General features: G+C 56.3%; 47 protein-coding genes (1 of these 47 cut by a window edge). 27 read left to right on the forward strand and 20 right to left on the reverse strand.

The features are described 5' to 3' along the window. A protein-coding gene (locus ACJO5Y_RS01180; RefSeq protein WP_406984418.1) for a flavin-containing monooxygenase crosses the window boundary here: on the reverse strand, positions 1–164 show its 5' end (the start). It extends 1,351 nt beyond the left edge of the window; only the first 164 of its 1,515 coding nucleotides appear in the window; it begins with the start codon at positions 162–164; its stop codon lies off the left edge, out of view. 128 nt (positions 165–292) lie between these two features. Between ACJO5Y_RS01180 and ACJO5Y_RS01185 the strand changes: the two genes are divergently transcribed. Then, positions 293–1,312, forward strand: a complete 1,020-nt coding sequence (locus ACJO5Y_RS01185; RefSeq protein ID WP_406984420.1) for an AraC family transcriptional regulator — start codon at positions 293–295, stop codon at positions 1,310–1,312. On the opposite strand, the gene ACJO5Y_RS01190 is transcribed toward ACJO5Y_RS01185, so the two are convergent. After that, positions 1,307–2,314: an AraC family transcriptional regulator gene (locus ACJO5Y_RS01190; protein ID WP_406984421.1), complete on the reverse strand. Its 1,008-nt coding sequence runs from the start codon at positions 2,312–2,314 to the stop codon at positions 1,307–1,309. The genes ACJO5Y_RS01185 and ACJO5Y_RS01190 overlap by 6 nt on opposite strands. Positions 2,315–2,419: 105 nt before the next feature. On the opposite strand from ACJO5Y_RS01190, the gene ACJO5Y_RS01195 reads away from it, so the two are divergent. From ACJO5Y_RS01195 to ACJO5Y_RS01215, 5 genes are all read left to right on the forward strand, one after another. Beyond that, complete coding sequence (locus ACJO5Y_RS01195; protein WP_406984422.1) at positions 2,420–3,478, forward strand: 2Fe-2S iron-sulfur cluster-binding protein; 1,059 nt, start codon at positions 2,420–2,422, stop codon at positions 3,476–3,478. 32 nt (positions 3,479–3,510) lie between these two features. Next, the gene (locus tag ACJO5Y_RS01200) at positions 3,511–4,677 is read left to right on the forward strand and encodes an alkane 1-monooxygenase (protein ID WP_406984423.1); all 1,167 of its coding nucleotides are present in this window, start codon (positions 3,511–3,513) and stop codon (positions 4,675–4,677) included. A 41-nt stretch (positions 4,678–4,718) separates the two neighbouring features. Next, positions 4,719–5,120, forward strand: a complete 402-nt coding sequence (locus ACJO5Y_RS01205; protein ID WP_406984424.1) for a hypothetical protein — start codon at positions 4,719–4,721, stop codon at positions 5,118–5,120. Between the two features lie 49 nt (positions 5,121–5,169). Further along, positions 5,170–6,177: a putative solute-binding protein gene (locus ACJO5Y_RS01210; RefSeq protein ID WP_406984425.1), complete on the forward strand. Its 1,008-nt coding sequence runs from the start codon at positions 5,170–5,172 to the stop codon at positions 6,175–6,177. Positions 6,178–6,301: 124 nt separating this feature from the next. Then, positions 6,302–6,613 (forward strand): YrhK family protein, encoded by a 312-nt coding sequence (locus ACJO5Y_RS01215; protein WP_406984426.1) that lies wholly within the window; start codon positions 6,302–6,304, stop codon positions 6,611–6,613. 58 nt (positions 6,614–6,671) lie between these two features. On the opposite strand, the gene ACJO5Y_RS01220 is transcribed toward ACJO5Y_RS01215, so the two are convergent. The 3 genes from ACJO5Y_RS01220 to ACJO5Y_RS01230 form a co-directional block, all read right to left on the reverse strand. Continuing rightward, a complete protein-coding gene (locus ACJO5Y_RS01220) occupies positions 6,672–7,058 on the reverse strand; it encodes a hypothetical protein (RefSeq protein ID WP_406984427.1) in 387 nt (128 codons plus the stop codon). A 56-nt stretch (positions 7,059–7,114) separates the two neighbouring features. Beyond that, positions 7,115–8,008: a LysR family transcriptional regulator gene (locus ACJO5Y_RS01225; RefSeq protein ID WP_406984428.1), complete on the reverse strand. Its 894-nt coding sequence runs from the start codon at positions 8,006–8,008 to the stop codon at positions 7,115–7,117. A 104-nt stretch (positions 8,009–8,112) separates the two neighbouring features. Next, complete coding sequence (locus ACJO5Y_RS01230; RefSeq protein ID WP_406984429.1) at positions 8,113–9,015, reverse strand: bestrophin family protein; 903 nt, start codon at positions 9,013–9,015, stop codon at positions 8,113–8,115. Positions 9,016–9,290: 275 nt separating this feature from the next. On the opposite strand from ACJO5Y_RS01230, the gene ACJO5Y_RS01235 reads away from it, so the two are divergent. Then, a complete protein-coding gene (locus ACJO5Y_RS01235; RefSeq protein WP_406984499.1) occupies positions 9,291–11,630 on the forward strand; it encodes an FdhF/YdeP family oxidoreductase in 2,340 nt (779 codons plus the stop codon). A gap of 41 nt (positions 11,631–11,671) precedes the next feature. Here the strand turns inward: ACJO5Y_RS01235 and fdhD are convergent, their stop codons facing one another. Next, positions 11,672–12,487, reverse strand: a complete 816-nt coding sequence (gene fdhD / locus ACJO5Y_RS01240) for a formate dehydrogenase accessory sulfurtransferase FdhD (protein ID WP_406984430.1) — start codon at positions 12,485–12,487, stop codon at positions 11,672–11,674. Positions 12,488–12,795: 308 nt separating this feature from the next. Here fdhD and ACJO5Y_RS01245 point away from each other — a divergent pair, with 308 nt between their 5' ends. From ACJO5Y_RS01245 to ACJO5Y_RS01265, 5 genes are all read left to right on the forward strand, one after another. Further along, the gene (locus tag ACJO5Y_RS01245; RefSeq protein WP_406984431.1) at positions 12,796–14,007 is read left to right on the forward strand and encodes a M48 family metalloprotease; all 1,212 of its coding nucleotides are present in this window, start codon (positions 12,796–12,798) and stop codon (positions 14,005–14,007) included. 152 nt (positions 14,008–14,159) lie between these two features. Beyond that, on the forward strand, positions 14,160–14,630 hold the full coding sequence (locus ACJO5Y_RS01250) for a MarR family winged helix-turn-helix transcriptional regulator (protein ID WP_406984432.1): 471 nt from the start codon (positions 14,160–14,162) through the stop codon (positions 14,628–14,630). A gap of 157 nt (positions 14,631–14,787) precedes the next feature. Next, positions 14,788–15,624 carry an alpha/beta fold hydrolase gene (locus ACJO5Y_RS01255; protein ID WP_406984433.1) on the forward strand — a complete coding sequence of 279 codons (837 nt, stop codon included), beginning with the start codon at positions 14,788–14,790 and terminating at the stop codon, positions 15,622–15,624. A gap of 23 nt (positions 15,625–15,647) precedes the next feature. Then, positions 15,648–18,794, forward strand: a complete 3,147-nt coding sequence (locus ACJO5Y_RS01260) for an outer membrane lipoprotein-sorting protein (RefSeq protein ID WP_406984434.1) — start codon at positions 15,648–15,650, stop codon at positions 18,792–18,794. A 1-nt stretch (position 18,795) separates the two neighbouring features. Further along, positions 18,796–20,049 carry a DUF1302 family protein gene (locus tag ACJO5Y_RS01265; protein ID WP_406984436.1) on the forward strand — a complete coding sequence of 418 codons (1,254 nt, stop codon included), beginning with the start codon at positions 18,796–18,798 and terminating at the stop codon, positions 20,047–20,049. Between the two features lie 74 nt (positions 20,050–20,123). On the opposite strand, the gene ACJO5Y_RS01270 is transcribed toward ACJO5Y_RS01265, so the two are convergent. Next, positions 20,124–20,366, reverse strand: a complete 243-nt coding sequence (locus ACJO5Y_RS01270; protein WP_406984438.1) for a tetratricopeptide repeat protein — start codon at positions 20,364–20,366, stop codon at positions 20,124–20,126. 211 nt (positions 20,367–20,577) lie between these two features. On the opposite strand from ACJO5Y_RS01270, the gene ACJO5Y_RS01275 reads away from it, so the two are divergent. The 3 genes from ACJO5Y_RS01275 (at position 20,578) to ACJO5Y_RS01285 (ending at position 23,357) form a co-directional block, all read left to right on the forward strand. After that, positions 20,578–21,621, forward strand: coding sequence for an AraC family transcriptional regulator (locus ACJO5Y_RS01275; protein WP_406984440.1), 1,044 nt, complete (start codon positions 20,578–20,580; stop codon positions 21,619–21,621). Between the two features lie 108 nt (positions 21,622–21,729). Further along, positions 21,730–22,794, forward strand: coding sequence for a class I SAM-dependent methyltransferase (locus tag ACJO5Y_RS01280; protein WP_406984501.1), 1,065 nt, complete (start codon positions 21,730–21,732; stop codon positions 22,792–22,794). A 230-nt stretch (positions 22,795–23,024) separates the two neighbouring features. Then, positions 23,025–23,357 (forward strand): hypothetical protein, encoded by a 333-nt coding sequence (locus ACJO5Y_RS01285; protein WP_406984442.1) that lies wholly within the window; start codon positions 23,025–23,027, stop codon positions 23,355–23,357. A gap of 12 nt (positions 23,358–23,369) precedes the next feature. On the opposite strand, the gene ACJO5Y_RS01290 is transcribed toward ACJO5Y_RS01285, so the two are convergent. From ACJO5Y_RS01290 to ACJO5Y_RS01300, 3 genes are all read right to left on the reverse strand, one after another. Then, a complete protein-coding gene (locus ACJO5Y_RS01290) occupies positions 23,370–24,554 on the reverse strand; it encodes a low temperature requirement protein A (RefSeq protein WP_406984444.1) in 1,185 nt (394 codons plus the stop codon). A 27-nt stretch (positions 24,555–24,581) separates the two neighbouring features. Beyond that, positions 24,582–24,833: a hypothetical protein gene (locus tag ACJO5Y_RS01295; RefSeq protein ID WP_406984446.1), complete on the reverse strand. Its 252-nt coding sequence runs from the start codon at positions 24,831–24,833 to the stop codon at positions 24,582–24,584. Positions 24,834–24,900: 67 nt separating this feature from the next. Further along, the gene (locus ACJO5Y_RS01300; protein WP_406984448.1) at positions 24,901–25,674 is read right to left on the reverse strand and encodes an SDR family oxidoreductase; all 774 of its coding nucleotides are present in this window, start codon (positions 25,672–25,674) and stop codon (positions 24,901–24,903) included. A gap of 138 nt (positions 25,675–25,812) precedes the next feature. Between ACJO5Y_RS01300 and ACJO5Y_RS01305 the strand changes: the two genes are divergently transcribed. Then, positions 25,813–26,736: a LysR family transcriptional regulator gene (locus ACJO5Y_RS01305; protein WP_406984449.1), complete on the forward strand. Its 924-nt coding sequence runs from the start codon at positions 25,813–25,815 to the stop codon at positions 26,734–26,736. Positions 26,737–26,778: 42 nt separating this feature from the next. Here ACJO5Y_RS01305 and purU read toward each other — a convergent pair whose 3' ends face one another. The 9 genes from purU to ACJO5Y_RS01350 all read right to left on the reverse strand — a co-directional run bounded on the left by purU (position 26,779) and on the right by ACJO5Y_RS01350 (position 37,739). Then, entirely contained in the window at positions 26,779–27,645 is an 867-nt protein-coding gene (gene purU / locus ACJO5Y_RS01310; RefSeq protein ID WP_406984451.1) for a formyltetrahydrofolate deformylase, read from the reverse strand. A gap of 11 nt (positions 27,646–27,656) precedes the next feature. Continuing rightward, the gene (locus ACJO5Y_RS01315; RefSeq protein WP_406984453.1) at positions 27,657–28,376 is read right to left on the reverse strand and encodes a sarcosine oxidase subunit gamma; all 720 of its coding nucleotides are present in this window, start codon (positions 28,374–28,376) and stop codon (positions 27,657–27,659) included. Then, positions 28,369–31,389, reverse strand: coding sequence for a sarcosine oxidase subunit alpha (locus ACJO5Y_RS01320; protein ID WP_406984454.1), 3,021 nt, complete (start codon positions 31,387–31,389; stop codon positions 28,369–28,371). Before ACJO5Y_RS01320 ends, ACJO5Y_RS01315 begins: the two co-directional genes overlap by 8 nt. An 11-nt stretch (positions 31,390–31,400) precedes the next feature. Beyond that, positions 31,401–31,703, reverse strand: a complete 303-nt coding sequence (locus tag ACJO5Y_RS01325) for a sarcosine oxidase subunit delta (protein WP_406984456.1) — start codon at positions 31,701–31,703, stop codon at positions 31,401–31,403. Positions 31,704–31,717: 14 nt separating this feature from the next. After that, entirely contained in the window at positions 31,718–32,971 is a 1,254-nt protein-coding gene (locus ACJO5Y_RS01330) for a sarcosine oxidase subunit beta family protein (protein WP_406984458.1), read from the reverse strand. Between the two features lie 205 nt (positions 32,972–33,176). Next, positions 33,177–34,559: an L-serine ammonia-lyase gene (locus ACJO5Y_RS01335; RefSeq protein ID WP_406984460.1), complete on the reverse strand. Its 1,383-nt coding sequence runs from the start codon at positions 34,557–34,559 to the stop codon at positions 33,177–33,179. 14 nt (positions 34,560–34,573) lie between these two features. After that, a complete protein-coding gene (glyA, locus tag ACJO5Y_RS01340) occupies positions 34,574–35,836 on the reverse strand; it encodes a serine hydroxymethyltransferase (protein WP_406984462.1) in 1,263 nt (420 codons plus the stop codon). A gap of 161 nt (positions 35,837–35,997) precedes the next feature. After that, complete coding sequence (locus ACJO5Y_RS01345) at positions 35,998–36,969, reverse strand: GlxA family transcriptional regulator (protein ID WP_406984464.1); 972 nt, start codon at positions 36,967–36,969, stop codon at positions 35,998–36,000. A gap of 8 nt (positions 36,970–36,977) precedes the next feature. Continuing rightward, positions 36,978–37,739, reverse strand: a complete 762-nt coding sequence (locus ACJO5Y_RS01350) for a substrate-binding periplasmic protein (protein WP_406984466.1) — start codon at positions 37,737–37,739, stop codon at positions 36,978–36,980. A gap of 426 nt (positions 37,740–38,165) precedes the next feature. Between ACJO5Y_RS01350 and fdhA the strand changes: the two genes are divergently transcribed. Together fdhA and ACJO5Y_RS01360 are read left to right on the forward strand one after the other, a co-directional pair. After that, positions 38,166–39,365: a formaldehyde dehydrogenase, glutathione-independent gene (fdhA, locus tag ACJO5Y_RS01355; protein WP_406984468.1), complete on the forward strand. Its 1,200-nt coding sequence runs from the start codon at positions 38,166–38,168 to the stop codon at positions 39,363–39,365. Between the two features lie 105 nt (positions 39,366–39,470). After that, positions 39,471–41,426 carry a methyl-accepting chemotaxis protein gene (locus tag ACJO5Y_RS01360; protein ID WP_406984470.1) on the forward strand — a complete coding sequence of 652 codons (1,956 nt, stop codon included), beginning with the start codon at positions 39,471–39,473 and terminating at the stop codon, positions 41,424–41,426. An 88-nt stretch (positions 41,427–41,514) separates the two neighbouring features. Here the strand turns inward: ACJO5Y_RS01360 and gbca are convergent, their stop codons facing one another. Further along, positions 41,515–42,786 (reverse strand): glycine betaine monooxygenase oxygenase subunit, encoded by a 1,272-nt coding sequence (gene gbca / locus ACJO5Y_RS01365; protein ID WP_406984472.1) that lies wholly within the window; start codon positions 42,784–42,786, stop codon positions 41,515–41,517. 293 nt (positions 42,787–43,079) lie between these two features. Here gbca and gbcB point away from each other — a divergent pair, with 293 nt between their 5' ends. The 9 genes from gbcB to ACJO5Y_RS01410 all read left to right on the forward strand — a co-directional run. Continuing rightward, positions 43,080–44,207 (forward strand): glycine betaine monooxygenase reductase subunit, encoded by a 1,128-nt coding sequence (gbcB, locus tag ACJO5Y_RS01370; RefSeq protein WP_406984473.1) that lies wholly within the window; start codon positions 43,080–43,082, stop codon positions 44,205–44,207. Positions 44,208–44,502: 295 nt separating this feature from the next. After that, entirely contained in the window at positions 44,503–45,648 is a 1,146-nt protein-coding gene (gene gbdR / locus ACJO5Y_RS01375) for a choline metabolism transcriptional regulator GbdR (protein ID WP_406984474.1), read from the forward strand. A 189-nt stretch (positions 45,649–45,837) separates the two neighbouring features. Continuing rightward, complete coding sequence (locus ACJO5Y_RS01380; RefSeq protein WP_406984475.1) at positions 45,838–46,815, forward strand: dipeptidase; 978 nt, start codon at positions 45,838–45,840, stop codon at positions 46,813–46,815. A 2-nt stretch (positions 46,816–46,817) separates the two neighbouring features. After that, positions 46,818–47,369, forward strand: a complete 552-nt coding sequence (locus ACJO5Y_RS01385) for a DUF5943 domain-containing protein (RefSeq protein ID WP_406984476.1) — start codon at positions 46,818–46,820, stop codon at positions 47,367–47,369. Positions 47,370–47,462: 93 nt separating this feature from the next. Beyond that, entirely contained in the window at positions 47,463–49,526 is a 2,064-nt protein-coding gene (gene dgcA, locus ACJO5Y_RS01390) for a dimethylglycine demethylation protein DgcA (RefSeq protein ID WP_406984477.1), read from the forward strand. A gap of 27 nt (positions 49,527–49,553) precedes the next feature. Then, a complete protein-coding gene (locus ACJO5Y_RS01395) occupies positions 49,554–51,494 on the forward strand; it encodes a (Fe-S)-binding protein (protein WP_406984478.1) in 1,941 nt (646 codons plus the stop codon). Next, on the forward strand, positions 51,494–52,795 hold the full coding sequence (gene etfA / locus ACJO5Y_RS01400) for an electron transfer flavoprotein subunit alpha (protein ID WP_406984479.1): 1,302 nt from the start codon (positions 51,494–51,496) through the stop codon (positions 52,793–52,795). Before ACJO5Y_RS01395 ends, etfA begins: the two co-directional genes overlap by 1 nt. Beyond that, positions 52,785–53,591, forward strand: a complete 807-nt coding sequence (gene etfB / locus ACJO5Y_RS01405; protein ID WP_406984481.1) for an electron transfer flavoprotein subunit beta — start codon at positions 52,785–52,787, stop codon at positions 53,589–53,591. Before etfA ends, etfB begins: the two co-directional genes overlap by 11 nt. A 248-nt stretch (positions 53,592–53,839) precedes the next feature. Then, a partial coding sequence (locus ACJO5Y_RS01410; RefSeq protein WP_406984483.1) for a BCCT family transporter occupies positions 53,840–55,443 on the forward strand: 1,604 nt, incomplete at its 3' end.

A 55,443-nucleotide genomic window follows, 5' to 3' on the forward strand; every position in this document is an offset into this window, starting at 1 on the left:
TCCCGCCATGTACCGCCAACACTGTCCGCTTTTTCAAGAATGGTGAAGGAGTCAATACCGGCTTTCTTGAGCTGGATGGCCATACCCAGGCCGCCAAATCCGGTGCCGATAATGACAATGTGTGGGGTAGCCGGCCCTGATGTCGTGTTCTTGTTGCCGCTCATGAAACATTCCTCACTGGTCAAGCGTTTTGATGCTGGTCAGTCTAGGAGGAGGGCGCTTGTCTCACGATTGTTTCCCGGGACATAATATCAATAAAAAAGGACACCTTTTGTTCTCGGCGGAGAGATTTATGCCATCGTGGGATTTCTACCGCAGCATTAATAGCATGCGGATACTGACCGAACTGGCGGTAGAGTATGGTTTGCCGGTGAACCGTGTATTGGCGGGAACAGGGATCGGCGCGGACCAACTGCAATCACCCGATGCGGTGGTTGAGTCCCAACAGGAACTCCGCCTGATTCGTAATCTGGTGGAAGACCTTGGTCATATCCCGGCGTTGGGTGTCATCGCTGGCCAGCGCTACCACTTTACCTCTTTTGGTGCGTTGGGTTTTGCCCTGGTCAGCAGCCCAACGTTGCGCGATGCTATGGAAATCGGGTTGAAGTACATTCAGCTCACCTTCGCCTTTTGCCGTTTTGATCTTCTGGACCGGGGCCAGCATGCCCGCGTTGTCATGGACAACCGGGAAGTGCCGGATGAAGTGAAGCGATTTGTGGTGGAGCGAGACAGCGCCTGTTTTGTCACTCTGCAAAGAGACATCTTCAACAGCCTTTCCCCCCTTGAAGCGCTTCACTTTTCGTTTTCTGTGCCAGAGGCCCTTGGCCCTTATGAAGCGTTCTATGCTGTTAAGCCAGAGTTCGGGATGCCTCTTAATGAACTGGTGTTTGACCGTACTTTCCTGACGCAACCCATGCCACAGGCCAGTGACCTAGCGTTGCGTTCTGCCGAGCAGCAATGTGAAAACCTGCTGAATCAGCGTCTCAAGAGAGCAGGGTTATCCGCTCAGGTACGTCACCACCTGGCTTCCCGCGCCGCTGATATGCCCAACATGGAAGAAGTCTCCCGAATGCTGAACACGATTCCGAGAACTTTGCGGCGGCGCTTGCAGCGGGAGAACACCAGTTTTGCAGAACTTCGTGACGAAGTCCGTCAGACCCTGGCCGAGGAGTACCTTTCCGGTCCAAGGCTATCGGTGGAACAGGTCGCTGAACGCCTGAGCTATGCCGAAGCCACCAGCTTTATCAACGCCTACAAGCGCTGGCATGGGGCTACCCCATCGGCGTGCCGGCGTAAAAAACGCGCACTATGACGACAGTGGCGCCTTGTACATGGAAGGTGGCACCGACTCCCAACGCTTGAAGGCTTTCCGGAAATTGGCGATATCCGAGTAGCCCAGTGCGTAGGAGATCTCTTGCACGGTCATTTGTCCGGTTTCCAGGTAACGGGTTGCGAGCTGGTGGCGGACATCCTCAAGAATGTCCCTGTACGATGTGCCTTCCTCGATCAGGCGTCGGTGAAGGGTTCTTGGTGTGACATGGAACCGCCTCGCGGTCATTTCCAGCGAGGGGAAGCCATGGGTACTCTGCAACATGATCCGGCGCACGCGCACAGCCCAGGTTTGTTCAGAGGATAGTTTCTCCAGTTCCTGCTGACAGACTTTCAACCCTTCCTGAAAGCTGACGGTATTCGCGAGTTTCAGGGGTTGGTCAATGGTCGCCAGGGGCAGGGAAAAGCCGGCTGTGTCCTGGTTGTAGGAAACCGGACACCGAAACATCGCTTCCGCCAGCTTTTCATCGCCATCAAAAGGAAAGGTGACCTCGCGGATGTCGCAGGTCCCCATGGTCGTGAAGTCGAGAATGTTCCGGATCGCCAGGACAATGGCCTCGGTCACCGGGCGACGGATGTCCTCCAGCGGCCGGTTCTCGTAGAAGCTCACCCATAACCGGTCGCCCTGTTGGCCAGACTCCATTGTCACCAGGTCGGTTCTCAGCACGAGATAACGCTCCAGTAACTCCACCACTTGCCGGGTCGTGCCGCTACTTAATGCTGCATAGCCAAGAATGCCGTGGGTATTGATCAGCAGCCGTTCCCCAATCAGCAATCCCAACGCCTTGTCATTGCAAAATCGGCCAGCGTCCAGCAGTAGTTGCCGGAACGTTGCCCAGGGCATGGTGATCAGGGATTCCTCCGACTCATCCGGATCAATGCCCAGATGCCGCAGCCAGCCCTCGGTCGGGACACCAAGATCCGCGACGATATTGATGATTTGGAGGATGTAGTGATTGGGCAGGGTGACCTTTGGATCGCTCATGTACAGATTGTCAATTTATAACCCATGAGTGTCAATAAATAACCCCGTGATGTTGGAAGCGGCGCATTAGCATGTATCCCGTGCGAACAAAAACGGGGGCGGACGATGTTTTCTATATTCAGGAAGAGTGCACCGAAAGAGCATTGCGCGGAGATCAATGGGGAAGCCGTCCAGGTCTTGCAGAAAGAAACGATCCTGCACGCCGCACTGAGGGAGAACATCGATTTTCCCCACAGTTGTCGGGTCGGGGGCTGTGCCTCCTGCAAATGCCGCCTGGTCAAAGGGACGGTGAAAGAGCTGACGGATATTGGCTATATCCTCAGTGACGACGAACTCGATCAGGGGTATATCCTGGCTTGCCAGAGTGTGCCCACGAGCGACGTCACCATTGCGGTGGACCTGACGGCACAAAAGCAGCGTAAGACGGTTCCGGGACGGGTGGTCCTGCAGGAACGGCTAACCCACGATATCACGCACCTTAAATTACAGCTCGATCAGACACTGAACTACAAAGCCGGCCAGTACGCGGACCTTTCCCTGGATTCGTTACCGGGACTGGCCAGGAGCTATTCCTTTGCCACGCCCTGTCAGATGGATGCGACGCTTTCCTTCTTCGTTCGCAAAGTACCTGGCGGCCTGTTCTCAACGGAAGTGAATGATCAAAACCTGCTGGGCCACACCGTTATGGTGGATGGCCCGGCAGGCGAATTCTGGTTACGCCGTTCGGACGCGCCCATGATTCTGGTCGCTGGTGGCAGCGGTCTTGCTCCGATCCTGGCGATTCTGAAAGACGCTCTGGATGGACAGAGTCACAGGCCAGTGACCTTGCTGTTTGGCGCCAGGTCTCAACAGGATCTGTACCGGTTGGATGACATTCGAGATCTCGCGCTCAAATGGTCAGCAGCCTTCAGGTTCATCCCTGTTTTATCCCGGGAAGACGAAAATTCGGATTGGACCGGCGCCCGCGGACGGGTGACCGACGTCATTCCCGCGCTTTCGTTGCAAGGATCAGAGGCCTATTTGTGTGGCCCGCCAGGAATGATCGATGCCGCCGAAGCCAAGCTTATTGAGGGTGGCGTCAAGCGGACAAACATTCATGCCGACCGATTCACAACCACGCAGGATGCCCTTCCAAACTCTGCCGATCCGGTTCTGGCTGTCTGATTAAATAATCATAAATATTAGGGAGTTGAGAGATGATGTTATTCCACTATCTGAAGTTCTTTTTCTTTCACGGTATCGGCCTCTTGTCCTTTGTGTCTCTGGTGGCTGGCGGTCATTGGATCAGCCTGGGGCTGTTGGCGGTGTTGGTGATCTATATTGCCGGGGACGCCCTTTGTGGTGATGACACAACAACACCTGAGTTCAGGCGCCCCACTATATTGACCGTGCAGCTATGGATGGCACTGCCGTTGTTGTGCCTGATCGTGTTCGCCTCCGTCTGGAGTTTCAGTTCTACGGATATTGTCGGGTTTGGCGCCCTGGTGACAGAACTGACGGGCTACGATGCTACCTCGGCCCGCGATGCCACGCCTTTTCTTCACCACCTCTCAGGTGTGGTACTGACCGGACTGATGATCGGAATCATCGGCACCATTACCGGCCACGAGCTGACCCACAGAACCTGGGACCCGGTATCCATGTTGATTGGGCGCTGGTTGCTGGCCTTCAGTTTTGACACGGTGTTTTCCATTGAGCACGTCTACGGGCACCACCGCTACGTGTCGACCACCGAAGATCCGGCGACGGCCCCTCGGGGACGAAACGTTTATCACCACGTCGTGGCATCCACCCTCAAAGGCAATGCCAGCGCTTGGAACATTGAACAACGCCGGCTCAGGCGTAAAGGCCACTCGGCATTGTCCTGGCGTAATGCGGTGATCTGGGGACATCTGATGAGTGCAATGCTCGTGGCTGCTGCCTTCGCCATGGGAGGTGTGGGGACCATGCTGTATTTCATAGCCTGCGCTCTGTGGGGTAAGGCCTTACTTGAGATTGTTAATTACATGGAGCATTACGGCATGGTGCGTCATCCGGAAACCCCGGTGCAGCCGAGGCATTCCTGGAATACCAACAAACGCATCAGCTCCTGGACCATGTTTAACCTGACCCGCCATTCCCATCACCACGCCCAGGGCGAAGTACCTTATCAGAACCTGAAGCCGTTCCCCGACTCACCGATGATGATCAGCGGTTACCTCACCACCATTGTAGTCGCGATGATTCCGCCGCTCTGGCACAAGCTCATGACGCCAAAGGTTCTGGAGTGGGATGAGAAATACGCATCTTCGGAAGAGCGCATACTTGCAGCGCAGGCCAATGCCAGAAGTGGGATTCCTGCACTTGTGAAAGCGGCCAGATAAATTGAATTAACAACGTCAATAGCAACCAGGTTGACTGACATATGAACTTGGTAATTCTCACGAAGAAAGGAAGTGGTTGGCCCAGGCCTCTGTGGATTGAGGTTTCAATAGACTTAAAGTACATAAATAAAATAAAAGAAATATCAAAGTGCATAGTTAATAAGGGGTGTGGTAATGAAGTGGTCGGGGCAACTGGAGTATGGCACGCAAGAAGGGAGTTTATAAATTACAAGCTTGAAGCAGTTTGTGAAAGAGAAAAAGTAAAATTCAGACTCGTTAATATGGATTCTTATAATAAGGTGTATTCCAATGGTATTCTCATCGATACGCTATATAAACTTAACAAGTTATCAAATAATAAACAGAGAGTATTCTACAGCAATGATCAACCTGTGTTGATGGCCATATATTATTCGACCAAGAAGGTCAGCAATAGTTATTAGAGTATTGTCATTTTTTTATTAATTATCAAATTACAAAAAGGGTATAAAAATGCGAAATCTTATCAGTGCCTTGGTTTTGACCTGTGCAACCCCATTTGCCACTGCAAACACGCTTTCTGTGTGCGTATTCGATGTCATCGGCGCCAATGGTGATGTGTATAACCTGATGAAGGACTTCTCGCTGGAAGCAAAGTCCATCGGTCTGGACCTCAAACTGAAGCCATACACCGATGAAGGTGTCGCAGTTGGTGATTTTAACGCGGGACAGTGTGATGCCGTAGCAGCCACGGATTTGCGAACCAGACCTTTCAACCGTTTCACCGGGTCAATCAGTGCCGTTGGCGCTTTGCCAACCTATGATGACCTGAAAACCATGCTGGCCACGCTGGCGCAACCTAAAGCAGCGCCTCTCATGAAATCCGGCGGCTTTGAAGTGCTTGGTATTTTTCCGATTGGGGCAGGGTACCTGTTCGTTGACGATCGCAGTATCAATTCTGCCGCCGCGCTGGCCGGAAAACGGATGGCTACGCTGGATTACCAGAAAGATGCCATCCACATGGTGAACTACGTTAAGGCCACCGTGGTTCCCTCCGATATCACCAATTTCGCGGGAAAGTTTAACAATGGCTCCGTAGACACCGCCTATGCTCCGGCCTTTGCGTATGAAGCGCTGGAACTCTACAAGGGAATCGAGCCAAACGGCGGTATCGTTGATTACGCGCTGGCTCAGTTAACCGTTCAGCTTATTGTCCATGATGACATGGTGGACGATAAAACCGCCCAGAAAGCTAGAAGTGTTGCCTGGTCCATGTTCCCGCAAACCATGGAGCTGATAGGGGGACAGGAATCCGCCATTCCCGATGATAGCTGGATTTCGATATCTGCAGAGGACATTGAGGGGTATCAGGAAATGTTTCGCCAGAACCGACTACAGATGCGGGATGGCACCAACGGAGCGCCAACCGTCTATGACCCGAAAACGTTGGCGTTGATGGCAAAGATTCGCTGCAGCAGCAATCCGACAGCGTCCGAATGTACCGCACCTGATCGGGAATAGTGGAGTTAAAGCCCCCTGTGCCTGGCATGGGCAGGGGGCACTCTGATGTCATGTCCGATGTGGTCTAAACTGTCACCGTGTGACAACGATTGATCCCCAATCTATCGGAAGGAGCTAAAAGGTTATGGGCAATGATCCGTCTGATCAGAAAGAAAATGCAGGAGATGTCACCATTCGTTTTGGCCATGATGAACTGGTTATTCGTCAGCGCTACGAAGTGATCAGTATTATAAACGACATTCTTATCGGAACCTGGTTCATCATCGGAACGATCTTCTTTTTCTTTCCCTCATTGGCCTACGCGGGAACGTGGCTCTTTCTGCTCGGGAGTATTGAGATGATGATTCGGCCGATCATTCGGCTTGCGCGCCGTGTGCATCTCCGACGATATCATACCGGTGTTCCTCGTGCCGTTGATGCCGGGCACGATTTCTGAACCGCCCTGGCCAATCGCGACAAAATTCAACACCTGCTTGGCTACATGGCGAGGGTGTTTAATCCGATGTCGGCTTCTGTCCATGTAATGGGTCTCGCTCTTCCCCGCGGCGATAGAAAAAAGCACTGAACATGCCTGCCAGTGTCGAGACGACGGTAATGGCATATAAGTCGAGAACGAGACATACCACCTGCCCGGGAACTGTTATCGGGTTTGCCATGGTGGATGAAATGGTGAGTAATTGAGACGTTGTCCAATAAAACGCATCCCAGAAGCTATGAATGTCTGTCGTCGGCGCACTTCCTTCCACCATAAAAATAATGGCACTGCCAATGACATCAACCATCAGTGTGATGAGAATGACGGTTGCCAGGCGGTTTCTCAGATGCAAGTGGGTAGGGCTGGCTGCACGCACAAGGTCCCGCATATCGCTCACAAAATACATTCTTCTCAGCGCTCCCTCGATTGTTGTCTGGTTGGCTTTAACAGGCTCTGGTGGTTTCAGGCGTCCGGTGGCGCGAAAATTGACCGAGCCTCTTCAAAGCACTTTTCTGTCAGCGCCGACCGTGGCTCGGTTCGGCGCATCAATATGCCCATGGGCGCCGCCGTGTGTGCACCGGAAATTGGCATCATACGCAGGTTATCGTTCAGCGCTTCCATACCGACTTGAAGCGGCATGATGGCACAACAGATACCGGCACTGACCGCCTGTATCAATTGAAAGGTGGAGTCGCTTTCCAGTATGGGATGTGGATCCAGCCCGCGGCTTCTGAAGCTTAAAGCGATGGATTGCCGATAGTGCATCCCCCTTGTCAGCATCCCCAGGGGAATGTCATTGAGGGATTCCCACGTCAACTCCGCCTGATCGAACTGGAAAAAACGTGCATCGTGCAGCAATCCCATACTGGTTGAGGTCAGTTCGATTGCCTCGAAGTGATCGGTGTTGATGTGGTCGAGATAACACAAACCCAGATCGAGCTGATTACGGCTTAATCCATCGATGATCTGCTCCGAACTCATTGATAGCAACTCAAAGTGCAGCTCAGGGTATTGCTGAATCAGCGGTTTCACCAACGCCATGGGGTTGAGGCTGGCAAGAGGAACCATCCCAATCCTCAGTTTCCCTACCAATTGCCCACTGCAGTTCGCTGCTTCCGCCTGCAGCCCGTCATACGCGGTCAACAATGTTCGAGCCCAGGCCAACACCCGTTCACCTGCTTCAGTAAACCCTTCGAAACGTTGGCCACGGGCGACAAGAACGAGGTTCAATTCATCTTCCAGGGCGCGCAGCCGCATTGACAGAGTAGGCTGGGTAACGTGACAAAGCTCTGCCGCCTTCCCGAAGTGGCGAGTTTTATCCAGAGCAATAAGAAACTTGAGCTGTTTGATATCCATGGGCACCTGACAATAGATTTTGGGGGCCGCTAATCCAGCCGGCGTTTCCCGTTTGTTCTGATTCTTGCCTATCACCCATGAATGAGCAAATGCCGAGAAGGGTCTTAACTAAGGACACGGTCCACCGGTTCCAGAACCGGCGGAAGCTCGACTTGGCCCATGGCTTCCAGTATGTCCCGCTCTATACTCCGAACCATGGCGTCCACGGGAAGGTCATTCTCATCAAAACCAAAAGGATCTTCCAGCTCATCACCGATCGTGTCCAGACCGAAAAACGTGTAGCTGACAATCGTGGTAAACACCGGAGCGAGCCACCCCAATGGCTCCGCCATAACGAAAGGAAGCAGAATGCAGAAAATCAACGTAGTGCGATGCAGCAACAACGTGTAGGGAAAGGGGAGGGGCGTATTCTTGATGCGTTCGCAATTTGCCTGGGCTTCAGACAGGCCCACCAGCCGTTGCTCCAGGGTCACATAGCGCCATTCACTGATCAGATTGTTTTCAGCCAGGTTCGAGCAAATGGCGCCGATACGCCGGAGAATGCCATCGCTGACGTTGTGGCCGACGATACCCCGACTGTTTTCGGGAATCCATTTCTCCGCAGCTTTGCCTTCATCTTCATCGCGAAGTCGGGCATTCAGGGCATGGGCGAAACCGCACAGTCCAAGCACCAACTCCTCTCTGAGCCTATTGTCCGAAATAACTATGCTTTCCCGGACGAAAGATCGTATCTCGATGATTATTTTCCCCCACATTTGTCGACCTTCCCACCAGCGGGCATAGCAGGCGTTATTGCGGAAGCTCATGAAGATGGAGAGAGATAACCCCAACAGGGTAAAGGGCGTTGCGCTGATCCGTGCGAACGTAGTGGGGTAGGCCCTCTCAATCAGAACGATGAGAGAAGCCAACACCGTGATTAGCACACTTCGCAATGCAATGCGCTTGGCGATGGACCCTCTGAGTGTAGTCAGAACGGTAAGCCAGGTTGGATTAGGATGGACAATCATGAGTGGTCTTAAAATATCCTGAAGGCTGGTTAATGCCAGAATGAAAAAATATGCGCATTTAAAGTGTTCATTCTTTAAACAAATCTATTTATTTAAATGGAATGCGTCAAATTGATATTTATGAATAATTGATAACCCTGATCTATTGACCTTTATTTATAATAAACTAAGTCGTCATAGACGACTCTTATCGTTTATTCATTTATTTCGATTGGACTTAAACATTAAATAGAAATATAAAAAGATAAACTTTGATGGAAACCCTGGAACCCGGTATGAGCGATAACGAGCACATAAAAAGTTACGACGGCCCGGCTGCCGGCTGGGGGGCGCTGAAAAGCGTGACCAAGAGCTGGTTGGGGAGTGACAATGCCGTCAGGAACATCCGGGCAATGCTAAAAACCAACCAGAATACCGGATTTGACTGCCCTGGCTGTGCCTGGGGGGAGTCTCCGGAAAGTGGGTTGGTGAAGTTCTGCGAAAATGGCGCCAAAGCCGTGAACTGGGAGGCTTCAGGTCGTTCCGTCGATCCCGCTTTCTTTGCCAGACACAGCGTATCGGATCTGGCTCGCCACACGGATTACTGGCTTGAGTATCAGGGGCGGCTGACGCATCCCATGCGTTACGATGCGAGCACCGATCATTATGTCGAAACAACATGGGACGAAGCGTTCACCCTGATCGCCCGCCACCTGCAAAGTCTGGATTCGCCCGATCAGGCGGAGTTCTATACCTCCGGCCGGGCAAGCAATGAAGCGGCTTTTCTCTACCAGTTGTTTGTTCGTGCATTTGGCACCAATAACTTCCCTGACTGCTCAAACATGTGCCATGAGGCCAGTGGTGTGGGCATGACAGACAGTATCGGGACAGGTAAGGGCACCGTCGTCTTTGAGGATTTCGAGAAGGCGGATGCTATCTTCGTGATTGGCCAGAATCCCGGTACCAACCATCCCCGTATGTTGGAACCGCTTCGTGAGGCGGTTGAGCGTGGTGCACAGGTTATTTGCCTCAATCCGCTAAAGGAGCGTGGCCTGGAGCGATTCCAGCATCCGCAACACCCGCTTGAAATGCTGAGTAACGGCTCGGAGCCTACCAGTACCGCCTATTTCCGGCCCGCGCTGGGGGGCGATATGGCGGTCATGCGGGGGATCGCCAAGTTCCTGCTTACTTGGGAGCGTGAAGGGAAGCGTGAAGCAAAAGACCAGGGCCAGCCGCCCGTGTTCGATCATGAGTTCATAAACGAGCACACGTCCGGGCTTGATGAGTACCTGTCGGTAGTCGATGCGACGAGCTGGGAACACATCGTGGAGCAATCCGGACTGGATCTCGATGACCTGGAGCTTGCCGCACAAATGTATCGGCGTGCCGAGCGCGTCATTATGTGCTGGGCGATGGGGATCACGCAGCATCGCCATTCCGTACCGACGGTGCAGGAAATTATCAACCTTCAGCTGCTAACGGGAAACATAGGCAAGCCAGGTGCGGGCCTGTCCCCCGTGCGGGGCCATAGTAATGTTCAGGGCGACCGCACCATGGGTATTGATGAGCAGCCTCCAGAGTGGCTACTTGACTCGCTGGAGCGGCGTTTCCGGTTTAACGTGCCACGACTGCATGGCCACAACACCGTGCTCGCGATCAAGGCTATGGAGGAGAAACGGGCAAAGGTATTCATAGCGTTGGGAGGGAACTTTGCACAGGCGACACCCGACAGCCCACGCACCCACGAGGCGCTGCGTAACTGCGACCTGACCGTTAACATTTCCACCAAACTGAATCGATCTCACCTGGTCACAGGTCGGGATTCGCTGATACTGCCATGTCTGGGGCGCACCGAGATCGACATGCAGACGGAGGGGCCTCAAGGCGTCACCGTCGAGGACACCTTCAGCATGGTTCACATCTCCTACGGCCAGCTTAAACCACGATCCCCACACCTCCGGTCGGAACCCGCTATCATCGCGGGCATGGCCAGTGCGACCCTTGGAAACCACCCCATTGACTGGGAACACACGGTCGCGGATTACAGCCGTATACGGGATCTGATAGCGGACACGATTCCAGGCTTTGAACGCTTCAACGATAGGTTAAAACACCCAGGCGGTTTCCATCTGGCGAACCCCGCAACGCAGCGGCTATGGAAAACCGGTAGCGGGAAGGCCCGGTTTACGCCCAGCGTTCTGCCCGGGGAACTGGTCAATGAAGGTGTGCTGAAACGGGGAGAAAAGCCCGACCTGATCCTTCAGACGATACGTTCACATGATCAGTACAACACAACCTTGTATGGATTGGACGATCGCTATCGAGGGGTATTTGGCCTGCGCGACGTCATTTTCGTGAATGAGGAAGATATACGTCGGCTTGGGTTTGAGCCCGGTGACAAGGTGGATCTTGTGTCGCTCTGGGACGACGGGCGGAAGCGCCGGGTGTCCGACTTCCTGCTGGTTGCCTATGACACACCTCCAGGGCAGGCCGCTGCCTATTACCCGGAAACCAACCCGCTGGTGCCACTGGATAGCTATGGTGATCGCACTTTTACTCCCACTTCCAAATTCATCGCGATCAGGCTCGAGAGCGCTGCGCCGAGCAACCTGATTCCGACGTCAGCCGTTTGCTGACAGACACTTCGTACCAGGCTCACCCTGGTCCCGGTTCTCCGTCAGCCTGGGGCAGGGCTGTATACCCTTGGGGCACTGTGATGTGGAACATGAATCAGGTTCAGACCGTATCGACGGGCCCATTGAACGGTCAGGGCCGTGGGCGCGGATAAGCTTACGAGCGTTCCGATATGCGCCCGCACGGCTTTGTGAATGAGCTCCAGGCTACAGCGACTGGTCACCACCACAAAACCGTCACGGGGATTCTGGCCCGCCTGGATCATCGCCCCGATGAGTTTGTCCATGGCGTTGTGGCGGCCGATATCTTCACGACAGAGTCTGACATGGCCTTCCGTATCGATATAAAGCGCGGCGTGCAGCGCGCCGCTGCATCGGGCCACCTGTTGTGCCACCGAGATTCGATCGCGAAGATCCCCGAAAAGGCCGGCGTTTGGGATAGGAGTATGCGTAAGCCCGGTTAGTTGCGGCAGAGCCTGATCAACGGCGTCCGTGCCACAGATTCCGCAGCCACTGGTTCCGGCCAATTGTCGGCGGGAACGCTTCAACGCCCAGAATGCGCGGCTGGATATGGCTACCTCAGCGTGATGAGAGTCACCGGACTCCGTCACCTGAATATCGTAAATCTCATCCAGGGAGTGAACGACATCGCTTGTGATACTGAACCCCCGAATAAAATCCTCGAAGTTGCCCGGCGACACCATCATCACGGCCTGACTGATACCGTTGTAGCTGATGGCCAGCGCCGTCTCACGGGCGAGCGCTGATGCACCGTTCATTTCGGTGTCATCAAGTTCAAAATATTCAAACTTTTCGGGTGTTGAAGGCTCAGCGTTGGTGTCGGTAATAGCGTTCGTCACTTAATCCAGTATCCCTTTATTCGCGCTTAGAAAAGAATCGCCTCATTAATGATATTGAAACGCCGGGCACCGATCCAATCATCTGTTTCTACTGATTGATAAGTGAACATGATCAAGGTTCAAAACATCTCGATAGACTCAGTCATGCTCTGTTCCTATACTTCCGAAGTCTACTGCATGGAAGCACCTCAATGACCCCGGCTCCCTGGACATCTTGTGTTCGTTGCCCCGTGCTTTCTTCCGGTCGTGCATTCGTGGAGCCTGGATGTGGCTCTGTCACCCTGTAGTCATCTAATTGAGGGAATAGGATGGATCTGGTTTATAAAAATGAAAAACCATTGCTGATCATTGCGGCGGTGTTTTCCGCCATATTCTGGCTGGCGCTGATTGTGGGTACCCTGGGCATCGCCTTGTTGTATCTGCTCCTCGGTTATCTGTTTTTTCTGTTTGCCCATTCGGCATTTATTTCGCACTTGAAAGGGTCTGGCGTACGGATCAGTCAGGATCAGTATCCCGACCTGTATGAGCGCCTGGTTCGAAGCTGTGAAAAGGTAGGGGTCAAGGAGATTCCCGAGGCCTACCTGCTGCGCACGGACTTCTTTAACGCCCTGGCCACAAAGTTTCTTGGCCGGCATTTCGTCGTGTTGTTCACGGATGTGATTGATGCCCTGGAAGATCAACCAGATGCGATCGATTTCTATATTGGACATGAACTCGGGCATATCCACCGCAAGCACCTGTCGTGGCGCACTTTTGTGATGCCAGGCTCGTTGTTGCCCATTGTAGGTCCGGCATTGCGCCGTGCGGAGGAATACACCTGTGATCGTTACGGGGTTGCCTGTTGCCGGTCCGAAGGCGATATCAAGGCTGCGATTGCGGCAATCGCGGCGGGTGATACGCGTTGGAAGACAATTAATGTTGATGCGTACGTCAACCAGGTTGCTACAACCAACGGGTTCTGGATGTCGTTCAACGAGCTGACCGGCGATTATCCCTGGTTGACCAAGCGCATGGCGACCGCAGTCGCTGTTTCGCAGGGGCGGAAGATAAACCATCCACGCCGTCACGGGTTTGCCTGGTTCCTTTCGATGTTTGTGCCTCGGGTGGGCGGGGGAGCCGGTGGTGCGGCTTCTTTAATCGTGACCATAGCCATCATCGGTATACTCGCCGCTGTTGCCATTCCCGCTTATCAGGAGTATCAGGATCGGGCACTCTACTCCTCAGCGTATTCAGCAGCCCAGCCCGTTCAGGAGCAGGTCACCGCCTATGGCTATGAGAACCAGGCGTGGCCAACCAGCATGAACGAGTTGGGGTACGCGCAGCCAACCCTGTCGGATCCTGAAATGGGTTATGAGATAGATATCTATGAAAACGGCCTGATCGGTGTCGAGGTGGGGACTGATGCCAGTGGAGAGTCACAGTACCTAATACTGGACCCCGAAGTTGTCGAAGGCGAAATCAGTTGGGTTTGCTTTGGGCAGAATGTGAAAGCCAAGCTGCTTCCATCGGCGTGTAGCTGATAAAAACGGCGGGGCTGGTGTTCCGCCTGGCTGATTCGTTAACGTACTGAGCCAGGCGGGCCACTAGACAACACAGGGTTAGTCACGACAATATAGTGTATATGCAGCATTGGCCGTTTTAAACGACGCAAACCGAGGGGCAAGGGGTAGGTATGAGCTCAACAGGCGAACAGGCAATCGATACACCTGATCCAATGGCCATCGCACAACAGTGTGCGGCTTTACACTCCAGGGTGTTTTCACGTCTGGTTACCCGCCATTACAACGCCTATCTTCGTCCGACCGGTTTGATGGTCACCCAGTTTACGATCATGAATGCTATTACGCTATTCACGCCAGACTCGATACACCATCTGGCTGAGACTCTGGGCATGGAACGCACGTCTCTACAGCGGACGGTGGACAAGATGATTGATAAAGGCTTATTGCAGACCCGCTCAAGCGGACACAATCGCTCTCTGGAACTGAGCCTGACACAAGAGGGAAAACGGGTTTATAAAGAAGCCTCCGTGAAGTGGAATGAAGCGCATCAGGCATTTGTCGACATGGCGGGAACGGAAGAGTGGTCCAGTGTTGTCGAAAAGCTGCAGGGCTTCAGCGCCTCCCTGAAATCAAACCTTTGATCTTTACCGGCAGTCTGCATTGACTGCCTGCCAACGACGAAAGAGATCCCGCGACAAATAGGATAGGGGTGGAAAAGTGCTTGCGATTCGGTTTCAGGTTGCATAGTGTATATGCACTATAGTCAGAAATCGGTCGCGTGAAGCTGAGGTGAAAACGATGAGTATGGCGGAGAAAATGTTCAGGGTAGGGTTTGGCGGATTTAGTCGCCTGGTTCCGACCCAGGCATCCAATGTTGCACGTAAGTTAATGATGAGTCCCCGCAAAGGTACCCCGAAGAGCTGGGAACTCGACATGCCCGAGCCAGACCGGGAATTGGCGCTGGGTAATGAAACACACTTGTCGATATGGCAGGGCGGCCCGTTAAAGGTGCTGTTTGTTCATGGGTGGGAAGGGCGTGTATCACAATTCGCCCCCCTGCTGGGCCGGTTAGACCGGTCACTGTTTACGTTCTATGCCGTACATCCGCCCGGCCATGGGATGTCCACGGCTCCGGAATCTCACCCAGGCAAGTTTATCGAGGCAGTCCGGGCCGCATTGGCCTTCATTGGTGAGCCTGTACATGCAGCCATTGGGCATTCGATGGGGGCCGGGGTGCTTTGCTACGTGCAGGCACATGATCGTTCAATAGAGCGCTTGGTCCTAATCTCGGGTCCCGCTCGTTTCCACGGTATCCTGACTCGATTCTCGGCATTTCTCGGGCTGGGTGCATTAGCCGAAAAACGCTTTCTGACATCGGTTGAATCCCATGTCGGGATAGCAATCAGTGACCTTGATATGACTGGTCTGGCTGAGCGTATCACCCAACCTGTCATGATCGTTCATGACCTGGAAGACAAGGAAATTCCGTTTTCCGAGGCGTTGCAGTTACATCAGCGTTTTCCGACATGCCATTTATTGGAAACCAGGGCATTGGGACATCGCCGCATATTGCAAGGCGATGAGGTGGTGGAGCGCATCGATGGCTTCCTTTGTGGTTTTATTGGCGATCTATAGTGTATATACATCAGGAGAAGACGATGAGTAAGACATCGGCACGTGCTGAAGCTTTTTTTCTTACCGTTATCCGTTGGCGATGGATTGTTTTGAGCATCGCCTTAGCGATCCTGGCAGGCTTTGGCAGCCAACTCGGGAAATTGACGAAAAACACCCAGGCTGACGCCTTCATCAGCCCTGACGAGCCAGCGCTCGTTTATCGGGAAAAAGTCGAAGATATTTTCAACCTTCGGGATCCCATCGTCATTGCGGTTATGAATGACGGTGAGTCCGGGATCTTCAACCCCCAAAGCCTTGATCTCGTGAAATGGCTGACGGAGCGAGTTGAGCAGGTGCCCAATGTGGATCCTGACCGGATTACCAGCCTGTCCACCGAGTCCAATATTCGTGGTACCGAGGATGGCATGGAGGTCGACGACTTTTATGGCGAAGGTCCGGTGGACGGACAACGTGCGGATTGGATCCAGGCCGCAGTCAGTGACTTCCCGCTCTTTCAGGGAAGCCTGGTGGCGCGGGATGGAACCGCCACGCTCCTTATTGTTGAGCTACTGGATGAAACCAAAGCGGAAGCCACCTATGACGAAATCATGGCTTTGGTAGAAGATGCACCGACCGGGGCGAATGACGAAATTCATGTGGCCGGTGAGGGAGCCGTGGCCGGGTATCTTTCCAATTATATCGACCAGGATGCAAAACGGCTGAACCCACTTGCCGGCCTGATCATTACCCTGATTCTGATTGTTGCATTCCTGACACCAAGGGCCGCGCTTGTTCCAAACTTCGTGGTGGCAGGCACTGTGGTTGTGGGCTTGGGAGCGATGGCTGTTTCCGGTGTGTCTTTTTTCGTCATCACCAATGGCTTGATCGTGTGCATGATCGGGATCGCTGTGGCGGACTCCATCCACATTTTCTCAGAATACTACGACACCATGGCCAGCCACCCGTCACTGGATCACCATCGCGTGATTGCCCATGCCGTGGCGCGGGTCTGGCGCCCGGTCACGTTGACGACGCTAACCACCGCCGCAGGCTTTCTGGCGCTCTATCCCACCAATGATATGCCACCACTTCAGTACTTTGGGGTGTTTGGCGCGCTCTCTGTGATAGCAGCGTGGCTGTTGAGCCTGTTGGTGACACCTTGCCTGTTGAGCCTTCTAAAGTTGAAGCCAAGCCGTCGCATCAAGGTTGCCCATAACATGGCACCGCCAAGCCTTCTGTCCCGTACGCTTTCCGTATTGGGCACGCAAAAGCCACGGGTCACGCTGGCGGTCGCTGTCCTGATCGGTGCGATCGGTGTGGTTGGAAGCAGCAAGGTCGTCATCAATGAGGAGCGCATCGAAAATTTCCAGGCGTCCGAGCCTTTGTATCAAGCCGACAAAGCCATCAACGCCAGCATGGATGGAAGCTATTACCTGGACGTAGTGATTGAGACCTCTGATGTCAACGGACTGTACGAGCCAGAGGTGTTGAACCGCATCCGGAACCTGCAGCACTTCCTTGAGCAGCAACCGGAGATCAATGGTTCGACATCCATAGTCGACTACATCCAGCAGATGCACAAAGCAGTCAATGAAGGGGACGACCAGTACTACAGTATCCCCAATGACCCAAATCTGACTGCCCAGTTGTTCCTGCTGTATACAGCTTCCGCCTCTCCCACCGATTTCGAGGACAAAATTGATCCTGAACGCCGAATTGCCCTGGTACGGGCGAACCTCTCCACAGGGTCCTATCTCACGTCCAGGGAGCTGATTCCCAGACTGGAATCCTACCTTGAACAGCACTTCTCGGAACCTGGCGTCAGCGCCAACGTTAGCGGGCGTGTCAACGTGGACTACCACTGGATACAAGGCATTGCCGCCAGTCACTTCAACAGTGTGATGGCGGCCTTTATTGCCGTGCTCGTTATGGCGGCCATGCTCTTCCGGTCACTGGTTGGTGGTGTCATGGCTGCCACGCCGGTGGGGCTGGCCATCCTGACTGTTTATGCCGTGATGGGTGTGACGGACATCTGGCTGGGCGTTGGCACGTCCATGTTTGCAGCTATCGCCATTGGTCTGAGCGTCGATTTCGCCATCTACACACTCGACCGCCTGAAGGAGGTATTGAGCATGCAATCCGACACAACGGTGCAGCAACGAATCCAGTCAGTGTTCCAGCTTTCCGGACGTGCACTTTGGTACAACTTCCTGGCTGTAGGGCTAGGTTTTGGCGTATTGATGACCAGCCAGGTACCGCCTCTGGTTAACTTCGGGCTGTTAGTCGCCATGTCCGTTGGCATCGCGTTCATTTCCAGCCTGGTGCTGCTGCCCGCCATTGCCCTGGTTTTCAAACCCGCCTTCCTGTTTGGGCAAAAGCAAAGCAAGTGGCGAGGCGCTGCACTTGCATTGGTGCTCATTGCACTGGCGTTTGGTGCCCAACTGGCGTCCGCACAAGAGGCACCAAGCGGTGACAGTGTTATTCAACAGCTGAATGCACGGGACGAAGGCGATTCCGTTTACCGGGAAATGCGAATCGAGTTAACCGACCGCCGCGGCAATACCCGGATCGAGGAAACGGCGGCGTTTCGGAGATATTTCGGTGATACCAAGAAAACCGTCATTTTCTATACCAGCCCTGCCAACGTCAAAGGGACTGCCTTTCTGACATGGGACTATGCCGATAATGCCCGGGATGACGACCAATGGCTTTACCTTCCTGCGTTGCGGAAGGTTCGGAGAATTTCGGCATCGGACAGGGGAGACTATTTCCTAGGCACTGACTTCACTTACGAAGAAATCAAGAAAGAGAGCAAGATCTCGGCAGAAGACTATCACTTTACCCTGGTGGGCGAAGAGGAGGTGGATGGCCGTCATACCTGGGTGATCGAAGCCAGGCCCGCTTCTTCGGAAGTCGCTTCGGTTCTTGGTTACAGCAAGGTGCTGTTACGAATCGACCCCGAAGTCTGGATACCACGATTGTCAGATTACTGGGATGTTGCCGGCAACCATTTGAAAACCGTCCATACCCGGAAAATTGTCAATATAGATGGCATATGGTCTGCCGAAGAGATTGAGGCGAAGAATCACAAAACCGGGCACCAAACGCGGATACTGTTCAGCAATACTGATTATGGCGCCGCTGTACCTCCCCGGCTGTTCGAACAGAACGCATTGAAACGCGGGTACTGATATGAGGCGCCAGATTTTTGCATTCATGGTCATGACCCTGATGTCACAGGCGCTATGGGCGGTAGACGTCGGCTTTAGCGGGATTGGCCAGTGGAATTCAGGCTACGAAGTAAACACCGGCGAATGGCAGACAAACCAGTTGGCGATAAAACCCGAGATAACGGCTCGATTTGACGGCGGTACCAAGGTGACCGCCAAGCTTCTTGCACGCTGGGATCTTGAGGACAAACTTGAGCCGGGTAGGCCGGCACAGCCTTTCAGATCAGGTATTAATCGTCGTATCTTCCCTGACAACCACACGGATCTCGAATTGCGCGAGTTGTTCGTGGATGACTACCTGGGCAACACCTTTGTCCGCATTGGTAAACAGCAGATCGTTTGGGGCCAGGCCGATGGTCTGCGCGTGCTGGACGTTATTAATCCACTGAACCACCGTGAGTTTATCCTTCCTGAGATGGAAGACCGACGCATCCCCCTCTGGAGCGCCCAGGCCGAAATACCCTTGGACTCATGGAGCCTGCAGTTGGTGTGGGTACCAGACAGTACGGTCACCGAGGCGCCGGAACCGGGAGCCGCCTATGCATTGCTGGATGACCCCTTCAATGGGGCAGGCACACTAACGGTTGACCGACCACAGGCATTCAGCGAGAGCGATTACGGTGCCCGCCTTGGGAGATACTGGAAGGGGTGGGATCTCACTCTCAACTATCTGTACCACACCATCGACGACCCGATCGTTACCGTTAATCCTTCGGAGCAGGCGATTAGAGCCAGCTACAACCGCTCCCACCTGTTTGGAATAACGGCCGCCAATGCCTTTGGGGATTACACCTTCAGGCTGGAAGCCGGATATGAATCAGAACGAAAATTCGCTTCATCTGTGCATGGCCTCCAGTCTACCGATGAACTCAGTTATGTTCTGGGCCTGGACTACAGCGGGTTGACGGACACACTGTTAAGCGGACAGTTTTTCCAGTCGGTTCGTGATAAAGGTCTTGATGTTCCGCGCACGGAAGAAAGCGCCACATTGCTGCTGCGACGCGATTTCATGAACCAGGTTGTCCAGCTGGAATCGCTTTTGATTTATAGCTTCGAAAATCGGGACGCCCTGTGGCAGTTAAGCGCGGATTATCAGCTTACAACGAATGTGCAACTTAACGCAGGCGTGGACCTTTTCAGTGGTGATAGGGAGGGGCAACTGGGTCGCTTCCGGGATCGGAGCCGTCTGAATGTGGGGATTGAATTGGGATTCTAATCGCCCAAGGCAAAGGTGGGAGGTTACCCTCCCACCTTGATGACTGTACACAGCTCAGCTATAACACCAGACACTCAGGATTTATCAGGGAACATCGAAAGAGCCTCTTTGAGGACCTTAACTGACTCATCGTGTTTGCCTTGCTCGTGCAGGGTCTGCCCCTGATCACGGAGGGCCTTGATGTTATCGACGGTTGCGCTGTCGAGTTCGGCAGACTCCAGTTGTGAATCCACCTTGGCTACGAGACTGGGACACTGCGAAGCTGCCACAGTGCCGGCCAGGAACAGACCAAATAGTAGTGCAGCTATATAACGCATAGTGTTTCCTCCTTTCGCACGCCCTTATTCAGCATATACAGACCCTCTCTGTTTGGCCAATTACATAGGAGCTTACTTTCATGGTTCCAGATGCGCCGTCCGATCTTCTGGTTATTCAGCGATTTTCTGGCTTTAATAATAGGGTTAAACAGAACAGTATCCGGGATGCGACAGCAACCCGGAGTATCTCTCATCTACCGGTGCAGCCGTCATGAATGAAGATACGCTCTCCGGCCTGCTGCGCTGTATCCGTTTGCGCGGAGCATTGTTTTTCCACGTCGAATGTGTCGGCGCCTGGGTGACTGAGGCACCGGCCGCTCACCTGATCGCCCATGCCGTGATGCCGGCTTCCGAACACATGATGGAATATCACGTAGTGCTAAAGGGATCTTGTTGGGCAGGTATTACGGGCGAGGCACCGTTTGAAATGAAAGAAGGGGATGTGATCCTCTTCCCCCACGGCGATCCTCATGTGATGTCCAGTATCCCGGGACTGCGAGCGGAACCGGATCTCGAACACCTGATTTCCACACTGAAACAGTGTTCGGGGTTGCCGTTCATGCTCTGCCAGGAGGACGACTTTCGGGCTCGGCCTGCAACAGCAGCCACAATATGGCCGGAAAGTGCCTCTGGCGCTGCATTGCTCTGTGGTTTTCTGGGTTGCGACAAGGGGCCATTCAACCCGTTGCTGACCGCATTGCCAAGAGTGATGCACGCTCGTGCCAATGAGTTGACTGACGGCAACTGGGCCGGGCAGCTTGCCAGATTGGCTGAAGCAGAGGCGCGTTCGAAGAGGCCGGGTGGTGAAGCGGTCCTTGAGCGTATGAGCGAAATGATGTTTGTGGACTTGGTCCGTTTTTACCTCAGCAAAATGCCGGAAAGCCAGACCGGATGGCTGGCGGGACTGCGTGATCGTCATGTCGGTCGGGTTCTGGGGTTGATGCACCAATCCCCGGCTGACGCCTGGACGCTGGAAAAGCTTTCCGGCCATGCGGGCCTCTCCCGATCCGCGCTACAGGACCGCTTCGTGGAGCTAGTCGGACTGCCACCCATGCAGTACCTCAGAAGCTGGCGGATGCAGGTCGCTTCCAATCTGCTGGTCGAAACCAACGCGAAGATAGTCACCATTGCTGGTGAAGTGGGTTACGAATCCGAAGAGGCGTTTAGCCGTTCATTCAAACGCGCCGTAGGCCTATCGCCCGCCGCCTGGCGTCGTGAGCGGTCGGTTCCGCAGATCCGGTATTTCAGTCAATAACACTGGACGAATGATCATTCAGCCAGAATGCCGACGCTCCCATCATAAGCATGTCCTCAGGGACAACTTCAAACCTCTACCTGACATGGAAGAAAACTGATGGAAGCAATGCAAGCCTTTGATGAAGATAAACTGAATGCCTTTGTGGGGCAGGTGCTTGGTGATCTGGGTGGTGCCTACAGCGCCGCTTTGGTCAAGATCGGCGACCGGCTGGGACTGTATCGTGAATTACAGAGCAGGGGGCCTGCAACCTCGTTGGAACTCGCCGAGCGAACCGGCTATTCCGAGCGTTATCTGCGCGAATGGCTGGCGCATCACGCAGCCTCGAATTATCTCGAATACGATAGATCAACCAAACGGTTCCGGTTGCCCCCGGAACAAGCCATGGTCTTCGCAGACGAGGACAGCCCGGTTTACATGATCGGGGGCTTCGAAAATGCCTTCACCACCTTCGAGAATGAGCCCAGGGTGAGCGAGGGTTTTCGTACCGGTGAGGGTGTAGCCTGGGGCGATCAGGCCCACTGTATGTTCTGTGCAGTCGCCAAGTTCTTCCGGCCGGGCTATGTCCATAATCTTGTGCAGCATTGGCTTCCTGCGCTGGATGGAGTGGTCGAAAAACTGGAGCGCGGTGCGCGGGTCGCGGACCTCGGCTGCGGTCATGGCCATTCCACGTTATTGATGGCGGCAGCGTTCCCGAATTCCACGTTTATTGGCTACGACTTTCACGGTGGGTCTATCGATTCCGCGAATGCGCATCGTGATGAACATGGTTTGGCCCCGGATCGTGTCCGGTTTGAGCAGGCCACGGCCACGGACTTCGACGGCGGTGATTTTGATCTCGTGACCTGTTTTGATGCGTTGCATGATATGGGGGATCCGATCGGAACTGCCTCCCATGTAAGGAACCAGTTGAAGCTGGATGGCACCTGGATGGTGGTGGAACCCATGGCGGCCGATGAGCTGAGCGATAACTTTAATCCGGTAGGACGGCTGTTCTACGCCGCCTCAACCAGTATCTGTGTGCCCACGGCCCTGGCACAACAGACCGGCTTTGCACTCGGTGCCCAAGCGGGCGAACGCCAGCTCTCAGCCGTTATTAAAGAGGGCGGTTTCAGCAAAGTACGAAGGGCTGCTGAAACTCCGTTCAATATTGTTCTGGAGGTACGTCCCTGAGCTTCCGAGTCGGTTAGATATCAGCGCCTCTTTGCCCCAAATCTGAGGACTGTGATCGGGCAAAGAGGCTCAGTTCTACTCCTTTGGTATTGGTGCCAAAAGAGGATCAGTCCCATCCGTTTTGAATAGTTCGTATACAACTCAGACGCGTTAAGTTAAAGGCGTAAAGGAATCGTATGTATTTACAGGTAAGGAGTTCAGAACAGCAACGTTAAGCTCCAGAAGGTGGCATGATGTTAGTCCAACAACGTCCATCATTTTTGGTAAAAGAGAATCAGCAATATGCCGGAACCGGCGGTTTGAGCGAAAATAACGCCCATGCCCGCTTTGTTCCAGCCTTTAAAGACTCTTATACCGGCCAGGTAGAAATATCCCGATATCGCGACGGTCGTCCTGCACCATTCCATCTGGTTGATGGCCTGCCCGAAGAATGGATAACCAATAGCGACCTGACGGGCAATATTGTTGAGCTCAAAGCCACTGTTATTTCCGGATTCGTTCGATTGGGGCGTTTCTTTACACGCCAGGAAGCCTCGGAGTTTGTGGAGCAACTGACTTCTTGAGGCTTTAGATGGTCAGCTACCGTTTTCACACCTAAGCTGCATGAATGTCGCAAGCACCAACAGGATCAGCAGAATCCCTCCTCCCGTCATCAATCCTGACAGATGCAAAACGCTCGCCAGGTAACCGAGCGCAAGCAGCAGGGCAGTCGCAATACCATAGGCCCTGGGGATTTTCTGGGCCATCACCCTGAAAAAGAGCATGCCCCCGATCAAGAACAATGTCGGACCTGCAATGGCAATGACGATGGCCGGTAAATGCATGGCCGCTATCGGGTGTGCGACGATCTCTTCAATGGTGACAGCCATGGTAATGGCGCCGCACACCATAATCCCGTGAGCGTAGGCCAGACCAGACCGGGCAAGGCGTGTGTGATCGGATGCACTGGAGAAGCTGCGCTCGCCCGTTTCCGCCGCATACACGAAATACAGCCACCACAATGACACGATCATCAAAAATCCAAGGACGGCGGCCACTACCGTGGCCGGTGTCAGTATTTGCTCTGTGAGTAATCCACCCAGCAACAGGATCGACTCGCCAAGGGCAATAATAAACACCTGCTGATTTCGCTCCAGGAGGTGAAGGCCGCGCAAGGGCCAGGTTCCCATAGGCGTTGCCCCCAGCCTTGGCACCCAGAAGCCAACGTAAGGCGCGGCATAATCCACCAGCACGGCGGTCACCCAGAGTATCAGGCGGCATTCCGGAAAGATCACTCCGGCGATCCAGAATACTGAGGACAGGGCGCTCCACAGCCCGAGTTGCGCATAGTTACGAGCCATGCGCGTTCCGCGAAACACCAATGCCATATAGGTTGCCCGCAACAACGCCATCACGACGTAAGCGCCGACGAACAGACTGGCTTTGGCGGTAAAGGCTGAGGGCATGGCGATCGCCATCGCCAGTGCGCAGGCCATCAGCGCAATCATCAGAATGCGGCCGCTCAGGTGGTCGGGGTTGACCCAGTTCGTTGCCCACGCGGTGTAATTCCAGGACCACCAGACCGCAGCGAACAGGGTGAACGCTTCCAATGCGCCAATAGCTGTCTGGTGAGCGAGAAGGTAATGGGATAACTGGATGATGGAAAATACATAGACGAGGTCGAAGAACAACTCCATGTTGGTTACACGGGGTGTTTCTTCACTCTCAAGTTTTCTCAATGCCTCGGTTGGCACAATCCGATGAAGGAAAAATGGTGTCATATCAGTTTCTGAACCGGGCAACGCACCCTAGAACTTCCTCGCCAGAATAGCCGCTGTGGCTGCGGGCAGGCCGAATACGACGATGAAGATGGGGAGCTCCTCCATAAAGGAGTAGCCAGCGTGATAAATGCCAACGCCCATATTGAGCGCTGCCAACACAAACCAGACCACCAGGTAGAGCGGCAGGGCCGCGCTGAACGTTCTGTCCGTGGTTCTGGCACCAAATACCGTGAGTGCCAGTAATACGAAGCCACCAAGAATGACAAGAAAGGTGTGCATTGTGTGAGCTCTCCACAGTTACAAAGGAATGCGGAGGCGGTGGTTCCGCCTCCGTTCGCTTGCATGGTTACTTGGTAGTGTAGCCGCCATTGACCAAAATGGTTTGACCGGTCATCCACCAACCTTCCGACACCATAAACCGCACGTAAGGGACGATATCTTCGATTTCCGTCAGCCCTGAATTGGAGAAAGGCGAAAGGGCGGCTGCCGTTTTGTGGAAGGCCACGGCCTCATCACTTTCTGCCGGGTAGAAGAATGGCGTATCCATCGGTCCGGGGCCAATGGCAGTCACCGAAATGCCGCGTTCACCAAATTCCTTGGAGGCCGCGCGGGTGAAGTGTTCCACCGGGGCTTTCAGGCCGGCATAAGCGGAGTAGAAGGGCGTGTACGCACCCAGAAGGGAAGTCACGATGGTGCAGATCTTCCCATTGTCGTTGAGTGACTTGCCCGCCTCCTTGAGGAAAAAGAACGCCGATTTTGCGTTTATGGCGCTCATGGTGTCGTATTCCTGTTCGCTTATTTCGACCATGGGCTTCTTCAGGACCATACCGACGGTGTTGATGGCAATATCTGGCTTGCCCAGTGCCGCCTCGGTATCTGCAAACAGTTTTTCGACATTGTCTGCTTTGGTGAGATCCTGCTGGAAAATCTCGGCTTCCGCCCCCGCGGCCCGAATCTCCGACGCAACTTCCTCGGCGGCAGGTCTGGTTGAGTCACTGTTGTAGTGGATGGCGATGGCCTTTGCTCCCTGGGCGGCGAGATCCCTTGCCAGGAGCCCCCCGAGGTTTTTGGCGCCACCGGCAATCAGAACCACTTTGCCTTGAATACTGTTTCTGGACATGACCGTTCTCCCTTTCTGTGTTGCATTCGAGAGGCGGGGCTTCCCGCCGAGTTCGCAATCAGGCTAGTCTGTATGTGGGTCTGAATAAATAAGGTATTCAGAACATCAGATGTCGAGAAAATCGAACAATGGAACGGTATGGACAGAATTCGCCAGGTACAGATTTTCATTCAGGTGATGGAGAGCGGGAATTTCACGCGAGCGGCCCAAGCGTTAAACATCCCCCGGTCGACCGTTTCCACCACCATTCAGGCCCTTGAGGATCGGTTGGGGGCTCAGCTTCTGCAGCGTACCACCCGGCAGGTTGTCCCGACTCAGGACGGGTTACAGTTCCTTGAGGTCGCCCGTTCTCTGGTTGAGACCTATGAGGAAGCCGAGTCGATGTTTCGCCATGAACCGCAGCGGGCAGAAGGGCGGTTACATGTGGATATTCCAAGCCGGATAGGACGTCGAATAGTGATCCCGGCCCTGCCTGAATTCCTGAAACAGTATCCTCTAATTCAGCTCGAATTCAGCATGAATGACCGGATCATCAATATGCTGACCGAAGGGGTGGATTGCGTTATTCGAGTAGGACACCTGCCTGACTCGGAACTGGTTTGCAGGAAATTGGGGGATATTGAAGTCATCAATTGCGCCAGTCCGGCGTATTTGGCGCAGTACGGAACGCCAAAGTCGTTAGGCGATCTGGCTGAACATCTACTTGTCAATTACTCGGCAAGTTTGCCGGCGTTGGCTGCGGAATGGGAATACCTGGACGGAGAGCGGGAATGGTTCGTAAAAATGCGAAGCATCATCACGGTAGATAACGCGGAAGCTTATATTGCCAGCGCAATGGCGGGCATGGGCATTATTCAGATCCCAAGGTTTGACGTTGAGGATGCTCTTGAAGAGGGAACACTCGTCCAGATACTGGGCGCCTATGAAGCACCTTCGATGCCGATTTCCTTGTTGTATCCGAGTCGCCGACATCTTCCATTACGGGTCCGGGTGTTCCAGAAATGGGTAACCGACATGCTCTTAGCCCATGGGGTGTGGACGGATTATAGAAAATGGGACTGAAGCACTTCAGCCCATTCCTCTGTCCAACATTACCGCGCCCATTCAGTCCGGAAACACAACGGTCCGGTTGCCGTGCAGGAATACCCGCTTTTCAATGTGATAGCGTATAGCCTTGGCCAGAGTCTGGCTTTCAACGTCCTGGCCTTTCGCCACCATATCTTCCGGATAGTGGTTGTGATCCACCGCCTGCACGCCCTGGGTAATGATTGGTCCCTCATCCAGATCGTCGTTCACGTAGTGTGCCGTTGCGCCCACCAGCTTGACCCCCTTGGCCCAGGCCTGGTGATAGGGTTTGGCGCCCTTGAACCCCGGTAACAGCGAATGGTGAATGTTGATTGCCCAGCCGTCGAGCCGCGCGGCCATCTCTGACGAAAGCACCTGCATGTAGCGGGCCAGAACAACCAACTCGCACTGATGTTCGTTGATCAATTCCCATACCTTTGCTTCCTGCTCGGGCTTGGTTTCCGGGGTAACTGGCAGGTGAAAGTAGGGAATGCCGTGCCAATCCGCTAATGACTGCAGGTCCGGGTGATTGGATATGATCAGTGGAATATCGATCGCCAGTTCGCCGGTACGGTAGCGGTAAAGAAGGTCGTTCAGGCAATGGTCGTATTTCGAGACCATGATGGCGACGCGGGTCCGGTGTTCCGGTTCGGTCAACTGCCACTGCATGTCGAACTTCGCTGCACGGGGTTCGAGAATCTCGCGGAATTGCCGCAGAGAGGCTTCGCCCCCCAGCGGCCGGAACTCCACGCGAATGCTGAAACTTTCCGTGGCCTTGTCGTCGAATGAGTTCAACGCCACGATGTAGTTTTCACTTTCGACCAGACTGCGGGTGACGGCATCGACCGTACCCAGACGGCTCGGACATTGAGCCGTCAGGATCCAGAGTTTCTCTTTAATGGCCATTGACTATACCCTCAGATTTCAACCGGGCTCGCCTGGGTGCGGCCAGAACGGCTTGTGGAGGCGCCTTGCGGTGGTTGGCTCAGGCTAAGGCGGTATTCCTGGCTTGCGTCAACCAGCCAGCGCCAGACATAGTCCGCGAAACTGCGGCGTACCACCAGTTCCCACTCGTCGTCGCCGACACGGCGAAGCGTTGCCTGGGACTTTGCCAGCACCGTGGTCACCACTTTGCCGACGGGGAAGTTGTGGTCGTGCACGTCGTATGGACAGCTCTTCATCAGTACCAAGCGAGCCTTGGGACCGGCGAGCTGTACCAGTGTCTGGCCGCCGCCGACATTGATCACTGCATAATGGCCGCCAAGTTGCTCGCGTAGCGCCATTTCCATGGCCCACGCCTGATCGCCAGGGCCTGTCAGCAGCCATTCGTCCGGTGCGATCGAGCTCAGGGCCCATTCGTTGTTATGGTTGCTCTGCAACACCTCAGGTAGCGTCAGTCCGGTGGCTGCCTCGACACCTTTGGCGAAGTCGGCGTTGTTGGCGTCTCCCCGTAGGGCCAGGTGAGCCTTCAGGGCGGATTCCCACAGGTAAACCCCCGGGTTCTCCGGTGTTGTCCTGGACGCGGTTTGCACCTGGTGTGCCAGCGGGCTGCGCGCTGGAATCTCGGTTTCTGGCAACTGGTCCATGATGGCTACCTGGGTCGACACAGGGACCGCCTTGTTGATTGCTTCAGACATTTTGACGCTCCCCCTTCGGATCCAAAAAGATAGTGCTACAGATTTCTGCTTCGACAACCCGGCCGTCGACCAATGGGTAGTAGACGGTGTCGCCCATTCGCTTGTGGCCGTTCTTGATCACGCCCATGGCAATTGAGTGACCAAGGTTGGCGCTGTAATAGCTGGAGGTGACGTGCCCCAACATCGGTACCGGTTTCGGATGGTTCGGGTTGTCCACGGCCTGGGCGCCCTCGGGCAATACAATGCTCGGGTCTTTGGTTTTCAGGCCGACCAGTTGCTTGCGGTTTTCCCGTACGCAGTCTTCCCGCTTCATGCCGCGCTTGCCAATGAAACTGAACGGCTTGTCCTCCTTCACGGCCCAGCTCATGCCGAGGTCGTAGGGGTGAACGGAACCGTCAGTATCCTGACCGGCGATGATGAAGCCTTTCTCGGCGCGCAGGATATGCATGGTCTCGGTGCCGTAAGGCGTCAGGTCGTACTTGGCGCCGTGCTCGAACAGCTTCTCCCAGACGTACAGGCCGTAGTTTGCCTGCACGTTGATTTCATAGGAGAGTTCGCCGGTGAAGGAAATCCGGAACACCCGGGCCGGTACGCCCGCCACCGTTCCCTGACGCCAGTCCATGAACTTGAAGCTGTCCCTGTCCAGGTCGATATCATCGGTCAGTTCGGACAACAGCTTGCGGGCGTTTGGCCCGGCAATGGTCATGGTGGCCCAGTGGTCGGTCACGGTGTTCATGTAGACTTCCAGTTCCGGCCACTCGGTCTGGTGATAGAACTCCAGCCACTCAAGCACGCCGGCGGCGCCACCTGTGGTGGTGGTCATCAGGAAGTGGTCCTCGGCCAGGCAGGAGGTAACCCCGTCGTCGAAAACCATGCCATCTTCTTTACACATCAGGCCATAGCGGCATTTGCCGACTGCCAACTTGGCCCAGGCGTTGGTGTAGACGCGGCCAAGGAACTCGCGGGCATCCTTGCCCTGAATGTCGATCTTACCCAGAGTCGAGGCGTCGAGAATGCCCACACTGTTGCGCGTTGCCAGGCATTCTCTATCAAGCGCCTGCTGCATGGTTTCGTTCGGCTTCGGGAAGTACCAGGGGCGTTTCCATTGGCCAACGTCTTCGAACAGGGCGCCGTGCTCGACGTGCCACTCGTGCATGGCAGAGTAGCGCTTGGGCTCGAACAGATCGTTACAGTGGCGTCCGGCGATCGCGCCGAAGGTCACCGGCGTATAGTTCGGCCGGAAGATCGTGGTGCCCGTTTCCGGAATCGACTGGTTCAGGGACTTGGCGGCGACGGCCATGCCATTAATGTTACCGAGCTTGCCCTGATCGGTGCCGAAGCCCATCGCCGTGTATCGCTTCACATGCTCGATGGATTCAAAACCTTCACGGGTCGCCAGTTCGATACCAGCGGCGGTCACATCGGTCTGAAAATCGACGAACTGCTTCGGTGCCCGGCTATTAGGCTTGTGGTGCGGTACGCAGAACAGTGCCATGGGGCGGGTTTCCGGTCGGGTCCTGACCGACGGCACAGCGGCGGGCTCCGCCTCGAAACCCGCATTGCTGGCAGCCTCGGCGCCAATACGGGCTCCGTCAGAAAGGCAGCCGGCAAGGGAAAAGCAACCGGTCACTGCACCGGCCGTGAGTTGCTTCTGAACGGTCTTGCCCGGCACGAAACCTATGACGTCGTCATCCCAGACCGGGCGGCTGCCGGTATGGCAGGACAGATGAAGCGCCGGGCTCCAGCCACCGGAACTGGCCAGGGTGTCGCAGTTCAGTACCTGGTCTTTACCAGTGAGCCGGGTGCCGTCAGTACTCAAGCCGGCGACCACTGCACCTGTCACACGCATCTTACCCTGAGCGTCAATGACGGCCTGGCCTTTCAGCACCTTGATGCCACGTCGGCTGGCCTCATCCTGCCAGGCGCCGTCGGCATAGGCACGGGTGTCGACAATGGCGACGACTTCCCGCCCGGCATCCTGCCAGTCGAAAGCTGCACGATAGCCGTTGTCGTTGGTGGTCATCAGCACCAGCCGGCGGCCGGGTGCCACGGCGTAGCGGTTGATATAGGTCGACACTGCTGAAGCCAGCATGCATCCGGGCAGGTCATTGTTACCGTATACCAGCGGTCGCTCATGGGCACCCGTGGCCAGCACCACCCACTTGGCACGCACCCGGTGCAGGCGTTGACGAGACCGGTTCGCCGGGGCACGATCGCCCAGGTGATCAGTACGGCGCTCATGAATGGTCAGGAAGTTGTGGTCGTGGTAGCCGTTAACGGTGGCGCGGGGCAACAGCAGGACATTGTCATACCCCGACAGTTCCTCCAGGGTATCCCGTACCCATTCGCCGGCCGGTTTGCCATCCAGGGTATCACGGCCATCGAGCAACGAGCCCCCCATCTCGGCCTGTTCGTCGGCGAGGATCACACGTGCTCCGGAGCGGGCGGCGGACAGGGCTGCCGACAGCCCGGCGGGTCCGGCCCCGACGATCAGTACATCGGTATGGTGATTCAGGTGGTCGTAAGTGTCGACGTCCGGATCACGCGGGGAACGGCCAAGTCCGGCAGCCTTGCGGATGTACTTCTCATAGGTTTCCCAGGCAGCCTGGGGGAACATGAAAGTCTTGTAGTAGAAGCCGGGGGGCAGCATGCGGCCGAGGATAGAGCCGAAAACGCCCAGGAAATCGAACTGCAGGTTTGGCCAGCCGCTGGTGGGTTGGCTGACCAGCCCATTGAACAGCTCCTGCTGGGTGGCGCGGACGTTCGGTACCTGGGTGGCTTCGGTGGCCCCGAGCTGAAATACCGCGTTTGGTTCCTCGGCGCCAGCGGCGACGATGCCGCGGGGGCGACTGTACTTGAAGCTGCGGCCGATCACATCGACCCCATTGGCGAGCAACGCCGAGGCCAGTGTGTCACCGGAATAGCCCTTGTAACGGCGGCCGTTGAATTCAAAGGTCAGGTGCTTGCTGCGGTCGATTCGGCCGCCATGGTCGAGACGGTTGGTTTGTGTCATGTCGTCGCCTCTCAGGACTGCTGCTTGTCGGTGAAATGGGTAACACTCGGTGTGTTGCCCATCCGGTAGGTTTCCAGAATTTCGTAGCTCTGGGTGTCGCGTGTAATGTTGAAAAACTTGCGACAGCCGATGGCATGAACCCAGATTTCGTGGTGCAAGCCGCGCGGGTTGTCGCGGAAGAAGAGGTAATTTCCCCACTCCTCGTCACTGCAGGCGTCCGGATCAGCCGGGCGTGACAGATGGGCCTGTCCCTTGGGGTGGAACTCTTCTTCTTCCCGGTGTTCGCCACAATAGGGGCAATAAATGTAAAACATGGAACTGTCCTCCGTCAGTGGGCCACGCCAGCGGCGCCGTGTTCATCAATAAGGGCCCCGTTGTGGAACCGGAACATGGAGAACGGCTTGGCCAGTTCGTTGGCTTCGCCCTTCGCCAGGGTGGCCGCGAAAACGTGACCGGAACCGGGGGTCGCCTTGAAGCCACCGGTGCCCCATCCACAGTTGAAGAAGAGATTTTCAACCGGGGTATCGGAGATGATCGGGCAGGCATCCGGGCAGGTATCGACGATGCCGCCCCACTGGCGGTTCATCCGCACCCGGCTGAACATCGGGAACATTTCGACGATGGCTTGCAGTGTGTGCTCGATGGTCGAGTAGGATCCCCGCTGGCCGTAGCCGTTATAGCCATCAATGCCGGCTCCGATCACCAGATCGCCTTTGTCGGACTGGGAGATGTAGCCGTGAACCTGGTTGGACATGACCACGGTGTCCAGGATTGGCCGGATCGGTTCGGACACCAGCGCCTGCAGCGGGTGGGATTCGATCGGCAGATGGAAGCCGGCCATCTTGGCCAGTACGCCGGAGTTCCCGGCTACAACGCAGCCGATACGATCGCCGTAAATGGTCCCGTGCTGTTTGGTGCTCACGCCGATGGCAGCGCCATCTTCGGTGATGATGTCGTCCACTTCGCACTGCTGGATCAGGTCTACGCCCATGGCATCGGCTGCACGGGCATAGCCCCAGGCCACCGCGTCATGACGGGCCACGCCGGCACGGGGTTGCCAGGAAGCACCGAGGATCGGATAGCGGGCATTGGCGGAGCAATTCAGTATCGGCACGATTTCCTGCACGCCCTGGGTGTCCAGGGCCTCGCTGTCGATGCCGTTCAGACGGTTGGCGTTCACCCGGCGCTGGATGTCGCGCATATCCTGCAGGGTGTGTCCCAGGTTCAGTACGCCGCGCTGTGAGAACATGACGTTGTAGTTCAGGTCCTGGGACATGCCCTCCCACAGCTTCATGGCATGCTCGTACAGCAGCGCTGCTTCGTCCCACAGGTAGTTGGAGCGCACGATGGTGGTGTTCCGCGCCGTATTACCACCGCCCAGATAACCCTTTTCGACGACTGCCACGTTGGTGATGTTGTGGACTTTGGCCAGATAGTAGGCCGTCGCCAGACCATGGCCACCGCCGCCAACTATGATGACATCGTATTTCTTTTTCGGTTTGGGATTGCGCCACACCCGTTGCCAGTTTTCATGGTGGGTCAGGGAATGTTTCAGCAGTCCGAATCCGGAATATTTCTGCATTGTTAGGTCCTCTTCGGTGGCAACCGTCTCTCTGGGTAAGCTGCTGGTCTCGCCGTCGGAATCGGCGCTCGTTTTCAAGACGTGTCCCGGCAATTAATGCGGGACGGATTGAAAGGATGGTATGCGTCCCACCGCCCTTTCATGTGCTCGCTCACGACACTCAGGTGAAGATTTGCGACAGTGAGTGGGGCGGGCACAGAGGTGGTCAACATTCGATGACATTGACCGCCAGGCCGCCACGGGATGTCTCCTTGTATTTATCAAGCATATCCCGCCCGGTATCCCGCATAGTCCGGATTACCTTGTCCAGCGATACGAAGTGTTCGCCGTCGCCCCTCAGTGCCATCACAGCAGCGTTAATCGCCTTGACGGCCCCGACCGCATTACGCTCAATGCAGGGCACCTGGACCAGTCCGCCGATAGGGTCGCAGGTGAGCCCAAGGTGGTGTTCCATGCCGATTTCCGCCGCATTCTCGACCTGTTCCGGCGTACCGCCCGTTACGGCGGCCAGGCCCGCCGCCGCCATCGCGCAGGCGGAGCCGACTTCACCCTGGCAGCCCACTTCCGCACCGGAAATCGAGGCGTTTTCCTTGAACAGGATGCCGATGGCCGCCGCCGTCAACAGGAAGCGGATGACACCGTCCTCGGTGGCATTGGGGCACCAGTTCCAGTAGTAATGCAGCACCGCCGGTATGATGCCGGCAGCGCCATTGGTGGGAGCGGTCACCATGCGGCCACCGGCCGCGTTCTCTTCGTTCACCGCCAGCGCATAAAGATTGACCCAATCCATGGCGCTCAGGGAGGGCGTGATCAGGTCCATGCGGTCAACTTCCATCAACGATGCATAGAGCTTCGCCGCTCGCCGTTTAACCTTGAGCCCACCGGGCAGGATGCCTTCATTGGTCGTGCCGTTCTGCACGCACTCCTGCATTACCTGCCAGATGTGCAGGATGCCTTCCCGGATCTCGGCTTCGCTGCGCCAGACCTGTTCGTTGGCCATCATCAGGTCGGCGATGGCCAGTCCGTGTTCCTTACACTGGCGCAGCAGGTCGTTACCGCTTTTGAACGGGTAGGGCAGAGGGGTCTTGTCTTCCACGATCCGGTCCGCACCGGCGGCTTTCTCATCAACCACGAAGCCGCCGCCTACCGAATAGTAGGTGCGCTGGCGCACCACTTCGCCTTTCCCATCGAAGACGGTAAACATCATGCCGTTCGGATGGTAGGGCAGGGTTTCCTTGCGGTGGTAGGTGAGGTCGGTTGCTTCGTTGAAGGCAATGGGGTGCTCCCCTAGCAGACGTAACTCCCCCTGGCTGCGGATCTCCTCCGTTCGGGGGGACAGAATTGCGGGGTCGACGGTGTCCGGGCTGTGGCCTTCAAGCCCGAGCAGCACCGCCGGGCCAGTACCATGACCTTTGCCAGTCGCACCCAGTGAGCCGTACAGCTGAATATCGACGCGGGCGACGTCGGTGAACCCCTCGGCCTTCTTCAGGCCCCGGACAAACCGACGGGCCGCCTGCATCGGACCCACGGTGTGGGAACTCGATGGGCCGATGCCGATTTTCAACATATCAAAAAGACTGATGGCCACGAGTAACTCTCTCCTCAACCGTAAACCGGAAAATCCCGGCACAACTGATCGACTTTCGCCCGGACGTCACCAATAGCGGAATCGGCATTACCGTCCTGCAGACCATCCAGAATATCGGCGATCCACCCAGCCAACGTGCGGGATTCAGATTCTTTCAGGCCACGGGTGGTAATCACCGGTGAACCGATGCGCAGCCCGGAAGTGACAAACGGCGATTGCGGGTCGTTAGGTACGGCGTTTTTATTGACGGTGATGTGCGCGTCACCCAACGCCGCGTCGGCTTCCTTACCTGTCAGCCCTTGCTTGACCAGGCTGAGCAGGAACAGGTGATTGTCAGTACCGCCGGACACGACGTCGTAACCGCGCTCGATCAATACCTCGGCCATGGCCTGAGCGTTACGGACAACCTGTTGCTGATAACTCTGGAATTCAGGTTCGGCTGCCTCCTTGAACGCCACTGCCTTGGCCGCGATAACGTGCATCAGCGGGCCGCCCTGGCCGGCCGGGAAAACCGCCGAATTGAATTTCTTTTCCAGGTCCGGCTGGCCCTGGGACAGGATCAGACCACCACGAGGCCCCCGCAGGGTTTTGTGGGTAGTGGTTGTAACCACATGAGCGTGGGGCAGAGGGTTGGGATAGACGCCAGTGGCAACCAGGCCGGCAACATGCGCCATGTCCACCATCAGGTAAGCGCCGACCGCATCGGCAATCTCACGGAAACGCGCCCAATCGACAACGCGGGAATAGGCCGAGAAGCCGGCGACGATCATGCCTGGCTTGTGCTCTTTTGCCAGTGCTTCAACCTGATCGTAGTCGATCTCGCCAGTGGACTCGTTCAGACCATATTGCACGGCGTTGTAAATCTTGCCGGAGAAGCTGACGTGGGCGCCGTGTGTCAGGTGGCCACCATGAGCCAGGCTCATCCCCAGTACCGTATCGCCCGGGTTCAGCAGCGCCATGTACACCGCCGCGTTGGCCTGGGAGCCGGAATGCGGCTGTACATTGACGTAGTCGGCACCGAACAGCGCCTTGGCGCGGTCGATCGCCAGTTGTTCCACCCGGTCGACGTGTTCGCAGCCGCCGTAGTAGCGCTTGGCCGGATAACCTTCGGCGTATTTGTTGGTCAGGCAAGACCCCTGGGCTTCCATCACCAAGGGGCTGGTGTAGTTCTCGGAAGCGATCAGCTCGAGATGGTCTTCCTGGCGCGCCGCCTCGTCCTGCATGGCCGCCCAGAGAGTGTCGTCGTAAGAGGAAAGCGTTTTTGTTTTGCTGAACATGGCTGAGATTCCCGATAGTGAAAACGGACCTGATGGATCAGGCGTGGGTTATTGGGAGAGATAGTAGGCCCGATGGCGGAAGTCGATCTGCTCGGGCACGACATTGGATCGAGAATTTGCGACAGAAGCCTGTTACACGCCAGGATCTCTGATTGGAAACATTATTGCCGGATGTGACGAGCCTCGGATGGCGTTATTCCGTAGTAGTCCTTGAAACAGTTGCTGAAGTGACTGCTACTGACAAAGCCGCTTGCCAGGGAAATGTTCAGGATGCTCCGGTTCGTTTGCATTAGAAGGCGGCGTGCATGAACCAGCCTGAGCTCCAGGTAGTAGCGTGAAGGTGAAGTGTCCAGGTGGTTTTGGAACAGGCGCTCCACCTGTCGTCGGGAAATATTGGCGCATTCCGCCAGCTCCAGGAGGGAGAGTGGTTCTTCGATGTTGGCCCGCATCAGCGCCAGCAGGGTTTGCAATGCTTCCGGAAAGGTAGGGTCGTCACCCATGTTCAGTGGCATTGGGCCTACCTGCTCGGCAACCTGATCACAGCTCAGGATTTCGCGTACTGCCCGCACGATATGTGGGTTGTGCAGCAGTTCGCCAATCAACTTCAGCATCATCTCCAACGCACTGACCGGGCCGGCGCAGGTGGCGTGGTGGTCCTCGATCTCGTAAGCATTGGTGGACATCTTCGCGTTCGGGAAGTTTTCGCGTACATAGGCATGGTTGTCCGGATGCAGGGCGCAGGCGTGATGCTCCATCAGGCCAGCTTGAATCAGGGCCACACCTCCGTTCCATAATCCGCCCAAACGAATGCCTTTTTGATCGGCTGTCCTCAGTGTGTTGAGCAGGTACGGTTCTGGGGCCAACTGGCTGCGATAGCCGCCACAGACAATCAACATATCGACGTGCCCGGGTTTGACCATTAAGGAATCCAGAGTGGTTCCGGTGGATACCTCGATTCCAAGGTCGCTGAGCACGGTCCGGCTTCCGATGCCGATAGTGAAGTGTTCGAACACCGGTTCTGGCGTGATGAGATTGGTCGTAACCAGCGTATCAACGGCGGCAGTAAAGGTAACCATGGAAAAGTGCTCGCGCAGAATAAAACCGATACGCAGTGGTGTCTTTACTTGGGGCACCCCGCGACTCATTGGTATTGCCTCAGAAACCGGTTCGCATGAATGTCTCGTATGGTTTGCAGCACGCCACGCAATTCCAGTTTGGCGAGGGCGAGGTTGATTCGATCCACCAGCTCCTGGGCGTTCTGGGCCTGTTTGGGGACCAGGATGTGCATTTTCTGGCGCGAGAACACGAAGCTGAGCCGACGCACGGCGTTCGGGTTTTCAAAGACCGTATCGATGGCTTTCCTGGCGGAGAAAATGTCCACGGGAATGACGTCCACTGCACCGGCTTTCAATAGTTTGAAACAGTCGGTCAGGGTCTCGGGTTGTTCCAGGGTGGTGCCGGGTTGCTGCAGTAAATTGGTCAGGTCGTGCATGAAATAACCCTGGGGGCGACAGAAACGATGCCCGGCGAGCCCTTCCAGTTCCGTCGTCCGGACTTTGCCGGTGGTTAAGACGAACGGCACGATGTAATTCGACATCAGGGGTTCCGTGTAGAGGAACCTCCGGGCTCTGTCTTCATTGAAGTACCAGGGAAACGTTGCCTGGTAACGTCCTGCTTCGGTGTCGGAAAGCAGGGCGTTCCAGGTAGGCTGGAACACGACTTCATGCTCCAGACCGGCTTCCGGCATGATGCGATTCACGATTTCAACAATCATGCCACGGCCTTTCAACTCTTCTCCGGTAAACGGCGCAAGGTTGCCCGAGGTGACTAGCCGCAAGGGGTCCGCCGAAGCGGTACTGAGCAGGGTGAATAGCAGAAAACAAGAGGCAAGGAACTTCTTCATATCGGTACCCGTATTCAGTCGAAGCTGATAAAAGGTCCTATAGAGGCAGTCCGTTACCATTCACGAAGAACCTGACTTCAGGAGAGAAAAAGGACGGGGTATCCACTTGGGTCCGTAAAGCTTAACCCCGTCAATATGGACATGGCTTGGATTCTCGATGGTAAAAACAAACCTGATGGATCAGGCGCTGACTAATTTGAAGCCATAGTAGGCCCGACGGAGGATGTTGATCTGCTCGGGCACGACATGGGAGGAATGATTTGCGACAGGGAGTATGGGGAGCAGGGGAGGCGCGTCCTCTTTTTAGCGTTGTCCGTGTCCTGTGCAAGAAAGAATCTGTCGTATACAGGCATGTGCCCGGCGGCCGGGTGTTTAAAGTAGGGAGGGCACTTCCACCACAACAGATTGACAATGAAGGAAGACACAATGACAAGCAATGCATCCAACCGCGGGGTGGTGTACCAGGGCCCCGGCCAGGTCTCCATCGAATCCATCGCCTTTCCCAAACTTACCCTTGGCAACCGACGTTGTGACCATGGCGTAATTCTGAAAGTACTGACCACCAACATCTGTGGCTCCGACCAACACATGGTACGCGGGCGCACCACCGCGCCGGCGGGCCTCGTGCTTGGCCATGAAATAACCGGCCAGATTATCGAATGCGGCCGGGACGTTGAATTCCTTGAAGTGGGCGACATTGTTTCCGTACCCTTCAACATTGCCTGCGGCCGCTGCCGTAACTGTAAGGAAGGCAAGACCGGCATCTGTCTGAACGTTAACCCCGCCCGTCCCGGCGCCGCCTACGGCTACGTGGACATGGGTGGCTGGGTCGGCGGCCAGACCGAGTACGTCATGGTGCCGTATGCCGACTTTAACCTGCTCAAGTTTCCCGACCCGAACCAGGCCATGGAGAAGATCAAGGACCTCACGCTGCTGTCCGACATCTTCCCCACTGGCTTCCACGGCTGTGTCACCGCCGGCGTCGGCCCCGGTTCCACCGTCTACATCGCCGGTGCTGGTCCGGTCGGCCTCGCTGCTGCCGTCAGTGCTCAGCTGCTCGGCGCCGCCTGCGTCATCGTCGGTGACATGATCGAAGAACGTCTCGATCAGGCTCGCAGCTTTGGCTGTGAAGCCATCGACCTGAAGCAGGATGCTGAACTGCCCGAATTGCTTGAGCAAATCCTCGGTGAGCCGGAAGTTGACTGCTTCGTCGACTGTGTCGGCTTCGAAGCACATGCCTGCGGCCATCATCACCATCACGAGCAACCGGCCACGGTACTGAACTCCGCGATGCAGGTTACCCGGGCCGGTGGCGAGATCGGCATTCCCGGTCTTTATGTGACTGAAGACCCCGGCGCCGCCGAAGAATCCGCTAAACAGGGTGCGCTGAGCATGCGCTTTGGTCTCGGTTGGGCCAAGTCGCACTCCTTCCACACCGGTCAGTGCCCGGTCATGAAGTATCACCGCCAGCTCATGCAGGCCATCCTGTTTGAGCGCGTCGATATCGCCAGCGCGGTAAACGTGCAGATGATCAGCCTCGATGAGGCCCCCAGAGGGTACGCCGACTTTGACGGCGGCGCGGCCAAGAAGTTTGTGATCGATCCGCATGCATCAGTGGCTGCCTGAGGCCAGCTTCGGTTGACCGACCGACTCGGGGGGCTTTAAACCGCCCCCCTGAGTCCTTACCAGTCTGACGCCGCCTACAATCACAAAAACACCGGCAAACAAACCATGACAATCCAAAGCCGTTTTCTGGCTGTGCTTCTGGCTGGGGTCACTCTACCAACCATTGTGGTCGCAGCCCTTTCCCTGTATCAGTTCCGCGCGAATATCCTTGCTAACTACCAGGCGACCAGCCTGGCCGAAATGCAGCAGATAGAACGGGGGTTTACGTTCTATCTTGATGGGCTGTCCTCCAGTGCGGCTTTCCTTGCGAACACGGATGCTATCAGGCAATTGGACAGCTCTGTCACCAAGTACGTCGATCGATCAAACGCCACAGAACCTCCCTCTGAAGTCAGCGAAGTGGAGGCGGCGGCGTTCGCATTGATGGATGACTTTGGGCGGTCACGAAAGGACCTGGCCTACGTCTATTTAGGGCTGGATGATGCCGGCTACATCCAGTGGCCCAACGGCAGTCTGCCGGACAACTACGACCCCCGGGTACGGCCCTGGTACAGTGCCGGAGAGGAAGGCGAAGGGGAGCCGGTCCGGGTTCCGGCCTATGCGGACGTGAATACCGGAGCCCCGCTTATCGACTATGTCGTTGAGTTTAGTACCGAGAGCGGTCTGACCGGTGTCGTTGGCGTCGATGTCACGCTCAAGAAGCTGACGGACCTGATAAGCCAGGTCCGGTTGGGGGAAAGCGGCTATCTCGTTCTGGTGGAAGATACCGGCAAGATACTGGCGGACCCGCGGGAGCCAAAGAACAACTTTCGTTCAATCGATGAACTGGAGACCGTCTATAGCGGCCTTGATGCCAGTTCCGATCTTCAGGAGATTGAATGGCAGGGGGAGCACTGGTACGTGAACCAGTACACCTCGCCAGACAGTGGCTGGAAGTTCATTGGGATTGTGCCGTCGCATGAGGTATTGGCAAAGGTTTCCCGGCTCCAGCAGTTTATTATCTGGATAAGTGTCGTGCTTGTCGCGCTGTTTGGTGGCCTGGGGTATTGGATGAGCCGTGTTATGTCTCGCCCCATCAAAGCGGTCACGGATGGCTTGAATGAAGCCGCCAGCGGGGAAGGGGATCTCACCAAGCGGTTGCCTGCCCACCGGAAAGACGAAACGGGGCAGATGGCCAGGGCGTTCAATGACTTTTCCACGGTCATCCACGACCTGATTGTTGCGATCAAGGACCGGGCCAGGTCCGTTGCCCGGGAAGCGAAGACGTCGACAGAGGTGTCCCGTCATATCGAGTCGATCGCTTCCACCCAGTCGGAGTCGCTGGAACAGATATCCACCGCCAGTCACGAGATGGTCGCCACAGCAAACGAAGTCGCACAAAGCTGTAATGATACAGCGGAGTCCGCGGACCGGTGTCTGGCCGAAGTAGACACCGGCACGGATCTGATCAGGCAAACCCGCAACAGCGTCAACCTGCTTGCTACAACCCTGAGTGAGGCCAATACCGCCATGGAAGAACTGGCGGAGGAAAACCGGAGTATCACTACTATCCTGGACACCATCCGGGCAATTGCGGAGCAAACCAATCTGCTTGCTTTGAATGCCGCCATCGAGTCGGCGAGGGCAGGAGAGCATGGGCGAGGGTTTGCCGTAGTGGCAGACGAAGTACGCGAACTCTCCCGGAAAACGGCCCGTTCAACTCAGGAAATCGATTTGCTTCTTTCATCGTTGAACGAAAGAACGGTACTGGTATCAACGAAACTGGCGGGCAGCTCTGAGCACTCGGACTCGACCGTCAGGACCACCGAGGCCGCCGCGGACATATTCCGTACCATCCAGGAGCAGGTGAGCAGGATCAGGGATATGGCCATGCAGATCGCAACGGCCACCGAGGAACAGCATTCCGTTGCCGAAGACATCAGCCGGAATGTCACCGGGGCTTACAACGATGCATCTCGCGCCCGGGAAGTGGCAGTGAATGCGAATCAGACCGCGGTGATGTTGGATGGTCTGTCGGAGGAACTCGGGGATCTGGTCAAGCAGTTTAGAACAGCGGGCTGACAAAGGCTCGGGTGGGCGAGATGCATGGATTCTTTTGCATGCTCCCGCCCACCCGAAAATGAAGGCTCCGCCTTTTCTGTCCTGGGACCTATAAACTGTCGTGGGTCAGGTTTTTAAGGATTGTTTCCCCATACCAGTCCAGGAAGTTAATCACGCCAAATTCGTAAGTCTCCGAATAGGGGCCGGGCTGATACGCCAGCGAATTAATACCCTTCTGGTTTTGCTCCGCCAGTTCCCTGTCCTGTTTGTTGGTCTGGTCCCACACATAACGCATGCGCTCCACGTTGTAGTCCTCGCCTTCCACCGCATCCTTATGCACCAGCCACTTGGTCGTTACCAGCGTCTTCTGCGCGGAAATCGGCTGCACCTGAAACACGATAACGTGATCGCTTTGCATGTGATTCCATGAATTCGGCAGGTGGAGAATCCGCATCGAACCCAGGCTCTGGTTTTGAATGCGTCCCAGGTTTTTCTTGCAGGCCGGTTTACCGTCCATGGTCATCACCGCTGTGCCTTCCTTTAACGGCATCCGCACGATCCGGTTTTGCAAGCCGAACTCCACATGCTTGTGTGGAATGCCTTCACGGTCCCATTCCGCGGCCTGGCGTTCGTAGTGCTCCTTGAATTCCGGTGTGGCTCGGGGATCCGTAGTATCGTCCCATTCCAGCAGGGTGCGCAGTAATTCCGGATGGGAGCCAGAGCAGTGATAACACTCGCGGTTATTTTCTACCACCAGCTTCCAGTTTGCGTTTTCCTCCAGAGTCGACTCTGCCGCCACCTTGGTATTTTCCATGTCGTAAGGTTCCATATAGGCATCCAGGGCGGCCAGATAGGCATCGATCTCGGGTGGCTCGCCCTCGGCAAGGCAGACATAGATAAAGCCGCCAGCCGTTTTGCAATGCGCCGGCTTCAAACCGAAATCGTTTTTATCGAAACCATCGCCCATTTCCGTCCCGGCAAAAATCAGATTGCCCTTTAGATCATAGGTCCACTGATGATAGGGGCAGGTCAGGTTGGCCACCTTGCCTTTCTTTGCGGTACACACCCGTGAGCCCCGGTGGCGGCACACATTATGGAATGCGCGTACTTCACCATCACGGTTACGTACTACCAGCACCGGGTTCTGCCCGATCTCCACTGTTATGTAGGCACCCGGTGTTGGCACTTCGCAGGTCATGCCGACAAACAACCATTCCTTCATGAACACTTCTTCCATATCCACCCGGAAGAGGAAGGGATCGTTATACAGCGCCCGGGGCAGGGAAACGTTCCGGGGCCGCTCAGTCAGCGTCCGGCTGATGTCCCGTCGGGCTTCCCCTATGTGGTTGTATTGTAAGTTGAGTAGGTCGTATTCGGTCATCGGAGCATTTCCTATTAAAAGGGTGTACCTCAGCATGTGGCGTTACCCGCAAATGATATGGGCGCGGGATTCCGGTAACACATTTTCGCAGGGGCCACAGTCGCCGGTTATCCGTTAACGACATTCGCGGTTATCAATTCGACTTGGCGGGAAGGGATGATGAGTACGGGTTCGGCGGCTGGAGAAGTTGATCAAGACTTTGTCGTAAATAGGTAACTCGTGGCTTGGGATTTTCACCAGAATGGATCATCACAGTCCACTGGTGCCGAATCACCCACGATGGAGATTAAATAATGACCAGCGTCACCGAAGTCACCGAACCCTCGTCCCATTTCAATGTGCTCAACACCCGGGTTTGGGCCAACGGCCGTCACCTGGTCCGATGTGTTCGCGTTATCCAGGAAACCTGGGACGTCAAAACCTTCTGCTTCAACGCCGAAGAGTCCATCATGTTCTTCTTCAAGCCCGGCCAGTTCGTCACCCTCGAACTGGAAATCGAAGGCGAACAGGTGATGCGTTCCTACACTATCTCAAGTTCGCCCTCCGTCCCCTACAGTTTCTCGATCACCGTAAAACGCGTGCCCGGCGGCCATGTCTCGAACTGGTTGCACGACAACCTCAGCGAGCATGACGAGCTTGCCGTGCATGGCCCGGTCGGCAACTTCAATTGCATGGACTACCCTTCCGAGAAGGTCCTGCTTCTCTCCGGCGGTGTAGGCATTACGCCCCTGATGTCCATGGCGCGCTGGTACTTCGACACCAACGCGGATGTGGACATGACCTTCATCCACAGCGCCCGCGCACCCAAGGACATCATCTTCCAGCGTGAACTCGAGCACATGTGTTCGCGAGTCCCTAACTTTAACCTCAGTGTTATCTGCGAACGGACCGAGATTGGCCACGCCTGGAATGGCTACCGGGGCTACCTGGACCATACCAAACTCGAAATGATCGCACCGGATTACCAGAGCCGTCGCATTTTCTGCTGCGGCCCGACCCCCTACATGCGCGCCATCAAGAACCTTCTCATTGAAAATGGCTTCGATATGTCGAGGTACCATGAGGAATCTTTCGGCGCCACTCCGGCCGACGTCACCGAGGATGTGCTGGAACAAGCGGAAATCGCCGTCAAACAGGCCGAGGACATCAAGGACGCGGATACCTTCACCGTCGATTTCACTGCCTCCGGCATGAGCGTCCAGATCCTGCCCGGCGAAACTGTCCACGCTGCAGCCAGTCGTCTGGGGCTCAATATTCCGAAGGCCTGTGGGGTAGGCATTTGTGGTACCTGCAAGGTGCTGAAGACGTGCGGCGAGGTTGATGTTCAGCACAACGGAGGCATAACCGAGGAAGACCTGACAGAGGGTTACATTCTCTCCTGCTGCAGTACCCCGCTATCCGATCTCAGTATCGACGGTTAATTTGGGCAGTTAACTGGATCGCCCTGACCAGACGCCCTGGCCCCCGGTTACCTGCGGGCCAGGGCACTCATGTCGTAATTGAGCTCAAATTAGTACGCAATACGACGTTTTTAGACTGTTCACCGTTTAGCGCGGGGCATACTATAAGCACCTGACATTAATCAATTATGACGGGAAGGGAAGGCGTTGGCTTTTCCCAATAAAAACAAAATCCTGACAGTGGTCGCTCGACCCGGATGTATTTCGGGACCCGCTGATCAACTGGACTTGCAATACAAGAGAGAGGGGTAAGTCCATGAAAGAGAACGTCGTTTCTCAGCCTCACCTGATTGAAACACAGCCCTACCGGGTTGGTTTTTTGTTGATTGATAACTTTACCCTGGCTGCCTTGGCGTCAACCATAGAGCCATTGCGTATGGCCAACCAGCTCACCAGCACCGAACTTTACACCTGGCAGCTATTGTCCCGCGATGGCGAGACGGTTAAGGCCAGTGACGGCCTTAAGATTTCTCCAGACGGCTCGATTGCCGACAAGAAAGTGTTCGATATTGTTATCGTGGTTGGCGGAGTTGACATCACCCGGAGCTATACATGCAAGGAAGTGAGCTGGCTCCAGCAGCAGGCTCAGAAAAAAGTCCTGCTCGGCGCCGTATGCACCGGAGCCTATGTACTGGCCAGCGGAGGTTTGCTCGACGGCTACCATTGCAGCGCCCACTGGGAATGTCTGGCCTCCCTCCAGGAGCGGTTTCCCCGGGTAAACTGCACCAACCAGCTCTACACCCTGGACCGGGATCGCATGACCTGTACCGGAGGCAATGTGCCAATGGACATGATGCTCAGCATGATCGCTCGCCAGCACGGCAAGGCATTAACCAATGCGATTTGCGACATGTTCGTCTGCGACCGTGTCCGCCCGGATAACGAATTGCAGCGCACCCCGTTACGTCGTCTGCTGACCACGGCCCAGCCCAAGCTGGCAGAAGTCACTGAGTTAATGGAAGCCAACCTGGAGGAGCCCATTGAACTCGAGGAACTTGCCAGTTTCGTTGGTATTTCCCGGCGTCAACTGGAACGGCTCTTCCTGAGGCACCTGAACTGCACCCCCTCGCGCTACTATTTGAAGCTCCGGCTGGATCGGGCGCGCCAGTTGCTGAAACAGACCACCTGTTCCATCATCGAAGTCGCCTCCATGTGCGGTTTTGTTTCCGCCCCCCACTTCAGTCGCTGTTATCGCAAGTACATCGGCATCTCTCCCAAGGAGGAGCGAGCCGAGGTATGGTCACTAAAGCAATCGGAGCCGTCAAGTTCCGGTGAAGTCGCCACCATACCTACCTCCTCTTATATTGCCCTGCAGTTGGCTAAGGCGGAGCCGTCCTGCGGTGCGGTTAACTTCATGTCGGTTTCAGTGCCGAGTGTTCAGAAACTTGCCGCCTCGGGTTAATTCGGGAAAGCGGATAGAATAAGGGGCTTCGGCCCCTTTTTTCGTTATGGCTCCGGCCCGGTGCTCCCCCTCCTCATCCTCGGTGAGCTGCCGATTTTGGTGTTTCCCCTGTCGCTTCCAGTGAACTCGGTTGAACGCCTCATGGATACACTCCCTCTATGCTCAACCAAACAACCGTCGGGGTGTCACATGAACGAAACCGAATTGCACCAGGACTCCATCGTCATCGATGGTCTTATCATCGCCAAATGGGGTCGCGAACTCTTCGAGGACATGCACAAGGGTGGGCTGACCGCCGCCAATTGCACCGTTTCCGTCTGGGAGGATTTCCAGGCGACGGTCGACAACATCGTCCTGGTTAACGAACTGATCGAAGATAACAGCGACCTCGTGATGAAAGTGCGGACCACTGACGACATCCGCAAGGCCAAGGAGCTGGGCAAGACCGGCATCATCATGGGCTTCCAGAACGCCCACGCCTTCGAAGACCAGCTCGGCTACATCCAGATCTTCAAGGACCTCGGCGTCGGCGTTGTCCAGATGTGCTACAACACCCAGAATCTCATCGGCACCGGCTGCTATGAGCGGGATGGTGGCCTGTCCGGTTTCGGCCGCGAAGTCGTCGCGGAGATGAACCGCGTCGGCATCATGTGCGACCTTTCCCACGTTGGCAGCAAGACCTCCGAGGAAGTCATCCTCGAATCCAGTAAGCCGGTCTGCTACTCCCACTGCCTGCCGTCTGGCCTGAAAGAGCATCCGCGCAACAAATCCGACGAGGAGCTCCGGTTCATCGCCGAGCATGGTGGTTTTGTCGGAGTGACCATGTTTACACCGTTCCTCAAGAAGGGCGTCGACGCCACCATCGATGACTACGTCGAAGCCATCGCCTACATCGTCGACATCGTCGGCGAAGACCAGGTCGGCATCGGCACCGATTTCACCCAGGGACAGGACAAGGCCTTCTTCGACATGCTCACCCACGACAAGGGGTACGCCCGAGAGCTCACCCGGTTTGGCAAAATCGTCAACCCCGAGGGTATCCGCACCGTCGGTGAATTCCCGAACCTGACCGCCGCCTTGCTCCGCAACGGCTTCTCCGAAGAGCTCACCCGCAAGCTCATGGGTGAGAACTGGCTGCGCATCCTTGGCGAGGTATGGGGGGAATGACCATGACCACACACGCACCGGAAATGCCCATCGAAGTCGACAGCGAAACCGGCATCTGGACCACCGACGCACTGCCCATGCTGTATGTGCCACGGCACTTCTTCATCAACAACCACCAGGCCATTGAAGCGGAGATCGGTCCTGAACGATACGCCGACATTCTCTACAAGGCCGGTTACAAATCCGCCTGGCACTGGTGTGAAAAAGAAGCGGCCCTGCACGGCCTCAAGGGTAGTGAGGTGTTCGATCATTACATGAAACGGCTCTCCCAGCGTGGCTGGGGCCTGTTCACTGTTGAACATCTCGACATCGCCAGCGGTCAGGCGCGAGTTCGGCTTGACCACTCCGCCTTCGTCTACCACTACGGCAAAGCCGGACGCAAGATCGACTACATGTTCACCGGCTGGTTCGCCGGTGCCATGGACCAGATCGCCAATGACATCGGATACGAGGTGCGCACCCAGGCGGTGCAAACGCAAAGCGCCGCGGAGGAGGGCGTCGATTACGGCGTCTTCGAAGTGACACCGACACCGGACTTTAATACAGCCAACTAAAACAGAAAATTCAGTACGGAGGTAAACAGGGCTTTGCCTGATGGATGGGGCAAAGCCTGAGGAACCTGCGTACAGAATAATGAGAGAGCCACCATGTCCCAATTCGAAGCACTCTTTCGACCGTTACAGATCAACCAGTTGACCATCCGCAACCGGGTCGTCAGCACCGCCCACGCCGAGGTTTACGCCACCGAAGGCGGCATGACCACCGATCGCTACGTCAAATACTACGAAGAGAAGGCCAAGGGCGGCTGCGGTCTGTGTATCTGCGGCGGCTCCAGCGTCGTTTCCATCGACAGCCCGCAAAGCTGGTGGAGCTCGGTCAACCTTTCCACCGACCGTATCATCCCCCATTTCCAGAACCTTGCGGACGCCGTCCACAAACACGGCGGCAAGATCATGATCCAGATTTCCCATATGGGGCGTCGCTCCCGCTGGGACGGCGAAAACTGGCCCAACCTGATGTCGCCCTCCGGCGTCCGTGAACCCGTGCACCGTGCTACCTGCAAGACCATTGAGGAAGAGGAAATCCAGCGCATCATCGGCGACTTCGCCCAGGCCGCCCGCCGCGCCAAAGAAGGCGGGCTCGACGGTGTCGAACTGTCCGCCGTGCATCAGCACATGATCGACCAGTTCTGGTCGCCACGGGTCAACAAGCGCACAGACCAATGGGGCGGAACCTTCGAAAATCGCATGCGCTTCGGCATGGAAGTGTTGAAGGCCGTGCGCGAGGAGGTTGGCCGTGACTTCGTCGTCGGCATTCGCATCTGTGGCGACGAATTCCACCCGGACGGTCTCAACCACGACGACATGAAGCAGATCGCCAAATACTACAACGACACCGGCCTGCTGGATTTCTTCGGCGTCGTCGGTTCCGGTTGTGATACCCACAATACCCTGGCCAACGTCATTCCCAACATGTCCTACCCGCCGGAGCCGTTCCTGCACCTGGCCGCCGGCATCAAGGAAGTGGTCGACGTGCCTGTGATCCACGCCCAGAACATCAAGGACCCGAACCAGGCCGAACGTATTCTGGAAGCTGGCTACGTCGACTTCGTCGGCATGACCCGCGCCCACATCGCCGACCCGCACATCATTGCCAAGATCAAGATGAACCAGGTGGACCAGATCCGCCAGTGCGTCGGTGCCAACTACTGCATCGACCGTCAGTACCAGGGCCTGGACGTGCTCTGCATTCAGAATGCCGCCACTTCCCGCGAGCATCTGGGCATGCCACACATCATCGAAAAGACTGAGGGCCCGATCCGCAAGGTGCTGGTCATCGGCGGTGGTCCCGGCGGCATGGAAGCGGCACGGGTCGCGGCCGAACGCGGTCATGAGGTCACGCTGATCGAAAAAGCCGGCGAGCTTGGTGGCCAGATCACCCTTGCCGCAAAGGCGCCGCAGCGGGACCAGATCGCCGGCATTACCCGCTGGTACGCCCTGGAACTGGATCGCCTTGGCGTCGACCTGCGCTTCAACACCGAAGCCGATGCCTCTGTCGTGCGGGATTTCCAGCCGGACGTCTGCATCCTTGCTACCGGTGGTGTTCCGTTCATGGAGCAGATCCCGGAATGGGGGTTCGAGGACGGCCTGGTGGTGTCCTCCTGGGACATCCTCAGCGGCAGGGTTGAACCGGGCGAGAACGTCCTGGTCTACGACACCATCTGCGAATTCTCCGGTATGTCCGCGGCGGACTATCTGGCTTCCAAGGGGGCACAGGTCGAACTGGTCACCGACGACATCAAGCCCGGTGTCGGTATCGGCGGCACCACCTTCCCAACCTACTACCGCAGTCTGTATGAGCGCGAAGTCATCATGAGTTCCGACATGATGCTGGAAAAAGTCTACGCCGAGGGCGACAAGAAAGTCGCGGTGCTGGAGAACGAGTACACCGGGCAGAAGGAGGAGAGGGTGGTCGATCAGGTTGTTATCGAGAACGGTACCCGACCGAACGAAGCCCTGTATTACGAGCTGAAGGACGGCTCGATCAACAAGGGACAGATTGATGTGGAAACCCTGTTTGCCTGTAACGCCCAGCCGGTTTTGAAGGAAGCCGATAAGGGCATGATCTTGTGGCGATTGGGGGATTGCGTGTCCCAGCGGAATACGCACGCAGCGATCTATGACGCACTGCGTTTGTGCAAGGATCTGTAACCCAAGTTCAATCCGATGAGGTACACCATGCTCCTTGACTGGCTGCTCCCAGCACTCGTGGTCACGGCACTCGCCTTGCTGGTTATCGGCGCCATACGCCGTGTCCTGCTCTGGCGTGCGGGCCAACCCGAACCGGTAAGCATCATCGCCGGGCTCATGGCCATGCCGCGCCGCTACCTGGTCGACCTGCACCATGTGGTTGAGCGCGACAAAGTCATGTCCAATACCCACGTCGCCACGGCGGGCGGGTTCGTGTTGTCCATGTTGTTGATCATACCGGTGCATGTGCTCGGGCTGGAAAGCCGGTGGCTCAGCATTCCCTTGCTGATCGCCACGGCCCTCATGTTCACCGGCGCCATCTTCGTCTACCGGCGCCGTCGCAATCCACCGGCCCGTCTGTCCAGGGGCCCCTGGATGCGACTGCCGAAAAGCCTGCTGATGTTTTCCGCATCGTTTTTCCTGCTCACCTTGTTGACCTCCGGTTTCCTGCCGGAGAATTTCGGGAGTTGGGTGCTCGTGGCCGTACTGCTGGTGGGCATAACTCTGGGTCTGTCCGAAATGCTCTTCGGCATGGGCTGGGGCGGGCCGATGAAACATGCGTTTGCCGGCGCTTTGCACCTGGCATTCCACCGTCGCCCGGAACGCTTCGGCGGCGGCCGTTCCACAGGCCTGAAACCGGTCAATCTGGATGGCAAGCTTGGCGTGGCGGAGCCCAAGGACTTCACATGGAATCAGCTGCTGGGTTTTGATGCCTGTGTGCAATGTGGCCGTTGTGAAGCCGTTTGCCCGGCCTTTGCCGCCGGCCAGCCGTTGAACCCGAAGAAACTGATTCAGGATATGGTCGTGGGTCTGGCCGGGGGAACCGACGCCAACTACGCCGGTAGCCCCTATCCCGGCACCGAAGTCGGCAAGGCGGAAGGCAACCCGCACCAGCCCATTGTCGATGGCTTGGTCAGTGCAGACACCCTATGGTCCTGCACCACCTGCCGCGCCTGTGTCGAAGAGTGTCCGATGATGATTGAGCACGTTGACGCCATTGTCGATATGCGCCGTCACCTGACCCTGGAACGAGGTGAAACCCCGAACAAGGGTGCTGAAATACTGGATAACCTGATCGCCACCGACAATCCTGGCGGTAACGAACCCGGTAGCCGGATGAACTGGGCGGCGGACCTTGACCTGCCGTTGATGGCCGACAAGCACGAAGCCGAGGTGCTGTTCTGGGTGAGCGACGGCTGTTTCGACATGCGCAGCCAGCGCATCCTGCGAGCCTTCGTTCAAATCCTGAAGGCTGCGGAGGTCGACTTCGCCGTACTCGGGAACGAGGAACGGGATTCCGGTGACGTCGCCCGCCGTCTTGGCGACGACGCCACGTTCCAGACCCTGGCCAGACACAACATTGCCACGCTCGGGAAGTACCGCTTCCAACGCATCGTCACCACGGACCCGCATGCCTTCCACGTGCTGAAAAACGAGTACGGCGACTTTGGTGGTCACTACGAGGTATTGCACCACAGTACTTTCATCAACGAACTGGTCGAACAGGGCCGGCTCAGACTGGACCGCTTCAAGGGCGGTACCGTCACCTATCACGATCCCTGTTACCTGGGGCGCTACAACGGTGAGTACGAGTCCCCGCGCGCATTGCTCAATGCCCTGGGTATCCAGGTCAGCGAGATGGAACGCTCCGGCTACCGTTCACGCTGTTGTGGCGGCGGGGGCGGAGCGCCCATTACCGACATTCCGGGGGAGCACCGCATCGCCGACATGCGTGTCGATGACGCCCGCAAGGTGGAGGCCGAAACCATCGCCGTCGCCTGTCAGCAATGCACCGCCATGCTCGAAGGCGTGGTGGAGCCGCGCCCCGAGATTCGCGACCTGGCCGAGCTGGTGGCCGATGGCCTGATCATCGAAGCAGCCGAATCGACCGCTCCAGCGGCCCAACCGATAGCTGAGGAGGTGCACTGATGACGGATATCCCAAGGCGCGACCCGCGCATCGAATGGATACTGCGTAATCGTCTGCACCCTCAGTATGATGAGATGATCGCCGTTAACAGCGGTCCGGTGCGCGGCCCCACCGGCCTGTTACGTAAGAATCCCCACGCCGTTGGCTTTATCGGACCCAATGGTATCAAACGCATCGACCGCAGCGCCGGTCTGACCGGCGGCGCAGGCGGTCTGTCGTCACGTGCCAAAGGCCGCTCGGCCCAGGCAGAAGTCGAGTTGCCCCTGCATCGGGTTGAGCAACCCGATTTCCATGTGGTCGTGGTTGTCGACTTGGCGGGCGGCCGCTTGAGCAGTCATGACAAGGACGTGCTTGGTCAGGCGCATCAGTTGGTGAAAGCCGCGGAAGGCGAGGGCGCTGTTGTGGCCGTCGCCCTTGGCGAAGCACGGGAGGCGAACTTCGACAAGGCAGGCGCCGACCGCCTGGTGCATTTGACCGAGGTTCACGGCCAGTCGCTGACCGGCTACTGTCCGGAGCACAAACTGGCCGTGCTTGAAGCGGTTGAATCCGAACTTGCACCGCGTTATTGGCTGTTCCCGGATTCGGTCCACGGCGGCGCCGACCTCGGCTCCCGCCTGGCTGCCCGCCTGGGCGAACGCCCGGCCGTGCATGCCTGGCAAGTGGATGCCGACCACAGCGTCTGTCGCGGCGGCAGCCAGTTGACGGATTGGCATCGACCCACGGCCCGCGTCATCCTGCTGGCCGAGGAATGCGCACTGCCAATCGACGAGACCCGGCACGAAGCCAAACCGATCGAACTGGCGTCGATTCCCAGGGTAACCCCCCGAATCGAAGACCTCGGCCAGGTCGAGGTTGACCCGAGTAAGATAGCCCTTGGGGAAGCCGAATTCATTCTCTCCGCCGGAAATGGGGTACGTGACTGGCAACAGTTCCATGCAGTAGCCACAGCCATTGGCGCCACGGAAGGCGCCAGCCGGGTCGCCGTGGACGATGGTCACATGCCGCGTTTCCGCCAGGTCGGTGCCACCGGCACCTGGGTGACAGCGCGGGTTTATATTGCCGTGGGTATTTCCGGCGCGATCCAGCATATGCAGGGTATCGGCCGGTGCGACAAGGTGGTGGCCATCAACCTCGATGATGGCTGCGACATGATCAAACGGGCCGACCTGAGTGTGATTGGTGAAAGCCAGGGCATCCTCGGTGAGTTGCTGCGGCTGGCCGAAGCCCGCCAAAGTGGGATGGAGCTCGAATCACCCGAAGCAACGGCCGAATCCACAGAGGAGGACCGTCATGTCGCCTGACTCTTTCCCTAACTCTTTATCCAACCCCGACCTCAAGGTCGCCTCGCTTGTTTCTGTTGGTCAACATCCCAAGTCCGGTCGCGCACGGCGGGCCAGCCAGGATGCCCGGGCCGTCGAACTCGGCTTGAAGATGACAGGCTCCGCCTCCCGACTCATCCATGTCGGTGGTGGTGATGAAACCGGCCTGCGCCAGTACCTTGGCATGGGCTTGCCGGAAATAACCCTGCTCAAGGCTGACGGTAGGGCGGATGCCGTCCCCATTTTGGCGAGCTATCTCAAGGAACAGCCTGCTGACATCGTCCTTTCTGGCATTCACGCCGAGCGCGGCGAGGCCTCCGGCATGGTGCCTTACCTGTTGGCGGAACACCTCGGCTGGCCCATCGTTCCCCGTATCGCCGACATCCAGAAGGTAGAGGATGGCTTTGCCGAAGTGCTGCAAGCCCTGCCACGTGGTCAACGCCGCCTGCTGCGCGTTCCGCTGCCGTTCATTGCGACCGTCGACAATGCTGCTCCCGAGGCGCGGCAATACGCTTTCGGCCCGGCCCGGCGCGGACTGATGAATGGTGTGGCAGTAAACGAGCCGGTTGATGAAGCCCGGCTGGAGTGGCAAGAGAACCCCGCCAAACCCAGACCCAAGCGCCTCAACGTTGTCAAAGCCAAATCCGCCGCCGACCGGTTCAAGGCGGCCACGGCAAAACCCCAGGGGCAGGGCGGCAAAGTCATCCGTGACGGCACGGACCGGGAGAAGGCTGAGGCGATCATGGAGCTGCTGGTTGCAGAGGGCGTGGTGAGGTAGTTTCCCGAGGCGGCAGGGATATCACCACCTTGCCGCTTTAAGACACGCAACGCCCTTTCCGTGTCGCAGTTGGAGTTCTGGCCTGATCTGCAATGCCATACCATAATCTTCGCCCGGGACAGATCGGAGCGGCTGGCAGCAAGGTAGCCGTGCTCAGGTAAACCCGACATGCAGGCCTTATTCGATATGGCCTCGGGCTCTCGAAAAACAACAATCCGATAATACTGAATTATTCAGGAGAGCCCCTTATGACCGAACGTGTGCAACCCTCGGTCGACGCTGATCGTCCTTACGACGACGTCGATTACCAGATAGGGCAAGACAATATCCAAGTTGCCGGGTTTGACGTCCACAACCCGGTGTTTGGCATCAGCGCCGCACTCATCCTTGTTTTTGTTGCCGGTACCCTGTTCGCGACCGAAGCAGCCAACGGTATGCTGTTGGGTGCCCGCGGCTGGGTGATTGAGCATTTCGACTGGCTGTTCATGGCCGGTGGCAACCTGTTTGTGGTTTTCTGCCTGGCGTTGATTTTCCTGCCAGTCAGCAAGGTCCGTATTGGCGGTGACCATGCCAAACCGGAATTTTCCACCTTATCCTGGTTTTCAATGTTATTTGCGGCGGGTATGGGCATCGGCCTGATGTTCTGGAGCGTCGCCGAACCTGTCGCCTATTTTACCGACTGGTACGGCACCCCGCTTGGTGTGGCCGCCAATACTGCAGAAGGTAAATCCCTGGCTTTGGGCGCCACCATGTTCCATTGGGGCCTTCATCCCTGGGCCATGTACGGCATAGTCGGCCTTTCGCTGGCATTTTTTGCTTATAACAAAGGCTTGCCACTTACGATTCGATCCGCCTTTTACCCGATTCTCGGGAACCTTATTTGGGGGCCAATTGGCCACGTAATCGATATTGTTGCCGTGTTGGCGACCATCTTCGGCCTGGCCACGTCTCTTGGCCTTGGCGCGCAACAGGCCGCCAGTGGCCTGGCTTACCTCGGAATCGTGGAGAACGGCATCGGTACGCAGGTCGGATTGATCGCGTTCATCACCGCCATTGCCGTTTTTTCCGTGGTTCGTGGTCTGGATGGCGGCGTAAAACTGCTCAGCAATATCAACATGGTCATTGCGTTCGTTCTGCTGCTTTTCGTCATCCTCGTGGGTTCCATCAGCGGCTTCTTCGCCAACCTTTTTGACCTGTTCTGGTCCTACGGGAAAAACATTCTGCCGCTCAGTAATTGGGTGGGCCGGGAAGATGAGACCTGGTTCCATGGCTGGACCGTGTTCTATTGGGCCTGGTGGATTTCCTGGTCGCCTTTCGTTGGCATGTTTATCGCCCGTGTATCCAAAGGGCGCACTGTGCGTGAATTCATGCTCGCGGTATTGATTATCCCGACCCTTGTTTGTGGTATCTGGGTAACGGCATTCGGTGGCAACGCGCTGGATCAAATCCAGGCTCAAGTGGGCGCATTGAGCGGTGGGCTTACCGAAGTACCGCTCGCCATGTTCCAGATGATGGAGAGCATGCCGCTGACCTCTTTGATTTCTTTCCTCGCCATTGTTCTGGTGCTGGTGTTTTTTGTCACCTCCTCGGATTCGGGATCGCTGGTGATTGATGGAATTACCGCCGGTGGCAAACAGGATGCTCCCGTCGCCCAGCGTGTATTCTGGGCGACCATGGAAGGCGTGATTGCCGCAACCCTGTTGTTTGGCGGTGGTGCGCAGGCGCTGAATGCGCTTCAAGCGGGTGCAGTTACCGCCGGCTTGCCATTCGCCGTCATTCTCATTCTGATGTGCGTAAGTCTGTACAAGGGGCTGAACGGGGAGGCGAAGAGACAGCTTAAATACAGCGTGTA

Source organism: Marinobacter alkalisoli, from assembly GCF_045449855.1.
GTDB lineage: Bacteria > Pseudomonadota > Gammaproteobacteria > Pseudomonadales > Oleiphilaceae > Marinobacter.

Coding starts and splice junctions, on each gene's coding strand:
- ACJO5Y_RS01185 (WP_406984420.1), top strand. CDS start 293: ATGCCATCGTGGGATTTCTACCGCAGCATTAATAGCATGCGGATACTG.
- ACJO5Y_RS01190 (WP_406984421.1), bottom strand. CDS start 2,314: ATGAGCGATCCAAAGGTCACCCTGCCCAATCACTACATCCTCCAAATC.
- ACJO5Y_RS01195 (WP_406984422.1), top strand. CDS start 2,420: ATGTTTTCTATATTCAGGAAGAGTGCACCGAAAGAGCATTGCGCGGAG.
- ACJO5Y_RS01200 (WP_406984423.1), top strand. CDS start 3,511: ATGATGTTATTCCACTATCTGAAGTTCTTTTTCTTTCACGGTATCGGC.
- ACJO5Y_RS01205 (WP_406984424.1), top strand. CDS start 4,719: ATGAACTTGGTAATTCTCACGAAGAAAGGAAGTGGTTGGCCCAGGCCT.
- ACJO5Y_RS01210 (WP_406984425.1), top strand. CDS start 5,170: ATGCGAAATCTTATCAGTGCCTTGGTTTTGACCTGTGCAACCCCATTT.
- ACJO5Y_RS01215 (WP_406984426.1), top strand. CDS start 6,302: ATGGGCAATGATCCGTCTGATCAGAAAGAAAATGCAGGAGATGTCACC.
- ACJO5Y_RS01220 (WP_406984427.1), bottom strand. CDS start 7,058: ATGTATTTTGTGAGCGATATGCGGGACCTTGTGCGTGCAGCCAGCCCT.
- ACJO5Y_RS01225 (WP_406984428.1), bottom strand. CDS start 8,008: ATGGATATCAAACAGCTCAAGTTTCTTATTGCTCTGGATAAAACTCGC.
- ACJO5Y_RS01230 (WP_406984429.1), bottom strand. CDS start 9,015: ATGATTGTCCATCCTAATCCAACCTGGCTTACCGTTCTGACTACACTC.
- ACJO5Y_RS01235 (WP_406984499.1), top strand. CDS start 9,291: ATGAGCGATAACGAGCACATAAAAAGTTACGACGGCCCGGCTGCCGGC.
- ACJO5Y_RS01245 (WP_406984431.1), top strand. CDS start 12,796: ATGGATCTGGTTTATAAAAATGAAAAACCATTGCTGATCATTGCGGCG.
- ACJO5Y_RS01250 (WP_406984432.1), top strand. CDS start 14,160: ATGAGCTCAACAGGCGAACAGGCAATCGATACACCTGATCCAATGGCC.
- ACJO5Y_RS01255 (WP_406984433.1), top strand. CDS start 14,788: ATGAGTATGGCGGAGAAAATGTTCAGGGTAGGGTTTGGCGGATTTAGT.
- ACJO5Y_RS01260 (WP_406984434.1), top strand. CDS start 15,648: ATGAGTAAGACATCGGCACGTGCTGAAGCTTTTTTTCTTACCGTTATC.
- ACJO5Y_RS01265 (WP_406984436.1), top strand. CDS start 18,796: ATGAGGCGCCAGATTTTTGCATTCATGGTCATGACCCTGATGTCACAG.
- ACJO5Y_RS01270 (WP_406984438.1), bottom strand. CDS start 20,366: ATGCGTTATATAGCTGCACTACTATTTGGTCTGTTCCTGGCCGGCACT.
- ACJO5Y_RS01275 (WP_406984440.1), top strand. CDS start 20,578: ATGAATGAAGATACGCTCTCCGGCCTGCTGCGCTGTATCCGTTTGCGC.
- ACJO5Y_RS01280 (WP_406984501.1), top strand. CDS start 21,730: ATGCAAGCCTTTGATGAAGATAAACTGAATGCCTTTGTGGGGCAGGTG.
- ACJO5Y_RS01285 (WP_406984442.1), top strand. CDS start 23,025: ATGATGTTAGTCCAACAACGTCCATCATTTTTGGTAAAAGAGAATCAG.
- ACJO5Y_RS01290 (WP_406984444.1), bottom strand. CDS start 24,554: ATGACACCATTTTTCCTTCATCGGATTGTGCCAACCGAGGCATTGAGA.
- ACJO5Y_RS01295 (WP_406984446.1), bottom strand. CDS start 24,833: ATGCACACCTTTCTTGTCATTCTTGGTGGCTTCGTATTACTGGCACTC.
- ACJO5Y_RS01300 (WP_406984448.1), bottom strand. CDS start 25,674: ATGTCCAGAAACAGTATTCAAGGCAAAGTGGTTCTGATTGCCGGTGGC.
- ACJO5Y_RS01305 (WP_406984449.1), top strand. CDS start 25,813: ATGGACAGAATTCGCCAGGTACAGATTTTCATTCAGGTGATGGAGAGC.
- purU (WP_406984451.1), bottom strand. CDS start 27,645: ATGGCCATTAAAGAGAAACTCTGGATCCTGACGGCTCAATGTCCGAGC.
- ACJO5Y_RS01315 (WP_406984453.1), bottom strand. CDS start 28,376: ATGTCTGAAGCAATCAACAAGGCGGTCCCTGTGTCGACCCAGGTAGCC.
- ACJO5Y_RS01320 (WP_406984454.1), bottom strand. CDS start 31,389: ATGACACAAACCAACCGTCTCGACCATGGCGGCCGAATCGACCGCAGC.
- ACJO5Y_RS01325 (WP_406984456.1), bottom strand. CDS start 31,703: ATGTTTTACATTTATTGCCCCTATTGTGGCGAACACCGGGAAGAAGAA.
- ACJO5Y_RS01330 (WP_406984458.1), bottom strand. CDS start 32,971: ATGCAGAAATATTCCGGATTCGGACTGCTGAAACATTCCCTGACCCAC.
- glyA (WP_406984462.1), bottom strand. CDS start 35,836: ATGTTCAGCAAAACAAAAACGCTTTCCTCTTACGACGACACTCTCTGG.
- ACJO5Y_RS01350 (WP_406984466.1), bottom strand. CDS start 37,739: ATGAAGAAGTTCCTTGCCTCTTGTTTTCTGCTATTCACCCTGCTCAGT.
- fdhA (WP_406984468.1), top strand. CDS start 38,166: ATGACAAGCAATGCATCCAACCGCGGGGTGGTGTACCAGGGCCCCGGC.
- ACJO5Y_RS01360 (WP_406984470.1), top strand. CDS start 39,471: ATGACAATCCAAAGCCGTTTTCTGGCTGTGCTTCTGGCTGGGGTCACT.
- gbca (WP_406984472.1), bottom strand. CDS start 42,786: ATGACCGAATACGACCTACTCAACTTACAATACAACCACATAGGGGAA.
- gbcB (WP_406984473.1), top strand. CDS start 43,080: ATGACCAGCGTCACCGAAGTCACCGAACCCTCGTCCCATTTCAATGTG.
- gbdR (WP_406984474.1), top strand. CDS start 44,503: ATGAAAGAGAACGTCGTTTCTCAGCCTCACCTGATTGAAACACAGCCC.
- ACJO5Y_RS01380 (WP_406984475.1), top strand. CDS start 45,838: ATGAACGAAACCGAATTGCACCAGGACTCCATCGTCATCGATGGTCTT.
- ACJO5Y_RS01385 (WP_406984476.1), top strand. CDS start 46,818: ATGACCACACACGCACCGGAAATGCCCATCGAAGTCGACAGCGAAACC.
- dgcA (WP_406984477.1), top strand. CDS start 47,463: ATGTCCCAATTCGAAGCACTCTTTCGACCGTTACAGATCAACCAGTTG.
- ACJO5Y_RS01395 (WP_406984478.1), top strand. CDS start 49,554: ATGCTCCTTGACTGGCTGCTCCCAGCACTCGTGGTCACGGCACTCGCC.
- etfA (WP_406984479.1), top strand. CDS start 51,494: ATGACGGATATCCCAAGGCGCGACCCGCGCATCGAATGGATACTGCGT.
- etfB (WP_406984481.1), top strand. CDS start 52,785: ATGTCGCCTGACTCTTTCCCTAACTCTTTATCCAACCCCGACCTCAAG.